The sequence below is a fragment of the Roseateles cavernae genome, from assembly GCF_040187885.1.
GTDB classification, from domain to species: domain Bacteria; phylum Pseudomonadota; class Gammaproteobacteria; order Burkholderiales; family Burkholderiaceae_C; genus Roseateles_E; species Roseateles_E cavernae.
This window is the reverse complement of the sequence record NZ_JBDPLH010000013.1, coordinates 1-56,173: the sequence shown is the minus strand read 5'-3', so window position 1 is coordinate 56,173 and position 56,173 is coordinate 1. Positions and strand designations below refer to the sequence as shown.

Annotated in this window: 54 protein-coding genes and 2 tRNA genes (1 of these 56 cut by a window edge); 46 read left to right on the top strand and 10 right to left on the bottom strand. The window is 67.1% G+C overall.

Annotation, left to right across the window (positions count from 1 at the left end):
• The 7 genes from ABGI63_RS23470 to ABGI63_RS23440 form a co-directional block, all read left to right on the top strand.
• Positions 1-264, top strand: the 3' portion of a protein-coding gene (locus ABGI63_RS23470) for a DUF2218 domain-containing protein (protein ID WP_349744987.1). It extends 24 nt beyond the left edge of the window; the window shows 264 of its 288 coding nt (coding positions 25-288); the start codon falls outside the window, past its left edge; its stop codon occupies positions 262-264.
• A 10-nt stretch (positions 265-274) separates the two neighbouring features.
• Positions 275-1,192, top strand: a complete 918-nt coding sequence (locus ABGI63_RS23465; protein ID WP_349744986.1) for an ABC transporter substrate-binding protein — start codon at positions 275-277, stop codon at positions 1,190-1,192.
• Positions 1,189-2,196, top strand: coding sequence for a FecCD family ABC transporter permease (locus ABGI63_RS23460; RefSeq protein WP_349744985.1), 1,008 nt, complete (start codon positions 1,189-1,191; stop codon positions 2,194-2,196). The genes ABGI63_RS23465 and ABGI63_RS23460 overlap by 4 nt, the downstream gene beginning before the upstream one ends.
• Positions 2,193-3,224, top strand: coding sequence for a FecCD family ABC transporter permease (locus tag ABGI63_RS23455; RefSeq protein ID WP_349744984.1), 1,032 nt, complete (start codon positions 2,193-2,195; stop codon positions 3,222-3,224). Before ABGI63_RS23460 ends, ABGI63_RS23455 begins: the two co-directional genes overlap by 4 nt.
• Position 3,225: 1 nt before the next feature.
• On the top strand, positions 3,226-3,999 hold the full coding sequence (locus ABGI63_RS23450; protein WP_349744983.1) for an ABC transporter ATP-binding protein: 774 nt from the start codon (positions 3,226-3,228) through the stop codon (positions 3,997-3,999).
• A complete protein-coding gene (locus ABGI63_RS23445; protein ID WP_349744981.1) occupies positions 3,996-4,910 on the top strand; it encodes an alpha/beta hydrolase in 915 nt (304 codons plus the stop codon). The genes ABGI63_RS23450 and ABGI63_RS23445 overlap by 4 nt, the downstream gene beginning before the upstream one ends.
• Before the next feature lie 264 nt (positions 4,911-5,174).
• The gene (locus ABGI63_RS23440) at positions 5,175-5,864 is read left to right on the top strand and encodes an N-acyl amino acid synthase FeeM domain-containing protein (protein ID WP_349744980.1); all 690 of its coding nucleotides are present in this window, start codon (positions 5,175-5,177) and stop codon (positions 5,862-5,864) included.
• Positions 5,865-5,873: 9 nt separating this feature from the next.
• Here the strand turns inward: ABGI63_RS23440 and ABGI63_RS23435 are convergent, their stop codons facing one another.
• Both ABGI63_RS23435 and ABGI63_RS23430 read right to left on the bottom strand, forming a co-directional pair.
• Positions 5,874-6,446: a nucleotidyltransferase family protein gene (locus ABGI63_RS23435; protein WP_349744979.1), complete on the bottom strand. Its 573-nt coding sequence runs from the start codon at positions 6,444-6,446 to the stop codon at positions 5,874-5,876.
• On the bottom strand, positions 6,446-7,225 hold the full coding sequence (locus ABGI63_RS23430) for an IclR family transcriptional regulator (RefSeq protein WP_349744977.1): 780 nt from the start codon (positions 7,223-7,225) through the stop codon (positions 6,446-6,448). The genes ABGI63_RS23435 and ABGI63_RS23430 overlap by 1 nt, the downstream gene beginning before the upstream one ends.
• A gap of 145 nt (positions 7,226-7,370) precedes the next feature.
• On the opposite strand from ABGI63_RS23430, the gene ABGI63_RS23425 reads away from it, so the two are divergent.
• The 7 genes from ABGI63_RS23425 to fahA are packed head-to-tail and all read left to right on the top strand — an operon-like array spanning position 7,371 to position 14,310.
• Entirely contained in the window at positions 7,371-8,336 is a 966-nt protein-coding gene (locus tag ABGI63_RS23425) for an MBL fold metallo-hydrolase (RefSeq protein WP_349744976.1), read from the top strand.
• Between the two features lie 13 nt (positions 8,337-8,349).
• Positions 8,350-8,895, top strand: a complete 546-nt coding sequence (locus tag ABGI63_RS23420) for a VOC family protein (RefSeq protein WP_349744975.1) — start codon at positions 8,350-8,352, stop codon at positions 8,893-8,895.
• A 9-nt stretch (positions 8,896-8,904) separates the two neighbouring features.
• The gene (locus ABGI63_RS23415) at positions 8,905-10,491 is read left to right on the top strand and encodes an FAD-dependent oxidoreductase (RefSeq protein WP_349744974.1); all 1,587 of its coding nucleotides are present in this window, start codon (positions 8,905-8,907) and stop codon (positions 10,489-10,491) included.
• On the top strand, positions 10,488-10,694 hold the full coding sequence (locus ABGI63_RS23410) for a DUF2783 domain-containing protein (protein WP_349744973.1): 207 nt from the start codon (positions 10,488-10,490) through the stop codon (positions 10,692-10,694). Before ABGI63_RS23415 ends, ABGI63_RS23410 begins: the two co-directional genes overlap by 4 nt.
• A gap of 31 nt (positions 10,695-10,725) precedes the next feature.
• Positions 10,726-11,688 carry a Bug family tripartite tricarboxylate transporter substrate binding protein gene (locus ABGI63_RS23405; RefSeq protein ID WP_349744972.1) on the top strand — a complete coding sequence of 321 codons (963 nt, stop codon included), beginning with the start codon at positions 10,726-10,728 and terminating at the stop codon, positions 11,686-11,688.
• Between the two features lie 7 nt (positions 11,689-11,695).
• On the top strand, positions 11,696-12,988 hold the full coding sequence (gene hmgA, locus ABGI63_RS23400) for a homogentisate 1,2-dioxygenase (protein ID WP_349744971.1): 1,293 nt from the start codon (positions 11,696-11,698) through the stop codon (positions 12,986-12,988).
• The gene (gene fahA / locus ABGI63_RS23395) at positions 12,985-14,310 is read left to right on the top strand and encodes a fumarylacetoacetase (protein ID WP_349744970.1); all 1,326 of its coding nucleotides are present in this window, start codon (positions 12,985-12,987) and stop codon (positions 14,308-14,310) included. Before hmgA ends, fahA begins: the two co-directional genes overlap by 4 nt.
• Here fahA and ABGI63_RS23390 read toward each other — a convergent pair.
• Genes ABGI63_RS23390 through egtB form a run of 3 tightly spaced genes read right to left on the bottom strand, consistent with a single transcriptional unit; the run spans position 14,300 to position 16,767 of the window.
• Positions 14,300-14,581, bottom strand: coding sequence for a DUF427 domain-containing protein (locus tag ABGI63_RS23390; protein ID WP_349744969.1), 282 nt, complete (start codon positions 14,579-14,581; stop codon positions 14,300-14,302). The genes fahA and ABGI63_RS23390 overlap by 11 nt on opposite strands.
• 18 nt (positions 14,582-14,599) lie before the next feature.
• The gene (gene egtD, locus ABGI63_RS23385) at positions 14,600-15,550 is read right to left on the bottom strand and encodes an L-histidine N(alpha)-methyltransferase (RefSeq protein ID WP_349744968.1); all 951 of its coding nucleotides are present in this window, start codon (positions 15,548-15,550) and stop codon (positions 14,600-14,602) included.
• Entirely contained in the window at positions 15,547-16,767 is a 1,221-nt protein-coding gene (gene egtB, locus ABGI63_RS23380) for an ergothioneine biosynthesis protein EgtB (protein ID WP_349744967.1), read from the bottom strand. Before egtB ends, egtD begins: the two co-directional genes overlap by 4 nt.
• A gap of 155 nt (positions 16,768-16,922) precedes the next feature.
• On the opposite strand from egtB, the gene ABGI63_RS23375 reads away from it, so the two are divergent.
• The 5 genes from ABGI63_RS23375 (at position 16,923) to ABGI63_RS23355 (ending at position 21,637) form a co-directional block, all read left to right on the top strand.
• A complete protein-coding gene (locus tag ABGI63_RS23375; protein ID WP_349744966.1) occupies positions 16,923-17,969 on the top strand; it encodes a TRAP transporter substrate-binding protein in 1,047 nt (348 codons plus the stop codon).
• Between the two features lie 5 nt (positions 17,970-17,974).
• Positions 17,975-18,457: a TRAP transporter small permease gene (locus ABGI63_RS23370; protein WP_349744965.1), complete on the top strand. Its 483-nt coding sequence runs from the start codon at positions 17,975-17,977 to the stop codon at positions 18,455-18,457.
• Positions 18,454-19,773, top strand: a complete 1,320-nt coding sequence (locus ABGI63_RS23365; protein ID WP_349744964.1) for a TRAP transporter large permease — start codon at positions 18,454-18,456, stop codon at positions 19,771-19,773. Before ABGI63_RS23370 ends, ABGI63_RS23365 begins: the two co-directional genes overlap by 4 nt.
• 72 nt (positions 19,774-19,845) lie before the next feature.
• Positions 19,846-20,640 (top strand): helix-turn-helix transcriptional regulator, encoded by a 795-nt coding sequence (locus ABGI63_RS23360; RefSeq protein ID WP_349744963.1) that lies wholly within the window; start codon positions 19,846-19,848, stop codon positions 20,638-20,640.
• Positions 20,641-20,731: 91 nt separating this feature from the next.
• Positions 20,732-21,637 (top strand): TIGR02285 family protein, encoded by a 906-nt coding sequence (locus ABGI63_RS23355; RefSeq protein WP_349744962.1) that lies wholly within the window; start codon positions 20,732-20,734, stop codon positions 21,635-21,637.
• Positions 21,638-21,650: 13 nt separating this feature from the next.
• Here the strand turns inward: ABGI63_RS23355 and ABGI63_RS23350 are convergent, their stop codons facing one another.
• From ABGI63_RS23350 to prfB, 5 genes are all read right to left on the bottom strand, one after another.
• Positions 21,651-22,037 (bottom strand): VanZ family protein, encoded by a 387-nt coding sequence (locus tag ABGI63_RS23350; RefSeq protein ID WP_349744961.1) that lies wholly within the window; start codon positions 22,035-22,037, stop codon positions 21,651-21,653.
• Between the two features lie 60 nt (positions 22,038-22,097).
• A tRNA-Thr gene (locus ABGI63_RS23345) sits at positions 22,098-22,173 on the bottom strand.
• 26 nt (positions 22,174-22,199) lie between these two features.
• Positions 22,200-23,213, bottom strand: coding sequence for a class 1 fructose-bisphosphatase (locus tag ABGI63_RS23340; RefSeq protein ID WP_137943990.1), 1,014 nt, complete (start codon positions 23,211-23,213; stop codon positions 22,200-22,202).
• A 22-nt stretch (positions 23,214-23,235) separates the two neighbouring features.
• Positions 23,236-25,875 carry an aminopeptidase N gene (gene pepN / locus ABGI63_RS23335; RefSeq protein WP_349744960.1) on the bottom strand — a complete coding sequence of 880 codons (2,640 nt, stop codon included), beginning with the start codon at positions 25,873-25,875 and terminating at the stop codon, positions 23,236-23,238.
• Between the two features lie 60 nt (positions 25,876-25,935).
• A protein-coding gene (gene prfB / locus ABGI63_RS23330) for a peptide chain release factor 2 (RefSeq protein WP_349744958.1) occupies positions 25,936-27,040 on the bottom strand; the annotation gives its coding sequence in 2 pieces (ribosomal slippage) (positions 25,936-26,958 and positions 26,960-27,040; 1,104 coding nt in all).
• A 212-nt stretch (positions 27,041-27,252) separates the two neighbouring features.
• On the opposite strand from prfB, the gene ABGI63_RS23325 reads away from it, so the two are divergent.
• The 27 genes from ABGI63_RS23325 (at position 27,253) to ABGI63_RS23195 (ending at position 55,957) form a co-directional block, all read left to right on the top strand.
• Positions 27,253-27,549 carry a hypothetical protein gene (locus ABGI63_RS23325; protein ID WP_349744957.1) on the top strand — a complete coding sequence of 99 codons (297 nt, stop codon included), beginning with the start codon at positions 27,253-27,255 and terminating at the stop codon, positions 27,547-27,549.
• The gene (locus ABGI63_RS23320; RefSeq protein ID WP_349744956.1) at positions 27,540-28,130 is read left to right on the top strand and encodes a tetratricopeptide repeat protein; all 591 of its coding nucleotides are present in this window, start codon (positions 27,540-27,542) and stop codon (positions 28,128-28,130) included. The genes ABGI63_RS23325 and ABGI63_RS23320 overlap by 10 nt, the downstream gene beginning before the upstream one ends.
• A gap of 108 nt (positions 28,131-28,238) precedes the next feature.
• Positions 28,239-28,496, top strand: coding sequence for a DUF4212 domain-containing protein (locus ABGI63_RS23315; protein WP_137943985.1), 258 nt, complete (start codon positions 28,239-28,241; stop codon positions 28,494-28,496).
• 1 nt (position 28,497) lies between these two features.
• The gene (locus ABGI63_RS23310) at positions 28,498-30,624 is read left to right on the top strand and encodes a sodium:solute symporter family protein (protein WP_349744955.1); all 2,127 of its coding nucleotides are present in this window, start codon (positions 28,498-28,500) and stop codon (positions 30,622-30,624) included.
• Between the two features lie 75 nt (positions 30,625-30,699).
• Positions 30,700-32,586: a DUF294 nucleotidyltransferase-like domain-containing protein gene (locus ABGI63_RS23305; RefSeq protein WP_349744954.1), complete on the top strand. Its 1,887-nt coding sequence runs from the start codon at positions 30,700-30,702 to the stop codon at positions 32,584-32,586.
• On the top strand, positions 32,583-33,233 hold the full coding sequence (locus tag ABGI63_RS23300) for a 3'-5' exonuclease (protein WP_349744953.1): 651 nt from the start codon (positions 32,583-32,585) through the stop codon (positions 33,231-33,233). The genes ABGI63_RS23305 and ABGI63_RS23300 overlap by 4 nt, the downstream gene beginning before the upstream one ends.
• Before the next feature lie 76 nt (positions 33,234-33,309).
• Positions 33,310-35,649, top strand: coding sequence for a Tex family protein (locus ABGI63_RS23295; protein WP_349745011.1), 2,340 nt, complete (start codon positions 33,310-33,312; stop codon positions 35,647-35,649).
• 92 nt (positions 35,650-35,741) lie between these two features.
• Positions 35,742-37,883: a TonB-dependent receptor plug domain-containing protein gene (locus ABGI63_RS23290; RefSeq protein WP_349744952.1), complete on the top strand. Its 2,142-nt coding sequence runs from the start codon at positions 35,742-35,744 to the stop codon at positions 37,881-37,883.
• 14 nt (positions 37,884-37,897) lie between these two features.
• Positions 37,898-38,968, top strand: coding sequence for a patatin-like phospholipase family protein (locus ABGI63_RS23285; RefSeq protein ID WP_349744951.1), 1,071 nt, complete (start codon positions 37,898-37,900; stop codon positions 38,966-38,968).
• Positions 38,969-39,144: 176 nt separating this feature from the next.
• The gene (gene thrS / locus ABGI63_RS23280; RefSeq protein ID WP_349744950.1) at positions 39,145-41,052 is read left to right on the top strand and encodes a threonine--tRNA ligase; all 1,908 of its coding nucleotides are present in this window, start codon (positions 39,145-39,147) and stop codon (positions 41,050-41,052) included.
• Between the two features lie 66 nt (positions 41,053-41,118).
• Positions 41,119-41,664: a translation initiation factor IF-3 gene (gene infC, locus ABGI63_RS23275; RefSeq protein WP_266004296.1), complete on the top strand. Its 546-nt coding sequence runs from the start codon at positions 41,119-41,121 to the stop codon at positions 41,662-41,664.
• A gap of 120 nt (positions 41,665-41,784) precedes the next feature.
• Complete coding sequence (gene rpmI / locus ABGI63_RS23270; RefSeq protein WP_137943977.1) at positions 41,785-41,988, top strand: 50S ribosomal protein L35; 204 nt, start codon at positions 41,785-41,787, stop codon at positions 41,986-41,988.
• Positions 41,989-42,017: 29 nt separating this feature from the next.
• Positions 42,018-42,374, top strand: a complete 357-nt coding sequence (gene rplT, locus ABGI63_RS23265; protein WP_102766472.1) for a 50S ribosomal protein L20 — start codon at positions 42,018-42,020, stop codon at positions 42,372-42,374.
• A 118-nt stretch (positions 42,375-42,492) separates the two neighbouring features.
• Complete coding sequence (gene pheS, locus ABGI63_RS23260; protein ID WP_137943976.1) at positions 42,493-43,530, top strand: phenylalanine--tRNA ligase subunit alpha; 1,038 nt, start codon at positions 42,493-42,495, stop codon at positions 43,528-43,530.
• Between the two features lie 35 nt (positions 43,531-43,565).
• A complete protein-coding gene (gene pheT, locus ABGI63_RS23255) occupies positions 43,566-45,980 on the top strand; it encodes a phenylalanine--tRNA ligase subunit beta (RefSeq protein ID WP_349744949.1) in 2,415 nt (804 codons plus the stop codon).
• Between the two features lie 27 nt (positions 45,981-46,007).
• Positions 46,008-46,382: an integration host factor subunit alpha gene (locus tag ABGI63_RS23250; protein ID WP_137943974.1), complete on the top strand. Its 375-nt coding sequence runs from the start codon at positions 46,008-46,010 to the stop codon at positions 46,380-46,382.
• Between the two features lie 34 nt (positions 46,383-46,416).
• Entirely contained in the window at positions 46,417-46,854 is a 438-nt protein-coding gene (locus ABGI63_RS23245; protein ID WP_349744947.1) for a MerR family transcriptional regulator, read from the top strand.
• 31 nt (positions 46,855-46,885) lie between these two features.
• Positions 46,886-46,962 (top strand) — tRNA-Pro (locus tag ABGI63_RS23240).
• Between the two features lie 129 nt (positions 46,963-47,091).
• Positions 47,092-48,348 (top strand): lipoprotein-releasing ABC transporter permease subunit, encoded by a 1,257-nt coding sequence (locus ABGI63_RS23235; protein WP_349744946.1) that lies wholly within the window; start codon positions 47,092-47,094, stop codon positions 48,346-48,348.
• Complete coding sequence (locus ABGI63_RS23230) at positions 48,341-49,015, top strand: ABC transporter ATP-binding protein (RefSeq protein WP_349744945.1); 675 nt, start codon at positions 48,341-48,343, stop codon at positions 49,013-49,015. The genes ABGI63_RS23235 and ABGI63_RS23230 overlap by 8 nt, the downstream gene beginning before the upstream one ends.
• A gap of 27 nt (positions 49,016-49,042) precedes the next feature.
• Positions 49,043-49,903: a formyltetrahydrofolate deformylase gene (purU, locus tag ABGI63_RS23225; protein ID WP_349744943.1), complete on the top strand. Its 861-nt coding sequence runs from the start codon at positions 49,043-49,045 to the stop codon at positions 49,901-49,903.
• A gap of 6 nt (positions 49,904-49,909) precedes the next feature.
• Positions 49,910-50,716 carry a TatD family hydrolase gene (locus tag ABGI63_RS23220; RefSeq protein ID WP_349744942.1) on the top strand — a complete coding sequence of 269 codons (807 nt, stop codon included), beginning with the start codon at positions 49,910-49,912 and terminating at the stop codon, positions 50,714-50,716.
• Positions 50,713-51,219, top strand: coding sequence for a DNA-deoxyinosine glycosylase (locus tag ABGI63_RS23215; protein ID WP_349744940.1), 507 nt, complete (start codon positions 50,713-50,715; stop codon positions 51,217-51,219). The genes ABGI63_RS23220 and ABGI63_RS23215 overlap by 4 nt, the downstream gene beginning before the upstream one ends.
• The gene (locus ABGI63_RS23210; protein WP_349744938.1) at positions 51,216-52,019 is read left to right on the top strand and encodes a spermine/spermidine synthase domain-containing protein; all 804 of its coding nucleotides are present in this window, start codon (positions 51,216-51,218) and stop codon (positions 52,017-52,019) included. Before ABGI63_RS23215 ends, ABGI63_RS23210 begins: the two co-directional genes overlap by 4 nt.
• Entirely contained in the window at positions 52,016-53,806 is a 1,791-nt protein-coding gene (gene tfpB, locus ABGI63_RS23205) for a type IV pilus assembly ATPase TfpB (RefSeq protein WP_349744937.1), read from the top strand. Before ABGI63_RS23210 ends, tfpB begins: the two co-directional genes overlap by 4 nt.
• A 164-nt stretch (positions 53,807-53,970) precedes the next feature.
• On the top strand, positions 53,971-54,435 hold the full coding sequence (locus ABGI63_RS23200; RefSeq protein WP_349744936.1) for a tripartite tricarboxylate transporter TctB family protein: 465 nt from the start codon (positions 53,971-53,973) through the stop codon (positions 54,433-54,435).
• Positions 54,436-54,445: 10 nt separating this feature from the next.
• Positions 54,446-55,957 (top strand): tripartite tricarboxylate transporter permease, encoded by a 1,512-nt coding sequence (locus ABGI63_RS23195; protein ID WP_137943964.1) that lies wholly within the window; start codon positions 54,446-54,448, stop codon positions 55,955-55,957.
• Positions 55,958-56,173 lie beyond the last annotated feature (216 nt).

The following is a 56,173-nucleotide window of genomic DNA, read 5'->3' as shown; positions in this document are numbered from 1 at the left end:
GCCACCCCCCAGGCCGAACAGTTCCTGTTCAAGCTCGCCAAGCATTTTGCGAAAAAGATCCCGGTCGAGCTGCAGCCGCAGCACGCGCGGCTGGCCTTCGAATTCGGCCTGTGCGAGATGAGCGCCCCCGATCCGGCCACGCTTTGTTTTGACTGTCAGGCCGCCGATGCCGCGAGCCAGGCCCGCCTGCATGGGGTGCTGGACTCGCATCTGCAATTGATGACACGCCGCGAACCGCTGCTCTTGCAGTGGCGGACGCTTTGAGGAGAAGCCCATGTTGAAGAGAAGATCCCTGTTGTTGAGTGCCGGCCTGCTGGCCCTGCCTGCGTGGGCGCAGGAGGTGCGCGAGGTCAAGGATGCGCAGGGCCGCGCGCTGCGCGTGCCGGCCGCGCCGCAGCGGGTGCTGGTGCTGTCGGAGCGCGATCTGGACATCGTGCTGGCCCTGGGTGTGAAGCCGGTGGGCAGCACCCTGGGGCGCGGCCAGCAAAGCCTGCCGGCCTATCTGCTGGAGCGCGCCGCCGGCGTGCCCGGTGTCGGCGCCTTTGCCCAGCCCAGCCTGGACCGGGTGCTGGCCCTGCAGCCCGATCTGATCCTGGCCGGCGGCCTCGGCGATGCGCAGCTGCTGAGCCAGCTCGGCAAGATCGCGCCGACGCTGGTGACATCGACCAACACCGACAGCTGGCAGCAGACGCTGGCGCGCGTGGCGGCGATGCTGGGCCGCGAGGCCCAGGCCAAGGCGGTTGTCGAGAGCTACCAGGCCAAGGCCGCCGCGCTGCGCAAGCAGCTCGCCGGCGAGGCCGGCAAGAGCGCCAGCATCGTGCGTTGGACCCCCTCGGGCCCGGTCTATATGAAGGGCGATGCCTTTGCCGGCCAGGTGCTGGCCGACCTGGGCCTGGGCCGGCCGGCGTCCCAGCAGGAGCCGGGCGCCGGGCACTCGGGCCCGCTGTCGCGCGAGGCCTTGAGCAAGATCGATGGCGACTGGCTCTTCATGGGCATGTTCAGGAGCGGCCGCGCCCATGATCCCGAGGCTTTGGCGGCCCTGCTGCGCCAGCCCGAATTCAAGGAGCTGGGCGCCGCCAAGGCCGGCCGGGTGCGCGAGGTCGATGCCTCGCTGTGGACCGTCACCGGCGGCCCGCTGGCGGCGCTGGCGGTGCTGGACGAGGCGGCCCAGGCCTTGCTGAGCCGGCGGTGAGGGCCTCGCTGGGCCTGATGGGCGCGCTGCTGGTCCTGAGCCTGCTGGCCTTGCTCTTGGGGCCTGGGCGTGTCGGCCCGGCCCAGAGCTGGGCCTGGCTGGGCGGTGCGGCGGTCGACGCGCATGCGCAGATGGTGCTGGGCCAGCTGCGCGCGCCGCGCCTGGGCGCGGCCCTGCTGGTCGGCGCGGCGCTGGGGGCGGCCGGCGTGCTGCTGCAGGCGGTGACGCGCAACCCGCTGGCCGAGCCGGGGCTCTTGGGCGTGAATGCCGGCGCGACGCTGGCGATCGCGGCCGGCTTTGTGTTGCAGGGCCACCTCGGCGCCCAGGCCCAGCTGTTCTGGGCCCTCGGCGGAGCGCTGGCCGGCAGCGCCCTGGTGCTGCTGCTGGCCCGCGCCGGCGATGCGCGGGTGTCGCCGCTGCGCCTGGTGCTGGCCGGCCTGGCGCTGGCGGCCAGCGCGCGCGGCTTCATGGCCTTCTTGCTGCTGGCCAGCGAGCAGGGGCTGGACCAGTTCCGCTTCTGGGTGCTGGGCTCGCTGGCCCGGGTCACGCCCGAGGCGCTGTTGCTGGGCTGCGCGCCGCTGCTGGCGGGCCTGGCCCTGGCCGGCCTGCTGGCGCGGCCGCTGGATCTGCTGAGCCTGGGTGACGAGCTGGCGACGACCCTGGGCGGGCGGCCGGCACTGCTGCGCTGGAGCGCGGTGCTGGTGGTGGGGCTGCTGGCCGGCGGCGCGGTGGCGCTGGTCGGGCCGATCGCCTTTCTGGGCTTTGTCGCGCCCTATCTGGCGCGCGCGCTCGGTGCGCTGGCGCTGGGCGCGCAGCTGCGCCTGGCGATGCTGCTGGGCGCGGGCCTGCTGGTGGCAGCGGATATCGTCGCGCGCCTGGTGGTGCAACCCTTCGAGGCGCCGGTCAGCGCGGTGATCGCCATCCTGGGCGCGCCGCTGCTGATCTGGATGGTGCGCAGCCAGGGCTGGCTGGCCTTGAGCGCGCCGGGCGGGGGCGGGCGATGAGCGGCGCGGCATGGGTCTGGCGCCATCGCGGCTGGTCGCTGCGTCTGCAGCCGCAGCGGCTGGCGCTGCATCTGCTGTGCCTGCTCGGGCTGCTGGCCACGGCCGCGCTGGCCCTGATGCTGGGCGACACGCGGCTGGGCCCGGCCGCGCTCTGGCAGGGCCTGGTGGGGACCAGCGGGCCGCAGGTCTTTCTGGTGCAGGAGCTGCGGCTGCCGCGGGTGGTGGCCGGCGCGCTGCTCGGCGCGGCGCTGGGTGCTTCGGGCCTGCTTTTACAGACCCTGGCGCGCAACCGCCTGGCCAGCCCGGACCTGCTGGGCATCAGCGACGGCGCGACCCTGGCGATGGGCGTGAGCCTGCTGTGGAGCGCCGAGGGCCTGCTGGGCCCCTGGTGGCAGGCCTTGGTCGGCGCGCTGCTGACGGTGCTGCTGGTGCTGGCGGCCGCCGGCGGCAGCGGCCGCCAGGGCTATCGGGTGCTGGTGGTGGGCCTGGGTCTGGCCAGCCTGCTGCGGGCGCTGTTCGATCTGGTGCTGGCCACCTTGCCGGTGATGCACAGCAGCGCGGTCTACAGCTTCAGCGTCGGCAGCCTGCTGGCGCGCGGCTACGAGGTGGCCGCGCCGGTGGGGGCGGCGCTGGCCGTGCTGGTGCTGCTGCTGGCGCCGCTGGCGCGGAGCCTGGGCCTGCTGGGCCTGGGCGACGAGATGGCGCGCAGCCTGGGCCTGCGGCCCGAGCCGCTGCGCCTGGCCGTGCTGCTGCTGGCGGCGGCCATGGCCGGGCTGGGGGTCAGCGTGGCCGGGCCGCTGGGTTTTGTCGCGATCGCCGCGCCCATCCTGACGCGCGCGCTGTTCGGCGGTCTGGGCCTGCCGCTGGCGGCCGCGATGGCGCTGGGCGCGAGCCTGGTGCTGGCGGCCGACACGCTGGGCCGCAGCGTGCTGGCGCCGGTGGAGCTGCCGGCCGGGGTGATCACCGGCATGCTGGGCGGGCCCTTCTTGCTCTGGGTGCTGCTGCGCCAAACGGAAGCACAGGATTGATATGGATTTGAAAGTACAGGGGCTGCACGCCCGCTATCGCGACAAGCCGGTGCTGCAGGGGCTGGATCTGGCCTTGCCGGCCGGCCAGGTGCTGGCCATCGTCGGACCCAATGGCTGCGGCAAATCGACGCTGCTGCGCTGCATCGCGCGGCTGCACCGGCCGAGCCAGGGCCAGGTCTTGCTGGGCGGCGAGGATGTCTGGCGCAGGACCCCGGGGCAGATGGCGCGGGCCATCGGCCTGCTGCCGCAGCACACCCAGGCGCCGATGGGCATCACGGTGGCGCAGCTGGTGGCCTTCGGCCGCCGACCGCACCAGGGCCTGCTGCGCCAATGGTCGGTGGCGGACGCGGCGGCGGTGCATGAGGCCCTGGTCGAGACCGATATGCTGGCGCTGGCCGGCCAGGCGCTGGAGCGGCTGTCGGGCGGCCAGCGCCAGCGCGCCTGGCTGGCCATGGTGCTGGCCCAGGGCACGCCCTGGCTGCTGCTGGACGAGCCCACCAGCATGCTGGACCTGGGCCACCAGGTCGAGCTGCTGTCGCTGGTGCGGCGGCTGGCGCGGGCCGGGCGCAGCGTCGTGATGGTGCTGCATGACCTGGCTGCGGCGGCCCGTTATGCCGACCGGCTGCTGGCGCTGCACGAGGGTCGGGTCTTGCGCTGCGCTGCGCCGAGCGAGGTCGTGACGCCCGAGCTGGTGCGGCGGCTGTACGGCATCGAGGCCCATGTGCTGAAGGCGCCGGATGATGGGGCGCCGCTGGTCGTGCCGGTGCTGCAATGACGGCCCGTCGCCTGATCCTGTGGATCGCGATGGCCGCGCTGCTGCCGGCCGCCCAGGCCAACCCCGCCTGGGCGCCGGTAAGCCTGGAACACACGCGCAGCTTCGAGATGAGCTCGCGCCACACCGGCCAGCGCTACCGCATCTTCATCGGCCTGCCCAGCCGCGCGGCGCCCAGCGCCGGCTATCCGGTGCTCTATGCGCTGGACGGCGCGCGCTTCTTTCCCTTGCTGGACGCCGCCCGCGACAAGCCCAGCGTCAACCAGGCCCATGCCGCCCGCTTCGCCGCCCGCCACGGCGAGGCGCCGGACGGCCTGGTGGTGGGCATAGGCTATGCCAGCGGCGAGCGCGTCGATCTCGACGCCCGCTCGCTGGACTACACGCCGGCCCATGACTGCAAGCCGCCCTGCGAGGGCGTCGGGGCGCTGGGCTCGGGCGGGGCCGAGCGCTTTCTGGACTTCATCGACGAGGAGCTGAAACCGCTGATCGCGCGCGAGTTTCCCGTCGACGCGCGGCGCCAGACCCTGTTCGGCCACTCCTATGGCGGCCTGTTCACGCTGTATGCGCTGATGCAGCGGCCCGGCAGCTTCCAGCGCTATTACGCGCTGAGCCCCTCGCTGTGGTTCGGTGATGCGCTGCTGATGCAGCGCCTGCCGGGCTTTGTGGCCGGCCTGCGCGCGAAGCCGCAGCCGGCGCGCCTGCGCGTGGTGGTCGGCATGCAGGAGGAGTTCATGCCCGGCGGCGCGCCCCATCCTTTTGCCGGCCGCCGGATGGTGAGCCACCCGCGGGCCTTCGCCGAGCAAGCGGCCGAGGCCGGCCTGACGGCGAGCTTTGAGGCGCTGGACGGCGAGAACCATGGCTCCATCGTCTTTCGGGCACCGCCGCGATTGATCGCTTTCGCGTTCGGCCCCTGATCGCTGATCACGACCTGTCCCCCCTGGAATCGGGGTTTCCCCCTTGAGTGGGGCTTGCAGTTGTAAGTTTCTTGTGTCAATTGTTTGGGTGACATGTCTTGCCGCTGTTTCGGCATTTCCTCACGCTAGACTGCGCCGCAGCGCGTTGGATCAGCAAAGGAAGTCATGCAGCAAGACGGTTTTGCCATGGGTACACAAGAGGGCCTGCAGCAGTTGGTGGGACTGCAAGCACTGAGGTCCGGAGCTCATGGCGGTAGTTTTGCCATGTTCAGGGAACGCGCCACCCACCCCCATGTCAATGGCTTTGCCATTCATGCGGCGCACTCGAGCCATCACCGTGCGCTGGCCGGTCAACTGGTCCAGCAGCGCTATTCGGAGCGCGGCTATCGTGTCCATCAGGCGGTCGGCGCGGCTCATGCGACACCGGAGCTGCTGACCCTGAGTGCGACGGCACCCGAGGGCACGCTGGGCACGCTGGGCATACGCTATGACTCGGCGCGTGGCCTGAATGCCGATGCAGTGTTCGAGCAGGAGATGAATGCCTTGCGCAGCCAGGGGCGCAGCCTGTGCGAGTTCACCCAGCTGGCGCTGGACGCGCAGGCCGCGTCCAAGCGCGTGCTGGCCGCCTTGTTCCATAGCGCCTATCTGCACGCCTCACACCTGCGCGGCGCGGAGCTGCTGGTGATCGAGGTCAACCCGCGTCATGTGGCCTATTACCGCCGCATGCTGGGTTTCAAGGTTTGCAGCGAGGCGCGGCTGAACCCTCGCGTGCATGCGCCGGCCGTGCTGATGGTGCTGGAGTTCTCGCATATCGCGCAGCAGATCGCCCGCTACGGCGGCCAGCCGGCGCTGGCCACGGTGGCTCGCACCCTCTATCCCTACGCCTTCGACCCGGTCAAGGCGGCCGAGGTGCTGGCGAGCCTGCGCGACGAGGCCCAGCCGCAGATCTGCTGAACGGGATCCTCAGGCCAGGATGATGGTCACTGCCGGCCAGCGTTGCGCGTAGCGCTTTTGCGCGACACGCTGGCGGTAGGTTTCGATGCTGACGCGGCGCGGGTTGCGCCGCACCCGCATCGCGAACAGATCCTCCAGGCCGAGCGGGGCGATCACCGTCAGGCCCTCATCGGCCTCCAGCCGCACACCCACCGCCGTTGCGTACTCGGGCCAGGAGGCCACCGCATCCTCCAGTGAGGTCAGCGGCGCCACCGCATGGCCGAACACCGATTCGAACCACAGGTGCACGCCGGCCTGGTTGGTGACTTCCCAGGGAATGCCCGGCAGGGCCTGTTGCAGGCGGGCCTGCAGCGCCGCATCGCGGGCCGGGGACAGGTCTTGCGCATCGAAGAACACCAGATCCAGATCGGCCAATGGGGAGGGTTCGGTGTGGCCGTGCAAGGCATCCCAGACCAGATTGCGCAGCACCCCGGCACCGATGCACCAGGACGGCAGCTCCAGCGCTCGTGCGGCCCGCAGCGCCGCCATCAGCCAGGGGCTGGCGCGCACCAGCGCGCGCAGCGCCTCCTCATGCCTGCCCATCAGGGCGTCACGGCGCGCCAGCCGAGCTGACGCGACAGCTCCAGCCCGGCCCGCTTGAGCGTCTGCGCCAGTGCGCCGTCCAGGCGCAGGTCGAAGCTGCCGCTGGGGCCGATGGCGGTCAGGCTCAGGACCATGCGGCCCTGGTCATCGAACACCGGCGCGGCCAGCGCGCTGACGCCGGCGACGACGCCGTCATGCGAGTGGGCGATGCCCAGCAGCCGGGCCTGGGCCAGATGATCGTCCAGCGCGCCATCGAAGACGATGGCCGGGTCGGCCGCCAGGACCTGCTCGCGCGGCAGGTGGGCGGCGAACAGCCGGCCCGAGGCGGTGCCGGCCAGGCTCATCACCGTGCCGTGGCGCATGCTGATGTGGACCGGGCTTGAGGCCTCGGCCACCCGCACGATGGTCGGCCCGTGATTGCCCCAGACGGCGATCGCCACCGTGTGACCCAGCAGCAGGGCCAGCTCCTCGATGCGCGGCGTGGCCAGGCGCACCGGGTCGTACTGCTGCAGGCTGATCAGGCCCAGCTGCAAGGCCAGCGGACCCAGGCCATAGCGACCGCTGCCGGCCTCCTGCTCGACCAGACCCAGCTTGATGAAGCTGACCAGATAGGGGTGGGCCTTGGCCGGGGGCATCTCGGCCTGGCGGGCCAGATCCTTCAGCGCCAGCGGCCGACCGTGGTGGGCCAGCGCGATCAGCAACTGGCCGCCGACCTCCACGCTCTGGATGCCGCGCGGGCCGCGTTCGGTCGGGTTCGTCTCTGCGTCGCTGGGCTTCACTAGGGTTTCTACCTAAAACAATCAATTAGACATTAACAAACGCGATGACTAAGATCAAGCTGTTGATTCGTTATAGGCGAATGAATTTGTCAAAGATTAAATTCATTCCCGATCTGCCTGCCACCCGAAACCAGCCGCCGCCACCATGAACACCAAGACTTTTGCGTCCCAAGCCGATCTGGAGGTCAAGAAGGTCAGCTTCGACAAGCTGTCCGACCATGCCTGGGCCTACACGGCCGAGGGCGATCCGAACACCGGCATCGTGATCGGCGATGACGCGGTGATGGTGATCGACACCCAGGCCACGCCGGTGATGGCCCAGGACGTGATCCGCCGCATCCGCGAGGTCACCGACAAGCCGATCAAGTATGTGCTGCTAAGCCACTATCACGCGGTGCGGGTGCTGGGCGCCAGCGCCTACCAGCCCGAGCACATCATCGCCAGCCAGGACACGTTTGATCTGATCGTCGAGCGCGGCGAGCAAGACAAGGCCAGCGAGATCGGCCGCTTCCCGCGGCTGTTCCAGGCGGTCGAGTCGGTGCCGGATGGCATGACCTGGCCCACCGTCACCTTCACCGGCAAGATGACGATGTTCCTCGGCAAGCTCGAGGTGCAGATCCTGCAGCTGGGGCGTGGCCATACCAAGGGGGACACGGTGGTCTGGCTGCCGCAGGACAAGGTCCTGTTCTCCGGCGATCTGGTCGAGTTCGACGCCACGCCCTATGCCGGCGACGCCTACTTCAAGGACTGGCCGCAGACCCTGGACAATATCGCCGCGCTGAAGCCCGAGAAGCTGGTGCCCGGCCGCGGCCGCGCGCTGCAGAACCCGGCCGAGGTGGCGGCCGGCCTGTCGGGCACGCGCGCCTTTGTCTCCGAGCTCTACGAGAGCGTCAAGGCCGGGGCCAGCGCGGGCCGCGATCTGAAGACGGTGTACCGCGAGACCTATGAGCGCCTGGCACCGAAGTACGGCCAGTGGGTGATCTTTGCCCATTGCATGCCTTTCGATGTGACCCGTGCCTATGACGAAGCCACCCAGTACCCGGACCCGCGCATCTGGACCGCCGAGCGCGATATCGCGATGTGGCAGGCGCTGGAAGACATCAAGGCCTGAGGGAGAGTCAGCGATGAAGATCGAACGCATCCACCACGTCGCCTACCGCTGCCTGGACGCCAAGACCACGGTGCAGTGGTACGGCCAGCATCTGGGCATGGACTTTGTACTGGCCATTGCCGAGGACAAGGTGCCGTCCACCAAGGCCGAGGACCCCTATATGCATCTCTTCCTCGATGCCGGCGGCGGCAATGTGCTGGCCTTCTTCGAGCTGCCGACGGCCAAGCCCATGGGCCGTGACGCCAATACGCCGGAATGGGTGCAGCACATCGCCTTCAAGGTCGGCAGCGTGGCCGAGCTGGAGGCCAAGAAGACCGAGCTGGAAGCGGCCGGCATCGAGGTGATCGGTGTCACCGATCACACCCTCTTCAAAAGCATCTACTTCTTCGACCCCAACGGCCACCGCGTCGAGCTGGCGGCCGATGTCGGCACGCCGGCCATGTATGCGCAGCTCGATGCCTGCAAATGGCAGATGCTGGAGGAGTGGAGCCAGACCAAGCGTGCGCCCAAGCATGCGGCCTGGATGCACGACAAGGAATTCCAGGCCCAGGCGCACTGAGGCCGGCCCATGCTGAAGACCTATACCTTCCCGGTCTACGACTACCGGCAGAGCCCGGCCCAGCGCGAGGGCCAGGTTTTGCGCCATCCGGTCGTCATCATCGGCGCCGGTCCGGTGGGGCTGACGGCCGCGCTGGACTGCGCCGCGCGCGGCATTCCGGTGCTGCTGCTGGACGACAACAACAGCGTCAGCCAGGGCTCGCGCGCGGTCTGCTATGCCAAGCGCTCGCTGGAGATCTGGGACCGCCTGGGCGTCGGCGCTGCGCTGGCCGGGCAGGGCGTGCGTTGGCAGGTCGGCAAGGTGTTCTTCCGCGACGAGCTGGCCTACCAGTTCGATCTGCTGCCGCAGCCGGCCCACCAGCTGCCGGCCATGGTCAATCTGCAGCAATACCATCTGGAAGAGCGCCTGGTCGCCGCCTGCGAGGCCCAGCCGCTGATCACGCTGGCGTGGAAGCACAGACTGGTGGCCTTGGAGCAGGGCGAGGAGGCCGCGACGCTGACGGTGGAGACCCCGGATGGCCAGTTCCAGCTGCAGGCTCAGTGGCTGCTGGCCTGCGACGGTGCCGGCAGCGACACCCGCCGCATGCTGGGCCTGGACTTCGAGGGCCAGGTCTTTCAGGACCGCTTCTTGATCGCCGACGTCATCATGAAGGCGGACTTCCCCACCGAACGCTGGTTCTGGTTCGATCCACCCTTCCACCGCGGCCAGTCGGTGCTGCTGCACAAGCAATGCGACGGCGTCTGGCGCATTGATTTCCAGCTCGGCCGCGATGCCGATCCGGCCGAGGAGAAGAAGCCCGAGAAGGTGATTCCGCGCATCCAGGCGATGCTGGGCCCGGATGTCGAATTCGAGCTGGAATGGGTGTCGGTCTACCAGTTCGCCTGCCGGCGCGCCAGGACCTTCCGCCAGGGCCGGGTGCTGCTGCTCGGCGATGCGGCGCACCAGGTCTCGCCCTTCGGCGCGCGCGGCGCCAACAGCGGCGTGCAGGATGCCGACAATCTGGGCTGGAAGCTCAAGGCGGTGCTGGACGGCGCCGCGCCCGAAAGCCTGCTGGACAGCTACCAGATCGAACGCGCCGCCGCAGCCGACGAGAACATCCTGAACTCGACCCGCGCGACCGACTTCATCAGCCCCAAGAGCCGCGCCTCGCTGCGCCTGCGCAATGCGGTGCTGGAGCTGGCCAAGACCGAGGCCTTTGCCCGGCCCCTGGTCAATAGCGGCCGGCTGTCGACGCCCACCCATTACGCCGGCTCGCCGCTGAACACGCCCGACCAGGATGAGTTTGCCGGCACGCTGCGCCCCGGCAGCCCCTGTCTCGATGCGCCGCTGGGCGAGGGCTGGCTGCTCCATCAGCTGGGCCAGGGCTTTTTCACGCTGCTGAGCTTCGGCCCGGCCGAGCCGGTCAGCGTCGGCGATACCGTGGCCCTGCCGCTGATCGTGCCGGCCGATGGCCTGCTGGCCGAGCGCTATGACGCGCGGCCCGGCAGCGTCTACCTGATACGCCCCGACCAGCATCTGGCCGCGCGCTGGCGCCGCTTCGATGCGGCCAAGATCCAAGCCGCGCTGCGGCGCTGCCTGGGAGTGTTGCCCTCATGAGCCGTTTGATACGCAGCCCCCATATCGCCGATCCCGATGGCTTTTACGAAGCCTTGATCGAGGCCCAGCGCGATCTGGGCGACGAGCAGGCCGACATGCTGCTGGCCAAGCTGGTGCTGATACTGGCCAACCACGTCGGCGAGCGTGAGTTGCTCGATGAGGCGCTGGCGCTGGCCCGTGCCAACACGCTGGCGGCTTCCTGATTTCCTTCCTCTTCCAAGCGAGTCCTGATCCATGTTTCTTGTGTCCCGCCGTTCCCTGCTCCTGAGTCTGGCCGCCGCTGCCGCCACGCCGGCTTTTGCCTATCCCGACAAGCCGGTCGAGTGGGTCGTGCCCTATCCGGCCGGCGGTGGCGCCGATGTGGTGGCCCGCAGCCTGGCCGAGGCCATGGGCCAGACCCTGGGCCAGACCCTCATCATCAATAACAAGCCCGGCGCGGCCACCAATATCGGCGCGGACTATGTGGTCAAGTCCAAGGCCGATGGCCAGGTGCTGCTGACCGCCGACACCGCCACCCTGGCGGCCAATCCCTGGCTCTACAGCAAGCTGCCCTACAAGGCCGAGCAAGACCTGGCCCCGGTGGGCCTGGTGGCACGCTTTCCGATGCTGCTGGTGGTCAATGCCAATGTGCCGGTGAAGAACTACAAGGAGTTCCTGGCCTGGGCCAAGACCCAGGACGGGCTGAACTACGCGACCCCCGGTGCCGGGAGCCCCCATCATCTGGCCACCGAGCTGCTGCGTGACCGCGCCAAGCTGAGCCTGACCCACATTCCCTACCGCGGTGCGGCCCCGGCGGTGCAGGATGTGGTCGGCGGCCAGGTGCCCTTCATGTTCATCGACACCGCGGCCGGCTACCCGCACATCCTCTCGGGCAAGCTGCGCGCGCTGGCCGTGGCCAGCCCGGCCCGCATCAAGACCTTTGCCGAGGTGCCGACCTTTGCCGAGCAGGGCCTGCCCGGTTTCGAGGCCTATGCCTGGCAGGGCCTGGTCGTGCCGGCCGGCACGCCAGCCCCGGTGATCGCAACGCTGAACAAGGCGCTGCAGGACGCACTGGCCAGCACCGCCGTGAAGGCGCGCTTCCAGACCCTGGGCCTGGAGGCGCTGGGCGGCACGCCCGAGCAGATGCGCGCCTACTGGAAGCAGGAGCTGGCCAAATGGGGGCAGGTGATCAAGGCCGCCAATATCAAACTGGACTGATGCGCAGATGAGCGAACTCAAGTACCAATCGGGCTTCGGCAACGAGCATGCCAGCGAGGCCCGCGCCGGCAGCCTGCCGATCGGGCGCAACAGCCCGCAGCAGGTGGCCCACGGCCTCTATGCCGAGCTGATCTCGGGCACGGCCTTCACCGCGCCGCGCGCCGAGAACCTGAGGACCTGGATGTACCGGCGCCAGCCCTCGGTGGTGGTCGGTGGCTATGCGCCGCTGGACCATGGCTGGCTGAAGACCGGCGCTGCCCAGGGCCAGGCCGTGCCGCCCGATCCGCTGCGCTGGGCGCCCACGCCGGTTCCCGAGGCGCCGACCGACTTCATCGAGGGCCTGCGCACCCTGGTCGTCAACGGCGATCCCGATGCCCAGCTCGGCATGGCCGCCCATCTGTATCTGGCCAATCGCTCGATGGACCGGCGTGCCTTCGTCAATGCCGACGGCGAGTTGCTGATCGTGCCGCAGCAGGGCGGCCTGCGCATACGCACCGAGCTGGGCCTGCTGGCGCTGCGGCCCGGCGAGATCGCGCTGATCCCGCGCGGCCTGGCTTTCAAGGTCGAGGTCGACGGGCCCTCGCGCGGCTATGTCTGCGAGAACTACGGTGCGGCGTTGCGCCTGCCCGAGCTGGGGCCTATAGGCTCGAATGGGCTGGCCAATCCGCGCGACTTTCTGGCGCCGGTCGCTGATTTCGAGGAGGGCGCCGGTGATTACGAGATGGTCAAGAAGTTCGGCGGCCGGCTGTGGTCCGCGCGCCAGGCCCATACGCCGTTCAATGTCGTCGCCTGGCATGGCAATCTGGCGCCCTACAAGTACGACACGGCCCACTTCATGACCATAGGCTCGATCAGCTTCGATCATCCGGACCCCAGCATCTTCACGGTGCTGACCTCGCCCTCGGACACCGCCGGCTGGGCCAATCTGGACTTCGTGATCTTCCCGCCGCGCTGGATGGTGGCCGAGGACACCTTCCGCCCGCCCTGGTATCACCGCAATGTGATGAGCGAGTTCATGGGCCTGGTGACCGGCCAGTACGACGCCAAGCCCGGCGGCTTCAAGCCGGGCGCATCCAGCCTGCACAATGCGATGGTGCCGCACGGCCCCGACACCGAGGCCTTCGCCAAGGCCAGCGGCGCGGACCTGACGCCGCACAAACTGGACAACACCCTGGCCTTTATGTTCGAGACCCGCTGGCGTCTGCTGCCGACCGAGTTCGCCATGAAGGGCGGCGCGCTGGACAGCGGCTATGCCGACTGCTGGCGCGATCTCAAAGACAACTTTCCCGCACAAGCATGAGCTCTTCCATCGACCACACCCATGACGCCGCCGCCCAGAGCTGGGTGGCCTCGGCCAATGCCGCCGACAGCGAATTCCCGATCCAGAACCTGCCCTACGGCCTGTTCCGCCGCGCCGGCACGAACGAGAGCGCCCGCGTCGGCGTCGCGATCGGCGATCAGATCCTGGACCTCAGGCTGGCCGCCAGTGCCGGGCGCTGGAGCAGCGCGGTCCAGGTGCTGCTGCAGCCGCTGGCCGAGGGCGATCTGAACGCCTTCATGGCCCAGCCTGCCGACAAGCGCCGGCTGCTGCGCCACGCCTTGTTCGAGGCGCTGGCCGCGGACAGCAAGCAGCAAGCTGCGCTGACGCCTTGCCTGCTGGCGCAGAGCGCCGCGCAGATGGCTGTGCCTTGCCGCATCGGCGACTACACCGACTTCTATACCGGCATCCACCACGCGACCACGGTGGGCAAGCTGTTCCGCCCCGACAACCCGCTGCTGCCCAACTACAAATGGGTGCCCATCGGCTATCACGGCCGTAGCTCCTCGATCGGCGTCTCGGGCCAGCAGGTGCGCCGCCCGCTGGGCCAGCTGATGCCGCCGGGCGCCACCGTGCCGGAGCGCGCGCCCTGCAAACGGCTGGACTACGAGCTGGAGCTGGGCGTGTTCGTCTCCGGCGGCAATGCGCTGGGCGAGCCGATTCCCATCGAGCAGGCCGACGCGCATCTGTTCGGCCTGACCCTGCTGAACGACTGGTCGGCCCGCGATATGCAGGCCTGGGAGTACCAGCCGCTAGGCCCCTTCCTGGCCAAGAACTTCGCGACCACGATCTCGCCCTGGATCGTCACGATGGAGGCGCTGGAACCCTTCCGCTGCGCCTTCGCCCATCCGGCCGAGGATCCGCAGCCGCTGCCCTATCTGGACTCGGCGAAGAACCGCGCCGAGGGCGGCTACGCGATCGAGCTGGAGGTCTGGCTGCAGACCGCACAGATGCGCGCGGCCCGCCAGGCGCCGACCCGGCTGATGCGTTCCAACTTCGGGGAGTCGGCCTACTGGACCCTGGCCCAGATGCTGACGCACCACGCCAGCAATGGCTGCAATCTGCAGCCCGGCGATCTGCTGGGCACCGGCACCCAGAGCGGGCCGGCGGCCGAGGAGGGCGGCTCGCTGCTGGAGCTGTCGCAGGGGGGAAAGCAAGCCCTGACCCTGGCCAATGGTGAGACACGCAGCTTCTTGCAGGACGGTGACACGCTGATACTGCGCGGCTACGCGCACAAGGACGGCGCGCGTCGCATCGGCTTTGGTGACTGCGCGGCCACCGTGTTGCCGGCAGTTACTCGGTAACCTGCACGCCCTTCCAGAACGCGACCCGGCCGGCGACCATCTCGGCGCCCGGCTTGGGGTCGGGGTAGTACCAGACCGCATCGGGGTTCAGCTCGCCATTGACCATCAGCGACAGATAGCTGGCCTGGCCCTTCCAGGAGCACATGGTCCGGTGGTTGCTGAAGCTGGTGTACTCGCGCTTGAGGGCGCTGTCGGGGAAGTAGTGGTTGCCTTCCACCACCACGGTGTCATCGCTCTCGGCGATCACGGTGTCGTTCCAGATTGCTTTCATCGTCCGTCCATCCTTTGCTCAGTCGGGTGCTTGCAGCCAGTGCAGACTGAACCAGTCGCGCTCGTCGGTCCAGACTGTAGCGGCTTTGAACCCGGCCCTGCTGGCCAGGGCCTGGAAGCCCTCGATGCTGAATTTGTAGGAATTCTCGGTGTGCAGGGTCTCGCCGGCCTCGAACTCGTAGACGCGGTGCTCCAGCCGCAGCTGCTGGCGGCGGCGGCTTTGCAGATGCATCTCGATGCGCTGCAGCGGCGCGTTGTAGAAGGCGCTGTGCGCAAATCCTTCCGAATCGATCTGTGCGCCCAGTTCCTGACGCGCGCGCGCCAGGATATTGAGGTTGAAGGCGGCGGTCACGCCGTCGGCGTCGTTGTAGGCCGCGTGCAGCAGGGCCGGCTCCTTGATCAGGTCCACCCCGATCAGCAGCGCCCCGCCGCGCAGCTGCTGGGCCGCCATGCGCAGAAAGTCCAGCGCCTGCTCGGGTGCGAAATTGCCGATGCTCGATCCCGGGAAGAAGCCGATGCGCCGCCCCTGCGCCGGACGCGCCGGCAGGTCATGCGGACGGGTGAAATCGGCGATCACCGGCTGCAGCGCCAGCGCCGGGAACTCGGCCTGCAGCGCGCGGCAGGCCCCCAGCAGATGCGGGCCCGAGATGTCCACCGGCACAAAGCTGTGCGGCGCGTTCAGATGCGCCAGCAGCAGCCTGACCTTGCGCAGTGCCCCGGCGCCGTACTCGACCAGCTGGGCGCCGGGCCCGATCAGCGCCGCCATCTCGGGGGCGTGGCGCTGCAGCAGGGCCAGCTCGGTGCGGGTCGGGTAGTACTCCGGCAGCTCGCAGATGCGCTCGAACAGGGCCGAGCCGGCTTCGTCGTAGAAGTATTTGGGCGAGATCGTGCGCGGGCGCTGGCGCAGCGCGCGGTGCAGATCGGGGGCAAAACCTTCGTCGTCGGCGACCAGTTGCAGCAGGGGCTTCATCGCGGGGCTCCTTGTTGGGGCTCGCGCGCCAGGCGCAGGCCGCTGAACTGCCAGCGCGCGGCCGGCGGAAAGAAATTGCGGTAGCTGGCTCGGGCATGGCCCGGCGGCGTCGCCAGGCTGGCCCCGCGCAGCACCAGCTGGCCCACCATGAACTTGCCGTTGTACTCGGCGGCCGGTCCGGCCAGCGGCCTGAAGCCGGGGTAGGGGTGGTAGGCCGAACGGGTCCACTGCCAGGCGCAGTCATACAGCTGGGCCAGGCCGGGCAGGGCGGTGGCGGCCGCCTCCCACTCGAACTCGCTGGGCAGCCGTGCGCCCGCCCAGTCGGCATAGGCGGCGGCCTCGTAAAAACTCAGCTGCAGTACCGGCGCCGCCGGGTCCATGGCCCGGGCGCCGCCGAGACCGAAGACGCGGCCATCGGCCAGCCAGTAGGCCGGCGCCTGCCAGTCCTGGGCGCGGGCCAGGGCCCAGCCGTCCGACAGCCAGAGCTCGGGCCGGCGGTAGCCGCCGTCGGCGATGAAGTCGGTAAACTCGCCGCAAGTCACCAGCCGGTTGGCGATCTCGAAGGCTTGCAGCAGGGCTTGGTGGCGCGGGCCTTCGTTGTCAAAGGAGAAGCCGGTGCCCGAGTGGCCGATCTCGACCACGCCGCCCGGATGGCTCAGCCACTGCAGCGCCGGCGCGGGCGGCAGCTCCGGTGTTTGGCCGTAGGCGGGCCAGAGCGGGTTGCAGGAGAAGGCATGCTGAATGTCGGTCAGCAACAGCTCCTGATGCTGCTGCTCATGCTGCAGGCCCAGCTCCAGAATGGCCTCGCCGCGCGCCCAGCTGTCGGCGTCGCAGTGGGCGATCCAGTCCAGCACGGCCGCGTCCACATGGGCGCGGTAGGCCCGCACCTCGTCCAGCCCGGGCCGGCTCAGCAGGCCGCGTTGCGCGCGCGGATGGCGCGGACCGAGGGCCTCGTAATAGGAGTTGAAGAGGTAGAGGAAGTGCTCGTTGAAGAGCCGGTAGCCGGGCGCCAGCGGCCTGAGCAGCAGAGCCTCGAAAAACCATGTGGTGTGGGCCTGGTGCCATTTGGCCGGGCTGGCATCGGGCATCGACTGCAGCGCCTGGTCCTCGGCGCTCAGCGGCGCGGCCAGGGCCCGTGTGTGGGCGCGTATCGCCGCATAGCGAGCATCGGCCTGCTGACGGGCTGTGGGGCTGGCGGGCGAACTTGCTGCGGGCATCGGTGACTCCCTGTCGCGGTCTGCGCAGCGTAGCGCATCACGCCATCCGAATCTGTCAGCAGCCATGCCGGTCGGCCCACAGGGCTAATCTCGATGGCGACGCGGTTCGCTGGGCATACGATAGGCGCTCATAACGAACATTTGCGGAGACAAGCGTGAGTGGAAAAAAGCTGCCCCAAACCGCGCTGCGCGCCCTGCTGGCCTTGGCCGGCACCCTGGGTGCCTCCCTGGCGCTGGCGCAAGAGGTGACCCTCAAGGTTCACCACTTCTGGCCTCCCGGTGCGATGCCGCCCAGCAAGATTCTGCAGCCCTGGTGCGACAAGATCGCGGCGGACTCGGGTAACAAGATGAAATGCCAGATCTACCCGGCCATGCAGCTGGGCGGCACGCCGGCCCAGCTGATCGACCAGGCCAAGGACGGCGTCGTCGACATCGCCTTCACCTTGCCGGGCTACACGGCCGGTCGTTTCCCCATCATGGAGGTGTTCGAGCTGCCCTTCATGAACAACTCGGCCGAGGCCGGCGCGCGCGCCGCCTGGGACTTCTACGGCAAGTACGGCACGAAGGAGTTCCCCGGCATCCGGCCCTTGATGTTCAGCATCCATGATGAGGGCTATCTGCACAGCCGCGACAAGCCCATCAAGACCCTGGCCGATCTGAAGGGCATGAAGCTGCGCGCTCCGACCCGCCAGACCAACAAGCTGCTGGCCTCCCTCGGCGCCACGCCGGTGGGCATGCCGCTGCCGGCGGTGGCCGATGCGGTCAGCAAAGGCACGATCGACGGCTTCGCGCTGCCCTGGGAAGTGATCCCCTCGGTCAAGCTGCATGAGATGGTCAAGTACCACACCGAGACCGACAGCTCGCGCCCGGCGCTGTATTCGGCGCTGTTCATCCTGGCGATGAACCAGGCCAGGTACGACAGCCTGCCGGCCGATCTGAAGGCGGTGATCGACCGCAACAGCGGCGCGGCACTGTCGCAGCAGGCCGGCAAGACCTGGGACGAGAGCCAGGCGGTGGGCCGCAAGCCGGCGGTGGAGCGTGGCAACAGCTTCTACACCGTGCCGGCCGCCGAGGTGGACCTGTGGATCAAGGCCAGCCATCCGCTGTATGACGACTGGGTGGCCGATATGGACAAGCGCGGCCTGCCCGGCAAGCAGATGCTGAAGGACGCGCAGGACCTGCTGGCCAAGTACAAGAAGTGAGCGGGATGGGGGTGTTGCGGCGGCTGGCCCTGTGGAGCGCGCTGGCCGGTTGCCTGAGCGCCTGCCTGGTGGCGATGCTGACGGTGGCCAGCATCGTCGGCCGGTCCTGGCTGTCACGGCCGATTCCCGGCGATGTCGAGCTGAGCCAGTTCGGCATCGCGCTGTGCATCGCGCTGTGCCTGCCCTGGTGCCAGCTGCAGCGCGCCAACATCATCGTCGACTTCTTCACGCAGAAGCTGGGCTCGCGCTCGCGCGGCCTGCTGGATGGCATCGGCGCGCTGCTGCTGGCCCTGATGGTGGGCCTGCTGGCCTGGCGCACCGGCGTCGGCGCGCTGGCCGTGCGCGAGGCCGGCGAGACCACGATGATTCTGGACCTGCCGATGTGGATCAGCTATGCGGTGCTGGGGCCAGGTCTTGCGCTGACGGCACTGATCGCGCTGGTTCAGATGGGCCAGGACTTGCTGGGACCGAAGGGTAGAAATTCATGAGCGGCGCCGGTCTGGGCGCCAGCATCTTCGCCGCGATGCTGCTGCTGATGGCGCTGCGCGTGCCGATCGCGGCGGCCATGTTCATCCCCGGCGCCGTCGGCTATGCGCTGATGACCAGCGATATGGCCTTGCTGAACACGCTCAAGGGCAGCGCGGTGGCGCGGCTCTCGGTCTATGACCTGTCGGTGATTCCGCTCTTCCTGCTGATGGGCCAGTTCGCGACCCAGGGGGGCTTGAGCCGGGCGCTGTTCAAGGCGGCGGCGGCTTTTGTCGGCCATGTGCGCGGCGGCCTTGGCATGGCGGCCATCCTGTCGGCGGCGGCCTTCGGCGCGGTCTGCGGCTCGGCCGTGGCCACCTCGGCCACCATCACCCAGGTGGCCTATGGCCAGATGAAGGCCCATGGCTATGCCGGACGGCTTTCCACCGCGACGCTGGCCACCGGCGGCACCCTGGGCATCCTGATCCCGCCCTCTGTGCCCCTGGTGGTCTATGCCATCCTGACCGAGCAGAACATCGCCAAACTGTTTGCTGCGGCGATGCTGCCGGGGCTGCTGGCGGCCTTCGGCTATATCGTCGTGATCTGGCTGTACTGCCGGGCCCGGCCCGAGCTGGCCACGCCCAGCGAGCCGCTGCCCTGGAGCCAGCGCTGGCAGGCGCTGTGGGGCGTCTGGCCCATCGTCGTGATCTTCGGCCTGGTGTTCGGCGGCATCTATGGCGGGGTGTTCTCGCCGACCGAGGGCGCGGCGGTCGGCGCGGCCGCGACCCTGCTGCTGGGTCTGTTCAAGCGCGAGCTGGGCTGGGCCGGCATCAAGCGCAGCTTTCTCGGCACGGCCGAGACCACGGCCATGGTGTTCATGATCTTCCTGGGCGCCGACATGATGAACGCGGCGCTGGCGCTGACCCAGATGCCGGCCCATCTGGCCGCCTGGGTCGGCCAGCAAGACGTGGCCCCGCTGCTGATCGTGGCCGGCGTGCTGGCCTTCTACATCGTGCTGGGCTGCGTGATGGACGAGTTGTCGATGCTGCTGCTGACGATTCCGGTGATCTTCCCGACCATCATGGGACTGGATCTGTGGGGGCTGAGCGCCGAGCACAAGGCGATCTGGTTCGGCATCCTGGTGCTGACGACCGTGGGCATAGGCCTGCTGGCGCCGCCGGTGGGCCTGAACGTCTATGTGGTTAACAGCCTGGCCCGCGAGGTGCCGATGAGCGAGACCTACAAGGGCGTGATGCCCTTTCTGGCCTGGGATGGGCTGCGCCTGGCCTTGCTGCTGTGCTTCCCGGCGATCACGCTGGCGCTGGTGAAACTGCTGTAGCGGCCGCTGTTTTTCAACAAGCCGTCATCTGCGCCGCCTAAGCTGAGCAATTAGCAGCATGCCCGGCCACCCATGTCAGCCCAGCCCTCGGACGATTTCTACGGATCCACTCTGCTGAACCAGGCACAGGTGTTGGCCCTGGTGCGCACGACCGAGGCCGCACTGAGCCTGCGCCATGGCGCGCAATTCTTTGTCTGGACCCAGGGCAGCCTGCAGCAGTTGCTGCCGCATCAGCTGCTGCTGTGCGGCGCCTACCAGCGCAGCCACCGCGAGCTCGGCTTCGAGCTCTTCAACAGCAAGCCGCTGCCGGCCGCGCTGGCCACCTTGCTGAGCGAGCGTGGCGCCGCCTTGCCGGCCCAGTTGCAGGCGCTGTGGCTGCGCGGCGGCTGCCGGCCGCTGCGTGTGCAATTGCCGCCGGACAGCGGCGAGCCGGTCTGCGGCCTGCTGCGCCAGGCTGGCTATGAGGAGTTGCTGGTGCACGGCGTGTCGCGGCCGCAGCGCCCCAGCGAGATCGAAAGCTTCTTCGTGCTGGCGCGCCAGGACGGCGGCTATAGCGAACATCAGCAGGTGCTGCTGCAGCTGCTGATGCCGCATCTGCACAGCAGCTGGCTGCGCGTCCAGTGCGAGATGCCGGAGCCGGCCGCGGGGCCGCAGGCGGGTGTGAGCCTGACCCAGCGCGAGCAGGAGGTGCTGGAAGGCTTGCGCCAGGGCCTGAGCAACCATGACATCGGCTGCAACCTGGCCATCAGCGCGCTGACCGTCAAGAACCATGTGCAGCGCATCCTGCGCAAGCTCGGCGCCAGCAACCGCGCCCATGCGGTGGCGCTGGCGCTCAAACCCTGGGATGGCGGTGTCGAAGCCCGTTGATGCGGCGATCGGCGGCGTCTCGCTCGCCTAGACTGCACGCCAGCAGAGGCGCATCGACGCCTCGCTGACCGCCATTGCGAGGGAGTGTGCGATGTGGAGAACGAGGAGGCTGCTGCGCCTGGGCCTGCTGTGCCTGGCCGTGCTGTCGGAGCCGGTGCTGGCGGTGGGGCCGGCCGAGCCCACCATCACCTGGAATCTGTCCGACTGGCCGCCGTTTCATCTGCTGCCCGGCGGCCAGGCGCCGGCGTCGGCCGAACAGCTTGGCGAGGGCTTGATGGACGGTTTTCTGCGTCTGGTGCTGGGCCAGCTGCCGCAGTACCGGCATCGCTTCGTCGTGCTCAACGGCCCGCGCGCCGAGGTCGAGCGCAAGGCCGGCCTGCAGCTGTGCTCGCCGACCTCGATGCGCACGCCCGAGCGGCTGGCGCAGCGCCTGTTCACGCCGGCCCTGCTGGCCGGCCAGCTGCAGCTGGTGCTGCGACGCGAGCGGCTGCAGGAGATCGCGCGAGGGCGCAGCAGCGTCTCGCTGCGCGAACTCTCGGCGCGCGCCGAGCTGCACGGGCTGGTGATGAGCCAGCGCCACTACGGCGCCGATCTGGCGCCCTGGCTGAGGCCGGCCCCCGATGGCAATGTGCAGACCATGGTGGCGCCACGCGCCGGCAATCTGCTGACCATGCTCAGCGCCGGCCGCATGGACTTCACGCTGGAATACCCGATGGTGGTCGGCTATCACCAGCTGGGCCAGCCGGCCGAGCTGGTGAGCCTGCCGATCGAGGAGCTGGGCGAGTCGCCGGTCGGCTATTTCTCCTGCAATCGCAGCGACTGGGGCAGGGGGGTGATCAAGGACATCGACCGCGCGCTGCGTGCGGTGGCGGCGCGGCCTGAGCAGGTCTTGCCGCTGTACCGGCGCTGGCTCAGCGAGGAGCAGTTCGCCCGTGAGGCGCCCGGGCTGCGGCGCTTTCTGGCGCAGCGCGCCCGCGGCGGGCCGCGCATCGAGTAGGCGTCGGCCCGGCTCAGCGGCGCCGTGCCAGGGCTTGCGCCAGCGCGGCCAGGACCAGGCCTGCGGCGATGCCCAGCGCATCGGCCAGCACATCGCGCCAATCGGCCGAGCGCGGCGGCAGCTGCGATTGCAGCAGCTCGATCAGCACGCCATAGCCCAGCAGCCCCAGCGGGCCCCACAGCCAGCGTGAGCGCATGGTGCTGGCGCCCACAAAGGCGCAAAAGCCCAGCGCACCGAAGGCCAGCAGGTGGTTAAGCTTGTCCCAGCCGCTGTCCAGCGTCGGTGGCGGGGCGGAGGACAAGGCCAGATAGCTGATCACCAGCAGCAGCACGGCCAGCAGGAGCTGCCAGGCCCGGCGGTGTTGCGGCGCAATCAGCCAGGCGGCCAAGGCTTGAGACAAGATCAGAGCTCCATCAACAAAAAAGCCACCCCCTCTCGGGAGTGGCTTCTTACGTTTTTTTGGTGCCGGAGAGATGAATCGAACACCCGACCTTCTCATTACGAATGAGCTGCTCTACCGACTGAGCTACACCGGCTATCAAGCCCGCGATTCTAGCAGGAACTATTTTGTCGAATCAAGATGGTAGGCGGTGATGCGCTCGACTTCGTTCTTCGAGCCCAACACCACGGCCACCCGCTCATGCAGCTTGCCCGGCTGCAGCTCCATGATGCGCTGGCGCGCATTGGTGGCCGCGCCGCCGGCCTGCTCGACCAGAAAGGCCATCGGATTGGCCTCGTACATCAGGCGCAGCTTGCCGGCCTTGCCGGGCTCGCGCTTGTCCCAGGGGTAGAGGAAGACGCCGCCGCGGGTCAGGATGCGATGCACATCGGCCACCATCGAGGCGATCCAGCGCATATTGAAGTCCTTGGCGCGCGGGCCGGTGGTGCCGGCCAGGCATTCGTCGATATAGCGGGTCACCGGGGCATCCCAGTGGCGCATATTCGACATATTGATCGCGAACTCCTTGGTGTCCTCGGGGATCTTGATGTCGTCGGCGGTCAGCACCCAGGAGCCCTGCTCGCGGTCCAAGGTGAACATCGCGACGCCGTCGCCCACCGTCAGCACCAGCGTGGTCTGCGGGCCGTAGACGCAGTAGCCGGCGGCGACCTGGGCCGTGCCGGGCTGCAGGAAGTCTTCCTCGCTGACACCCTTGCCGCCCTCGGGCTTGGTCAGCACCGAGAAGATCGTGCCGATCGAGACATTGACGTCGATATTGGACGAGCCGTCCAGCGGGTCGAACATCAAGAGGTACTCGCCCTGCGGGAAGCGGTTGGGCACGACGTAGATGCCTTCCATTTCCTCGCTGGCCATGGCCGCCAGATGGCCGCCCCATTCATTGGCCTCGATCAGCACCTCGTTGGCGATGATGTCGAGCTTCTTCTGCACCTCGCCCTGCACGTTTTCCGAGCCGGCCGTGCCCAGCACATCGCCGAGCGCACCCTTGTTGACGCTGATGGCGATGCGCTTGCAGGCGCGCGCCACCACTTCGATCAGCAGGCGCAGCTCCTGCGGGATGTGGCCGTGCTGGCGCTGTTGTTCGATCAGGTACTGGGTCAGGCTGATGCGACGGGTCATGGGGTCAATCCTTTGCGAGTCTTCAGGAACCGGAGGCCAGTGCGCGCTCGACGATCTCGCGCACATCGTTGGACAGATCGGGTTTGGCCGCGACGCGGGCGATGGCCTCGCGGGCGGCGCTGCGGTAGGGCTCGGCCAGCGCGGTCCAGCGGTCCATGCCGCGCGCCAGGCGGCTGGCGACCTGCGGGTTGATCGCATCGAGCGCCAGCACCTGCTCGGCCCAGAACACATAGCCGGCCGCGTCGGCCCGGTGGAAGGCCGCCGGGTTGAACAGGCACAGCGAGAAGATCAGGCTGCGTGCACGGTTGGGGTTCTTCAGGCTGAAGTCGGGGTGCTGCAGCAGCTGGCGCACCTTGGCGAAGGTACGGCCGCCGTGCTCGGCGGCGCGGGCCTGGAGCGCGAACCATTTGTCTATCACCAGCGCATCGTCCTTGAACAGCGCGTGGAACTTGGCCAGCGCCGGTTCGGCCAGCTCGGCATGGCCGTTGACCAGGGCGGCCAGCGCGCCCAGGCGGTCGGTCATATTGCCGGCGTCCTTGAAGCGCTGGTAGGCGCGGCCCAGCCAGACGCCGGCATCGGGTCGGCTCTGTGCTTTCGCATCCAGCACCAGCATGGCCAGCGCCAGATTGGCCAGCGCACGCTTGCCCGAGGACACCGGGTCGGGCGTGTAGCCGCCCTTGATCTGGTTGGCCTCGAAGGCCGCGATCCAGTCCTCGCGCAACGCGGCGGCGAGCTGGACCTGCGCAGCCTCGACGGCGGCATGGATGGCTTGCGGATCGACCACCTCGAGCTGCTCGGCGATATAGGCCTCGCCGGGCAGGGTCAGGGCCAGCTCCTTGAAGGCGGCGTCCAGCCCGGCGTGGTTCAGCACCGCGCGCATCGCGTCGATGAAGGCGCTGTCCAGCTGCAGCGGCTGGCCGCTGCGCACCGCACCGAGGATGCGGTTCAGCGCCAGGCGCTGGCCGGCCTCCCAGCGGTTGAAGGCGTCGGCGTCATGGGTCAGCAGCACCAGCAGTTCGGCGTCGCTCAGACCGTCGTCCAGCAGCACCGGGGCCGAGAAGCCGCGCAGCAGCGAGGGCACCGGCTCGACGGCGATGTCCTGGAAGGTGAAGCGCTGCTCGGCCTCATCCAGCACCAGCAACTGCTCGGCCAGGGCGGTACCGTCACGGCCGAGCAGGCCGGTGACGACCGGGATCACCTGCGGGGGCTGGCCCTTGTTGCTCTGGGTCAGCGTCAGCGTGTAGCTGCGCGCCGCAGCGTCGTAGCTGCCGCGGGCTTGCACGCGCGGCGTGCCGGCCTGGCTGTACCAGCGCTTGAACGCGTCCAGCCGGGTGCTCAGGGCCGAGCCCGGGTTGGCATCGGCGATGGCTTGCGCAAAATCGTCGCAGGTCACGGCCTGGCCGTCATGGCGCTCGAAGTACAGGCTCATGCCCTTCTCGAAGCCGGCCCGGCCGACCAGGGTCTGGTACATGCGCACGACCTCGGAGCCCTTTTCGTAGACCGTCGCGGTGTAGAAATTATTGATCTCCACATAGCTGTCGGGGCGCACCGGATGGGCCATCGCGCCGGAGTCCTCCGGGAACTGCATCGCACGCAGGCCGCGCACATCCTGGATGCGGCAGACCGCCCGCGCGCTGGGCGTGGCGGCCATGTCCATCGAGAACTCCTGATCGCGGAACACGGTCAGGCCTTCCTTCAGCGAGAGCTGGAACCAGTCGCGGCAGGTGACGCGGTTGCCGGTCCAGTTGTGGAAATACTCGTGCGCGACGATCGATTCGATGCGGGCGAAGTCCACGTCGGTCGCGGTGGCCGGGCTGGCCAGCAGGGCCGAGGTGTTGAAGATGTTCAGGCCCTTGTTCTCCATCGCGCCCATATTGAAGTCGGACACGCCGACCACCATGAAGCGCTCCAGGTCCAGCGGCAGCTTGAAGCGGGCCTCGTCCCAGACCATGGACGCGATCAGCGAGTTCATCGCATGCTCGGTCTTCTCCAGATCGCCGCGGCGCACATAGACCTGCAGCAGATGGTCCTTGCCGGCGCGGGTGCGCACGCGCTGTTCGCGCGCCACCAGATCGCCCGCCACCAGGGCGAACAGATAGGAGGGCTTCGGGAAGGGGTCGTGCCATTTGGCGAAGTGCTTGCCGGCCGGTCCTTCCAGGTCGCCGCTCTCCACAAGATTGCCGTTGGACAGCAGTACCGGGTACTTGGCCTTGTCGGCGCGCAGCAGCACCGTGTAGACCGCCATCACATCGGGGCGGTCCAGGAAATACGTGATGCGGCGGAAGCCTTCGGCCTCGCATTGCGTGAAGAAGCTACCGCCCGAGGTGTAGAGGCCGCTGAGCGTGGTGTTCTTGTCCGGCGCGCAGCTGTTGCGGATCTCCAGCGCGAAGTCGGCGTCGGGCACGTTGTCGATGATCAGCTCGCCGCCTTCCTGGCGGAAGGACACGCTCTCGCCATTGATCAGCACGCGCAGCAGGTTCAGTTCCTCGCCATGCAGGCGCAGCGGGCCGTGCGGCACGGCATGGTTGCGCTCCAGCTGCATCTTGCTGGTGACCAGGGTCTTGGCCGGATCGAGATCGAAGGTCAGATCGACCGTGCGGATCCAGAAGGTCGGCGCCAGATAGTCTTCGCGGCGGATCAAGGTGGCAGAGCCTTCACGCATGGTGCTTGTTCTCAGTGTTGTTGTGTGGCCCGGCGCACGGCGCCGGGTGTCTCGTCGGTCTCAGACGCCTTGCTTCAGGCTGGCCGAGATAAAGGCATCGAGATCGCCGTCCAGCACTTTCTGCGTGGCCGAGGTCTCGTAGTTGGTGCGCAGATCCTTGATGCGGCTCTGGTCCAGCACATAGCTGCGGATCTGGTGGCCCCAGCCCACATCGGTCTTGGTGTCCTCGAGCTTTTGCTGCTCTTCCATGCGCTTGCGCATCTCATGGTCGTACAGGCGCGAGCGCAGGCGCTTCCAGGCCACGTCGCGGTTGCTGTGCTGGCTGCGGCCGTCCTGACACTGCACGACGATGCCGGTCGGGATATGGGTCAGGCGCACCGCCGAGTCGGTCTTGTTGATGTGCTGGCCGCCGGCGCCCGAGGCGCGGAAGGTGTCGGTGCGCACATCGGCCGGGTTGATGTCGATCTCGATCGAGTCATCGACTTCCGGATAGACGAACAGCGAGGCAAAGCTGGTGTGGCGGCCACCCGAGCTGTCGAAGGGGCTCTTGCGCACCAGGCGGTGCACGCCGGTCTCGGTGCGCAGCAGGCCGAAGGCGTACTCGCCCTCGACCTTGATGGTGGCGCTCTTGATGCCGGCCACATCGCCGTCGGTCTGGTCTTCCAGTGTCGTCTTGAAGCCCTTGCGCTCGGCATACTTCAGGTACTGGCGCAAGAGCATGCCGGCCCAGTCGCAGGCCTCGGTGCCACCGGCGCCGGCCTGGATGTCGACAAAGCAGTTCAGCGGATCGGCCGGGTTGTTGAACATGCGGCGGAATTCCAGCTGCTCGACGATTTCGGCCAACTTGGCCGCATCGGCCTCGATGCCTTCGAGGCCGGCGAAGTCGTCCTCGGCCTTGCTCATCTCGTAGAGCTCGAGGTTGTCGGCCAGATTGCTGCTCAGATGGTCGATGGTCTGGACCACGTTCTCCAGCGTGCGCTTTTCCTTGCCCAGCTCCTGGGCGCGCTTGGGCTCGTTCCAGACACTGGGGTTCTCCAGCGCGGCGTTGACCTCGTTCAGCCGCAGTGCTTTGCGGTCGTAGTCAAAGATACCCCCTTAGCGCGTCAGTACGCGCTGTCAGGTCGGCCAGGCTGCTGCCGATGGTGTTGATACGTTCGATGTCCATGGGATTCCGTGTTTTTGGGTTGCCGGCGCGGGAGCGCTCGCAAGCGCGCTATTTTTACATGGACGACCCGGGCGGGATTTCCCGGTGTGCGGGGCCCGGTGTGGCGGGTTCAAGGGTTATCGATAGTGGGGCCGCCCCAGGGTGGGGCGTGTTTGTCAGAAATCTGTAAGCGCTGCGGTCGCACAGTGCGGTCAGCGCACGCGAGACCCCACATGCTTTTGCTGACATCATCCTTAAAGCTGATCGCCGAGATCGCCTTACTGGCCATGGCCGGTCAATGGCTGCTAGGCCTGCTGGCCGGCCAGAAACGCGAGGGCAATTTCTTCTACCGCCTGCTGCAGGTGCTGACCCAGCCCTTTGTGAGGCTGACTCGGGCGATCAGCCCGCGCGTCGTGCTGGACCGCCACATCCCGCTGGCCGCCTTCCTGCTGGTGCTGAGCCTGTGGCTGGTGGTGACGGTGGTCAAGATCAATCTCTGCCTGCAGATCGGAGTGGCGCAATGTCAGTGAACACCCTGCAATCCGGCAAGACCTGGCCCTATCGCCTGCTGAAGCTGCGCGCCATCACCGCCCTGGTTTTCGGCCGCCACGAGCAGGCCGAGCAGATCTTTGACGAGATGCTGCGACGCTGGCCGCAGGACAGCTATGCCCTGGCCAGCCGTGCCCATCTGCGCTCGCAGCGCGGCGCGCGCGGCGAGGCGATTGCCGATCTGCAGGCCCTGGTCGCGGCAGCACCGCAGCGCAGCGCCGGCGACTGGTTCAATCTGGCCTATCTGCTGGAGGCCGAGAGCCGGCTGGAAGAGGCCGAGACCGCCTTCCGCCAGGCCGTGTCGCTGGACACCAAGCTGGACCGGGCCTGGTACGGCCTGGGCCTGTGCCTGATACGCATGCAACGCTTCGAGGAGGCCCTGGCCGCCCTCAGGCGCAACACCGAACTGCAACCCATGAGCCCTTACGGCTGGTACCAGCTGGCCCGGGTGCATGTGGACCGTCAGGAGCCCGACGAGGCAAGGCGCATCATCGCCCACCTCAAGGGCTTCGAGCCCAAGGTCGCCGCGCAACTGGAGCGCGAGACCGGCCTGCTCGCCTGACGGGCGTTCCCACGCAGGCTGCGCGCTGTTGGTGCAGGGGGACGCATCGGTGCCCGGACCGCCGCCAGGCGGGCCGGCCTTGCTTACAACGCGATGGAGACGACAGCGATGCAGTTATCCGACCGACACCGCCAGTACTGGCAGAAGAACCTGCGAATCACAGGAATTCTGCTGGCGATCTGGTTCGTGGTGACCTTTGTCGTGGGCTTCTACGCCCGCGAACTGAACTTCACCTTTTTTGGCTGGCCGTTCAGCTTCTGGGTCGCATCCCAGGGGGCGCTGATCGTCTACTGCCTGATCATCTGGTTCTACGCGAGCTATATGAATCGCCTGGACCAGGAACACGGCGTTGCCGAGGATGAATGACATGGCAGGCTCAACACCCTCAAGCGCCGGCGGCACCTTCAGTGCCGCCTCCAACGTTGCCTTCAAAAAGCAGCTCAACAAGGTCTACACCTGGTACACGGGCGGCTTCATCGTCTTCATCATCGCGCTGGCGATCCTGGAGCAGATGGGCCTGCCGCGCCAGTACATCGGCTTCATCTTCCTGATCTCCACCGTGCTGCTGTATGCGGGCATCGGCTTCATGAGCCGCACCTCGGATGCCAGCGAGTACTACGTGGCCGGCCGGCGGGTGCCGGCGATGTACAACGGCATGGCCACCGGCGCCGACTGGATGTCCGCCGCATCCTTCATCGGCATGGCCGGCACGCTTTATCTGACCGGCTATGGTGGCCTGGCCTTCATCATGGGCTGGACCGGCGGCTACTGCCTGGTGGCGCTGTTCCTGGCGCCCTATCTGCGCAAGTTCGGCCAGTTCACGATCCCCGACTTCCTGGGCGCGCGCTATGAGGGCAATCTGCCGCGCATCCTGGGCGTGATCGCCGCCATCCTGTGCTCCTTCACCTATGTGGTGGCGCAGATCTATGGCGTCGGTCTGATCACCGCGCGGCTCTCGGGGCTGGCCTTCGAGATCGGGGTCTTTGTCGGTCTGGCCGGCATCCTGGTCTGTTCCTTCCTGGGCGGCATGCGGGCCGTCACCTGGACCCAGGTGGCCCAGTACATCATCCTGATCATTGCCTACCTCGTGCCGGTGATCTGGCTGTCGGTCAAGCAGACCAATATCCCGGTGCCACAGGCCATCTACGGCTACCAGCTGGAGAAGGTCAGCGCGGCCGAGAAGAAGATCAAGGCCGATCCGAAGGAGCTGGAGGTCATCGAGATCTTCAAGGCCCGCGCGGCCGAGTTCGATGCCAAGCTCAAGGATGTGCCGGCCGCGATGGCTGCAGACAAGGCTGCGGCCGAGAGCAAGCTGGCCGCGCTGAAGGCGGCCAATGCCCCGGCGGCCGAGGTCGAGGCGGCGCAAAAGGCGTTGGCGGCCCTGCCGGCCACCGAGGCCGATGCCAAGAAGGCCTGGACGGCCGGCAAGACCGCCAATGAGGCGCGCGCCAAGCCGCTGGCCGGCATGCCGACCCACGGCCAGCAGTTTGCCGGCGATCCCAATGGTGACGAGAAGGCGAAGAAGACCTTCGACGAATCGCGCCGCAACTTCCTGGCTCTGGTGTTCTGCCTGATGGTGGGGACGGCCGCGCTGCCGCACATCCTGATGCGCTACTACACCACGCCCTCGGTCAGGGAGGCGCGCGAGTCGGTGACCTGGAGCCTGTTCTTCATCTTCCTGCTCTACTTCACCGCGCCGGCCCTGGCCGTGCTGGTCAAGTACGAAGTCTTCACCGTGCTGGTGGGCACGCCGTTCGATCAGTTGCCGGCCTGGATCAACAACTGGGCCAAGGTCGACCCGGCCCTGCTGGCGGTGGCCGATGTCAACAAGGACGGCATCTTCCAGCTCGGCGAGATGAGGATAGGTGGCGACATCATCGTGCTGGCCACGCCGGAGATCGGTGGCCTGCCCTATGTGATCTCGGGCATGGTGGCGGCCGGCGGCCTGGCGGCGGCGCTGTCCACCGCCGACGGCCTGCTGCTGACCATTGCCAATGCGCTGAGCCACGATGTCTATTACAAGATGATCGACCCGAACGCCTCGACCGCCCGCCGCGTCACCATCTCCAAGGTGTTGCTGCTGGTGGTGGCGCTGGCTGCGGCCTATGTCGCGGCGCAGAAGCCGGCCGACATCCTGTTCCTGGTCTCCGCTGCGTTCTCGTTCGCGGCCGCTGCCTTCTTCCCGGCCCTGGTGCTGGGGGTGTTCTGGAAGCGCGCCAACAAATGGGGTGCGTCGCTGGGCATCGCGGCCGGTCTGGGCATCACCTTCTACTATATGGTGACGACCCAGCCCTGGCTGCGCGGCGTGTTCGGCGTGACCTCGCCGATCGAGCTGTGGTGGGGGATCCTGCCGATCTCGGCCGGCCTGTTCGGCGTGCCGCTGGGCTTTGCGGTGATCATCATCGTCAGCCTGATCACGCCGGCGCCGAGCAAGGACACGCAGGAGTTGGTCGAGCATGTGCGCTATCCGGACCTGCGTCTGGGCAAGGCCTGATGCTTCTTTGATCAAGTCTTGATCTGAATCGGCCCCGCAGCTTGCTGCGGGGCTTTTTTCATGAATGATCACCCCATGAGCGATCCACCTCACGCCACGCCGTCCGCCAGTCTGCTGGGACATCTGCGCAGCGAGCTGAGTGCGCATGCCCCGTTCGCGCAGATGCAGGCCGCCCATGTGGAGCGCTTCCTGGCCGCGGCCAGCCAGGCCTATTACGGCCCGGGCGAGCTGCTGCTGGCGCCGGAGCAGGGGCCGGTCGAGCATCTGCTGTTCGTTCGCCAGGGAGCGGTGACGGCCCAGCGCGGCATCGCCGAGGCCACCGGCGGCTTTCATTTCGAACCGGGTGATTTCTTCCCGGTCGGCGCGCTGATGGGCGCGCGCGCCGTCACCGCCACCTACACCTCGCAGGGCGATACTTTCTGCTTGCTGCTGCCGGCGGCCGAAGTGCATGGACTGGCCCGGGTGAGCGCGCCTTTTGCCGATTTCCTGAACCGCCGCGTCGCGCAGTTTCTGGCGCTATCGCGCCGTGCGCTGCAGGTGGCCTACTCCTCGCAGACCCTGTCCGAGCAGTCGATGGAGACGCCGCTGGCCCAGCTGGCCCGCAAATCACCGACCGGCGTCGCGCCCGAGACCCCGCTGGCGCAGGCCCTGCTGCTGATGCACCAGCAACACATCGGCTCGGTGCTGGTGCTGGACGCCGCCGGCGCGCCGCTGGGCATCCTGACCCGCCACGATGTGCTGGCGCGCATCACCTTGCCGCAACTGCTGCTGGCCACGCCGATCGCCGCCGTGATGAGTACGCCGGTGCTGTGCCTGCGCGGCGAGGACACGGCCCAGGACGCGGCGCTGCTGATGTCGCGCCACGGCCTGCGCCATGTGCCGGTGCTTGGCGAGGGTGGGGCGGTCGTGGGCATCGTCTCGGAGCGCGATCTGTTCGCGATGCAGCGCCTGTCGCTCAAGCAGGTCAGCACGGCGATACGCAATGCCCAGGATGTGGACACGCTGCGCGTGGTGGCCCAGGACATCCGCCGCTTCGCCCGCAATCTGCTGGGCCAGGGCGTGGCGGCGCGGCAGCTGACCGAGCTGATCTCCCATCTCAACGATGTGCTGACCCAGCGCCTGCTGCAGCTGCTGGCCGAAGCCCATGGGCTGGACATGGGCCGGGCCTGCTGGCTGGCCTTTGGCTCCGAGGGGCGCGGCGAGCAGACCATTGCCTCCGACCAGGACAACGGCCTGATATTCGAGAGCAGCGACCCCGCCGCCGACCGGCCGCGCTGGCTGGCGTTTGCGCGGGCGGCCAACGAGGCCCTCGATGCCTGCGGCTACCCGCTGTGCAAGGGCCAGGTGATGGCCGGCAACCCGGCCTGCTGCCTGAGCCAACAGGAGTGGCTGGAAGCCTTCAGCGCCTGGATGGAGCACGGCGCGCCGGAGGACTTGCTGAAGGCTAGCATCTACTTCGACTTCCGGCCGATCTGGGGCGAGGCCAGGCTGGCGCGGCCGCTGCGCGCCCTGGTCAGCGACCATGCGGCGCGGCTGCCGCGCTTCATGCGCCAGATGGCCGAAAACGCGCTGCGCAACCGCACGCCGCTGAACTGGCTGGGCGCGGTCGAGGCCCAGCAGATCGGCGGCCGCGAGGGTGTGGACCTGAAGCTCGGCGGCACGGCCCTGTTTGTCGATGTGGCCCGGCTCTACGCGCTGGCCCATGGCGTGGCCGAGACCGGCACCCGGGCCCGTTTCGAGGCCCTGGGACAGGTGCTGCAGGCGCCCGCGCACGAGCGCGAGGGCTGGGTCGGCGCCTTCGAGTTCTTGCAGATGCTCAGGCTGCGGGTGCAGGGCGCTGCCGCCCACCCCAACTGGATCGCGCTGGACGAACTCAATGACATCGACCGCCGTGTGCTCAAGGAGAGCTACAAGGTGGCGCGTCGCCTGCAGCAGCGCCTGGAACTGGACTATCTGCGATGAGCGGCTGGTGGCAGCGCCTGACAGGCCGCGGCAGCGTCGATGCACAGCAGCGCTGGGTGGTGCTCGATGTCGAGACCACCGGGCTGGACCTGGAACGCGACCGGCTGCTGGCGATCGCGGCCATCGCGGTGGAGCTCAGGCCCGAGCCCCGCATCCTGCTGGGAGACAGTTTCGAGATCCTGCTGCGCCAGGACGAGGCCCGGCCCGTGCCGGCCGACTACAAGGCCAATATCCTGCTGCACGGCATCGGCCTGGCGGCCCAGCGCAGCGGCGTCGAGCCGGCGACGGCGCTGCGGGCCTTTGAGCAGTGGGCCGGCGCGGCGCCGCTGCTGGCCTTCCATGCAGCGTTTGACGAGGCCATGATCCAGCGCGAGATGGGCCGGCTGCTGGGCCGCCGCCTGTCCAACCGCTGGCTGGACCTGGAGCCGGTGGCCGCCGTGTTGCATGCCCAGGGGCGGCGGCGCTCGCTGGACGAGTGGATGGCGCACTTCGGCATTCGCTGCGCACAGCGCCATCAGGCCGCCGCCGACACGCTGGCCACGGCCGAGTTGCTGCTGCGGCTGTGGCCGGCCTTGCGCGAGCGGGGCGAGACCCGCTTCAGCGATCTGCGCCGCATCGCCGGCCAGCGGCGCTGGCTGGCCGCCTGAGCTCTGGGTGCCGACCCCGCCCCCACCCCTGTGGCACACTCGCGCGCTTCAAGATTTAGCCTTGGCTTTCGCTGTTTTGGACAAGATCCTGCTTCAAATTGCCGCCGAACTGAAGGTTCGCCCGGCCCAGATCAACGCGGCGGTGGAGCTGCTCGATGGCGGTGCCACCGTGCCCTTCATCGCCCGCTACCGCAAGGAAGTCACCGACGGCCTGGACGACATCCAGCTGCGCGAGCTGGAGTCGCGCCTGGGCTATCTGCGCGAGCTGGAGGACCGCCGCGCCGCCGTGCTCAAGAGCATCGCGGAGCAGGGCAAGCTGACGCCGGAGCTGCAGGCCGCGATCCTGGCCGTGCCGACCAAGCAGGAGCTCGAAGACCTCTACCTGCCCTATAAGCAAAAGCGCCGCACCAAGGGCATGATCGCCCGCGAGGCCGGCCTGGAGCCGCTGGCCGACAAGCTGTTTGCCGACCCGATGCTGGACCCGCAGGCCGAGGCGCCGGCCTTCGTCAACGCGGAACTGGGCTTTGCCGATGCTTTCGCCGTGCTGGACGGCGTGCGCGACCTGCTCAGCGAGCGCTGGGCCGAGGACGCCTTGCTGATCGGCAAGCTGCGCGAATGGCTGTGGGCCGAGGGCCTGTTCAAGTCCAAGCTGATGGACGGCAAGGACGAGAACAACCCGGACATCTCCAAGTTCCGCGACTATTTCGACTACGCCGAGCCCATCCGTACCGTGCCCTCGCACCGTGCGCTGGCGGTGTTTCGCGGCCGCACGCAGGAGTTTCTCGATGCCAAGCTGGTGCTGGACGAGGAGATCGTGGCCGGCCAGCCCGGCCTGGCCGAGGGGCGCATCGCCCGCCACCTGGGCTGGAGCCCCGCCGGCCGGGCCGGCGACACCTTGATCCGCAAGACCGTGGCCTGGACCTGGAAGGTCAAGCTCAGCATGAGCCTGGAACGCGATCTGTTCTCGCGCCTGCGCGAGGAGGCCGAGAAGGTGGCGATCAAGGTGTTCGCCGAGAACCTGCGCGATCTGCTCTTGGCCGCACCGGCCGGCAAGCGCGTCGTGATGGGGCTGGACCCGGGCATACGCACCGGTGTCAAGGTGGCGGTGGTGTCGGACACCGGCCGTGTGCTGGACACACATACCGTCTACCCGCACGAGCCACGCAAGGACTGGGAGGGTTCGCTGCACACGCTGGGTCGCCTGGTGGCCACGCACGGCGTCAATCTGATCGCGATCGGCAATGGCACGGCCAGCCGCGAGACCGACAAGCTGGCCGCCGACCTGATCAAGCGCATCCAGCAGCTTGCGCCCGGCACCATCATCGAGAAGGTGGTCGTCAGCGAAGCCGGCGCCTCGGTCTACTCGGCCTCCGAGTTCGCCTCCAAGGAGCTGCCGGACCTGGATGTGTCGCTGCGCGGCGCCGTGTCGATCGCGCGCCGCCTGCAGGATCCGCTGGCCGAGTTGGTCAAGATCGATCCGAAGAGCATAGGCGTCGGCCAGTACCAGCACGATGTCAACCAGAGCGAGCTGGCCAAGACCCTGGACGCCGTCGTCGAGGACTGCGTGAACTCGGTGGGCGTGGATCTGAACACCGCGTCGGCACCCCTGCTGGCGCGGGTCTCGGGCCTTTCGGGCACGGTGGCGGCATCGATCGTGCGATGGCGCGATGCCAATGGCGCCTTCAAGGACCGTCAGCAACTGCTGGCTGTGACGGGCCTGGGCCCCAAGACCTTCGAGCAGTCGGCCGGTTTCCTGCGCATCCGTGACGGCGAGAATCCGCTGGACCTGACCGGCGTCCACCCCGAGACCTACCCGGTGGTACAGAAGATCATGGCGGCGGTGCAGCGCCCGGTGGCCGACATCATGGGCAAGAGCGATGTGATCCGCACGCTGAAGCCCGAGGCCTTTGCCGACGACAAGTTCGGCGCGATCACCGTCAAGGACATCCTGACCGAGCTGGAGAAGCCGGGTCGCGATCCGCGCCCGGACTTCAAGGTGGCGCGCTTCAACGACGGCGTCGAGGACATCAAGGACCTGACCGAAGGCATGGTGCTGGAGGGCACGGTGTCCAATGTCGCGCAGTTCGGCGCCTTCATCGACCTGGGCGTGCACCAGGACGGCCTGGTCCATGTCAGCCAGCTGGCCAACAAGTTCGTCAGCGATGCGCGCGAGGTCGTCAAGACCGGCGACATCGTCAAGGTGAGGGTGCTGGAGGTCGACCTGGCCCGCAAGCGCATCTCGCTGACGATGAAGCTCGATGCCGCGCCGGCCCCGCGCGGCACCGCCAAGGCCGATAACAGCTACCGCCCGGCCGCGCGCAACGAGCGCCCGGCCGCCGGCCGCGCACCGGCCGCAGCGCCCAGCGGCGGCAATGCGATGGCCGCGGCCTTTGCCAAGCTGCAGACCAAGCGCTGACCGACACTCTGGAGTAATTCTTGAACCGACACGCCGCCGCCACTGTTGTCGTCTGTGCCCTGAGCACCCTGCCATCCGCGTGGGCGCAGGACATGCCCGGAGGACCGCCCGAGCCGACGGTGCAGCCTGGCAACCGACTGGATCGGGTCGAGATCCAGTCGCGCCCGCAAAGCGATACCGATCTGCGCCGCCGCTCGCCGGTGGCCAAGCAGATCTACGGCCGCGAGGAGATCGACAAGTACGGCGACCAGAACGTGGCCGATGTGCTCAAGCGCCTGCCCGGCGTCAATATGCAGGACGGCGCGCCACGCATGCGCGGCCTGGGCGCCGGCTACACGCTGATACTGATCAACGGCGATCCGGCCCCGCCGGGTTTTGCCCTGGACCAGCTGAACCCGGCCCAGGTCGAGCGCATCGAGGTGACCAAGGGCCCCAGCGCCGACCAGAGCGCCCAGGCGGTGGCCGGCGCGATCAACATCATCCTGAAGGAGGCGCCGCGCACCTCGCAGCGCGATCTGCGCCTGGCCCTGGGCTATAGCGTGCAGCGCCCGGTGCCCTCGGCCACCTTCACCTTTGGCGAGCGCATCGGCCCGGTGTCGCTGGCGGTGCCGGTCTCGGCGTTTGAGTGGCGCGGCCGCAATGAGTTCGTCATCGAGCGCTTTGCGCCTGGCACTGACGAGTACCGTTCGCCCTCGCGCGCCATCCAGCGCCAGCAGCAGGCCTTCTGGGGCCATGGTTTCAATACCTCGCCGCGCCTGAGCTGGAAGCTCAGCGACGAGCAGACCCTGACTCTGCAGGGCTTCGCCCAGCGCGGCTACTGGAACAACCGCAACCGCTTCGACGACCAGATCTTGCTGGGCGAGCCCAGCCTGGACGATGACAGCCACAACAACGGCACCTGGCAGGTGCTGCGCGGCAATGCCAATTGGGTGAACCGCTTTGCCGACTCGCAGCGCATCGAGCTGAAGGCGGGGGTGCAGGACGCGCAGAACCGCTTCACCAACCGCAGCTTCCGCAATGACGTGATCTGGCGCCTTTCCGAAGGTGAGAACCATGACCGCAACTTCACGCAGTCCGGCAAGTACGCCCGGCTGCTGGGCGAGGAACACAGCCTGACGGTGGGCTGGGATCTGGAGTGGCGCAAGCGCGACGAGGAGCGCAGCGTCACCGAGAACGGCAGGCCGCAGCTGGCCGGTATCGAGGGGCTGCCCTTCACGGCCCGCATCGAGCGCCAGGCCTTCTTCGTGCAGGACGAGTGGGAGCTGTCGCCGCAGTGGTCCACCTATCTGGGCCTGCGCACCGAGCGCATCGCCACCGTGAGCCGTGGCAGCGAGGTGGCCTCGCGCAGCACCAGCCGCGTGACGACGCCGCTATGGCATCTGAATTACAAGCTCGACCCCAAGGGCCGCGACCTGATCCGCGCCAGCCTGACGCGCAGCTACAAGGCGCCGGATCTGAACGCCTTGCTGGCTCGCCCGGGCATCAATGGCTTGTTTCCGCTGCTCGACAAGGACAACAAGCCGCAGCGCAACGAAGAGCAGTATCCGGACCGCATCGGCAACCCCTTGCTCAAGCCCGAGCTGGCCACGGGCCTGGACCTGGCCTTCGAGAAGTACCTCGAAGGCGGTGGTCTGGTCAGCGTCGGTGTGTTCCATCGCCGGGTCAACAACCTGATCCGCAATGTCTCGACACTGGAGGAGGTCAGCTGGTCCACGCTGCCGCGCTGGGTCTCGCGCCCGGTCAACTTCTCCAAGGCCAAGACCAGCGGCCTGGAACTGGAGCTCAAGGGCCGGGCTGGTGAGCTGATGCCCGCGCTGTTCGAGCCCAGGCTGGCGCTCAATCTGCGTGCCGCACTGAGCTTCTACAAGTCCGATGTCGAGGCCGTCCAGGGGCCGAACAACCGGCTCGACAGCCAGCAGCCCTGGTCGGGCAATTTCGGCCTCGACTACCGGCTCAGCAGCCTGCCGCTGCTGACCGGCGTCAGCCTGGTCTACACGCCGGGCTACACGACGCAGCAGACAGTGTCGCAAAGCCTGGAGCAGTCGCGCAGCCGCTCGCTGGATGTGTTCGCCCAATGGAGCTTCAGCCGCACGGCCTCGCTGCGCCTGTCGGCCAACAATCTCGCCCCCTTCGACACCCGCTCGACCACGATGCTGGCTGATACCGGCTACGGCAGCAGCACCGAGCGCAGCACCCGGACCTGGTTCGGCGCGGCGCTGGAGCTCAAGCTCTGAGCAGGACAGGTGCGATGCAGGCGCTGCAGATCTTCGCCGGCCCGCGTGCCCGCCAGCGCCTGCGCGAGCGGGGCCTGCGGCCGGCAGATGTGCAGGTGGTCCCGGCCGCCGCCGGCGGCCCCAAGGGCCTGATACTCGGGCCGCTGGACCAGCACATCTTCGGGCCCTGGTTGGGCCAGAGTGCTCAGCCGGTGCACCTGCTGGGCGCCTCGATCGGCGCCTGGCGCATGGCCACGGCCTGCCTCGGTGAGCCGCAGACCGAGTTCGAGCGCCTGACCGAGGCCTATGTGCAGCAGCGCTACGACAGCCTGCCGGGCCGGCGACCGAGTGCTGCCAGCGTCAGCCGCGGTTTTGCCGCGACCTTGAACGACTGCTTCGGCGGTCGTGAGGGCCTGGTCTTGAGCCACCCGCGCTACCGCCTGCATGTGTTCACCTCGCGCGGCCGCCACATCCTGGGCCGCGAGGGCCGGCTGCGCACGCCGCTGGGCTATGCCGGCGCCTTTGCCGCGAACTTGCTGGCGCGCCGCGCAATGGGCGGCTGGCTGGACCGGGTGGTGTTCTCCGACCCGCGTGCGCCGCTGCCGATGCCGCTGCATGATTTCCGCAGCCATCAGGCTCTGCTCGGCGAGCGCAATCTGCTGCAGGCCATCCTCGCCAGCTGCTCGATCCCGTTCTGGCTGCAGGCGGTGCAGGACATTTCCGGCGGGCCGCCCGGCGCGTACTGGGACGGCGGCATCACCGACTACCACCTGCATCTGAACTATGCGGCCATGGTCGGCGATGGCCTGGTGCTGTATCCGCATTTCCAGCGGCAGGTGGTGCCGGGCTGGCTGGACAAGGGGCTCAAGCGCCGCCATGGCGCCAGCGCCTTTCTCGACAATGTCGTGCTGCTGGCGCCGAGCCCGGCCTGGGTGGCCGGCCTGCCGCGGGCCAAGCTGCCGGACCGCGATGACTTCAAGCACTACGGCGACGACGTTGCCGGCCGCGCCAAGGTCTGGCGTCAGGCCGTGGCCGAGAGCCAACGTCTGCGCGACGAATTTGCCGCGGCCTGTGCACAGCCCGAGATCCTGGCGCTGCCGCTTTGATTACAATCGGCCATCCTCAGACAACAAGGGCGAGAAAGGCATCATGGTTATGACACCGCGAACTACGACCACCTCTCAAGGTAAATAGTCGGCCGCGGCTCGTCTCGTCTTTCCATCTCTCCCTCAAAAGCGCGGCAGCAGGCCGCGCTTTTTTGTTTTGCATTCGGAGTATTCCAATGATCTCGATTCAACTTCCCGACGGCTCTAAGCGTGAGTTCCCGCAAGCCCTCACCGTCTTCGACGTGGCGGCCTCGATCGGCGCCGGTCTGGCCAAGGCGGCGCTGGCCGGCAAGGTCGATGGCAAGGTGGTCGACACCAGCTTCCTGATCGAAGCCGATGCCCAGCTGGCCATCATCACCGACAAGGATGCCGACGGCCTGGAGGTGATCCGCCACTCGACCGCCCACCTGCTGGCCTATGCGGTCAAGGAGTTGTTCCCCGAGGCCCAGGTCACGATAGGCCCGGTGATCGAGAACGGTTTCTTCTACGACTTCTCCTACAAGCGCCCGTTCACGCCCGAGGATCTGGTCGCCATCGAGGCCAAGATGAGCGAGCTGGCCAAGAAGGACGAGAAGGTCCAGCGCCGCGTGCTGCCGCGTGACGAGGCCGTGGCCTATTTCAAGGGCATCGGTGAGGACTACAAGGCCGAGATCATCTCCAGCATCCCGGCCGGCGAGGATGTCTCGCTGTACCGCGAGGGTGCCTTCGAGGACCTGTGCCGCGGCCCGCATGTGCCGTCGACCGGCAAGCTCAAGCACTTCAAGCTGATGAAGGTGGCCGGCGCCTACTGGCGCGGTGATCATCGCAACGAGATGCTGCAGCGCATCTACGGCACGGCCTGGGCCAGCAAGGACGATCTGCAGAAGTACCTGCTGATGCTGGAGGAGGCCGAGAAGCGCGACCACCGCAAGCTCGGCAAGGAGCTCGACCTGTTCCATATCGACGAGCATGCCCCGGGCGTGGTGTTCTGGCACCCCAAGGGCTGGACGGTCTGGCAAGAAGTCGAACAGTACATGCGCCGCGTCTACCGCGACAACGGCTACCAGGAGGTCAAGGGCCCGCAGCTGCTGGACAAGACGCTGTGGGAGGCCACGGGCCACTGGGACAAGTACCGCGACAATATGTTCACGACCGAGTCGGAGAAGCGCGATTACGCGCTCAAGCCGATGAACTGTCCCGGCCACATCCTGATCTTCAAGCACGGCATCAAGAGTTACCGCGACCTGCCGCTGCGCTTCGGCGAGTTCGGCCAGTGCCACCGCAACGAACCCACCGGCGGCCTGCACGGCATCATGCGCGTGCGCGGCTTCACGCAGGACGACGGCCACATCTTCTGCACCGAGGACCAGATCCTGCAGGAGTGCGTCAACTACACGGTGCTCTTGCAGAAGGTCTACCAGGACTTCGGCTTCACCGACATCATCTACAAGGTGGCGACGCGGCCCGAGGCCCGCATCGGCTCGGACGAGGTGTGGGACAAGGCCGAGTTCGCGCTGATGGAGTCGCTGCGCGCCTCCGGCGTCGAGTTCGTCATTGCGCCGGGCGACGGCGCCTTCTACGGTCCGAAGATCGAGTACACGCTGAAGGATGCGCTGGGCCGCCAGTGGCAGTGCGGCACGATGCAGGTCGACTTCTCGATGCCGGGCCGTCTGGGTGCTGAATACGTGGACGAGCATGGCGAGCGCCGCGAGCCCGTGATGCTGCATCGGGCCATCGTCGGCAGCCTGGAGCGCTTCATCGGCATCCTGATCGAGCAGCATGCCGGCGCCCTGCCGGCCTGGCTGGCGCCGGAGCAGGTGGTGGTGGCCAATATCACCGATGCGCAGGCTGACTACGTCGCCGAAATCGTGAAATCACTGCAAAAACAAGGAGTTAGGGTCAAGGCGGATTTGCGAAACGAGAAAATCACGTATAAAATCCGCGAGCATTCTTTGCAGAAGGTTCCGTTCATCCTCGTCGTTGGCGACAAGGAAAAGGCAAATGGAGCCGTTGCGGTGCGCGCCCGTGGCAACCAAGACCTGGGTGTGATGCCCCTGGAGAGCTTCCTGGAGAAGCTCTCGGGTGATATCACGCAGAAGGTCTAGCTCTGGGCGCGCTTTTGCTTGTGTTTGGGCCTCTATGCCTTGGAGGCCTGTTGAAAGGTATGCACCATCGCTACTTTTGCTGATCGTCGTGCGATTCCCGAGCGTAAGCATCGGCTGAACCGTGAAATCCTGGCTCCCGAAGTCCGCCTGAACGGCCCCGAGAACGAGCCCCTGGGTATCGTGAGCATCATGGAAGCCCTGCGCATGGCGGGCGAGCTGGATGTGGATCTGGTCGAAATTTCCGCGACGGCGACACCTCCGGTGTGCCGCCTGATGGACTACGGCAAGTTCAAGTACATCGAGCAGAAGCGGGCGGCCGAGGCGAAGTCCAAGCAAAAGGTCATCGAGATCAAGGAAGTCAAGTTCCGCCCGGGTACGGACGAAGGCGACTACCAGATCAAGATGCGCAATCTGCGTCGCTTCATCGCCGAAGACGGTGACAAAGGCAAGGTGACCCTGCGCTACCGTGGTCGCGAGATCACGCATCAGGACATCGGCATGCGGCTGCTGGAGCGTATTCGCGACGAGCTGTCGGATGTGGCCGTGGTGGAGAACATGCCCAAGCTGGAAGGCCGGCAGATGATCATGGTGCTTGCACCGAAAAAGCGCTAAAGCGCTTTGCAGTTTCAGCCCGCCGATCTGGTCGTCGGCGGGCTTATTAGTCTCCAGAGGCTGAACAAGTGCAGCGAGGAATCGCTGACGCCCCTGGGACATCTTAGAAGGAGCAATAACATGCCCAAAATGAAGACCAAGAGCAGCGCGAAAAAGCGTTTTCGCGTTCGTCCGGGTGGCACCGTCAAGCGCGGTCAAGCGTTCAAGCGCCACATCCTGACCAAGAAGACCACGAAGAACAAGCGCCACCTGCGTGGCACGACGACCGTGCACGAAACCAACATGGGTCACATCGCTCAGATGCTGCCCTTTGCTGGCCTGTAATTCCACCATTTAACTAAAGGAGATTTAATATGCCTCGCGTTAAACGTGGTGTTACCGCTCGTGCCCGTCACAAGAAGGTCCTGGCTCTGGCCAAGGGCTTCCGTGGTCGCCGTAAGAATGTCTTCCGCATCGCCAAGCAGGCGGTGATGAAGGCAGGTCAATACGCCTACCGTGACCGTCGCGCCAAGAAGCGTGTGTTCCGTGCGCTGTGGATTGCTCGTATCAACGCAGCAAGCCGTGGCCTGGGTCTGACCTACAGCAAGTTCGTGGCCGGCCTGAAGAAGGCCCAGATCGACATCGACCGCAAGGTTCTGGCCGACCTGGCCGTGAACGATCCGGCCGGTTTCGCTTCGATCTTCGCCAAGGTGAAGGCCGCTCTCGCTTAATTGCCAGGGCCGCAGCAATGCGGCCGTGGTGGCCCTGGTGCAAGCCGGGGCGCGACCTTTAGGGGCCGACACCCAGGTGTTCGGCCCTTTTTCATTTCTGATACGAACTCGCCCCGCGATGAACGATCTCGATCAACTGCTACAGAGCGCGCAGGCAGACTTTGCCGCCGCAGCCACGCCCGCCGACTTGGAAAACGCCAAGGCCCGATTTCTGGGCAAGTCCGGTCGCGTGACCGAGCTGATGAAGGGCCTGGCCGCACTGACCATCGACGAGAAGAAAACCCGCGGGGCCGAGATCAACGTCCTCAAGGTCGGCATCGAGGCCGCGTTGAGCGAGCGCCGCCAGGCCCTCGCCGACGCCGAGCTCGAGATCCAGCTGAAGGCCGAGGCCCTGGATGTCAGCCTGCCCGGCCGCCAGCGCGGCACCGGCGGCCTGCACCCGATCACGCGGGCGATGGAACGCATCGAGGCGATCTTCGGATCGATGGGTTTCGATGTGGCCGACGGCCCCGAGATCGAGAACGACTGGTTCAACTTCACCGCGTTGAACACGCCGGCCGATCACCCGGCCCGCTCGATGCATGACACCTTCTATGTCGAAGGGGGTCATGTCTTGCGCACCCACACCAGCCCGATGCAGATCCGCTATGCCGTGCAGCATGTCAAGCGCCACCAGGCCTTGATAGCCGCGGGTCAGCCCATGCCGGAAATCCGCGTGATCGCGCCCGGCCGCACCTACCGCGTCGACAGCGATGCGACTCACTCGCCGATGTTCCACCAGGTCGAGGGTCTGTGGGTTGGCGAGAACATCTCGTTCAAGGACCTGAAGTCGGTCTATGTGAACTTTCTGCAGCAGTTCTTCGAGACGACGGACATGCAGATCCGTTTCCGCCCCAGCTACTTCCCCTTCACCGAGCCCAGCGCCGAGATCGACATGATGTTCGGCACCGGTCCGCTGAAGGGCCGCTGGCTGGAGGTGTCGGGCTCCGGTCAGGTGCATCCGCAGGTGATACGCAATATGGGCCTGGACCCGGAGCGCTACATCGGCTTTGCCTTCGGCTCGGGCATCGACCGTCTGGCGATGCTGCGTTATGGCGTCAACGATCTGCGCCTGTTCTTTGATGGCGATCTGCGCTTCCTGTCGCAGTTCAAGTAAGCAGCCGCCCGCCATCCAAGACGAGATCAAACATCATGCAATTCCCTGAATCCTGGCTGCGGTCATTCTGCAACCCCGCGCTGAACACCCAAGAACTGGCCGAGCTACTGACGATGAGCGGCCTCGAGGTCGAAGAGCTGCGCCCGGTGGCGCCGCCTTTTCACGGCATCGTCGTTGCCGAGATCCTGACGGCCGAGCAGCACCCGAATGCCGACAAGCTGCGCGTCTGCACGGTCAATGCCGGCGGCCCGGGGCCGCTGCAGATCGTCTGCGGTGCCCCGAATGCGCGGGCCGGCATCAAGGTGCCGCTGGCCATGGTCGGCGCCGAACTGCCCCCAGGCGAAGATGGCAAGCCCTTCGGCATCAAGGTTGGCAAGCTGCGCGGTGTCGAGAGCTTCGGCATGCTTTGTTCGGGTCGCGAGCTCAAGCTCAGCGAGGACCATGGCGGCCTGCTGGAGCTGGCCGCCGATGCGCCCATCGGCCAGAACATCCGTGAGCATCTGAAGCTCGACGACACGCTCATCACCCTGAAGCTGACGCCGAATCTGGCTCACGCGCTGAGCGTCTACGGCATTGCCCGCGAAGTGTCGGCACTGACCGGCGCGCCGCTGCAGGCGCCGGCGTTCACGCCCGCCGAGGTCAAGCACCAGGATAAGCTGCCGGTGCGCATCGAGGCTTCCGATCTGTGCGGGCGTTTCTCGGGCCGCATCGTGCGTGGCGTCAACACCCAGGCGCAAACGCCCGCATGGATGGTGGACCGCCTGGCCCGTTGTGGCCAGCGCTCGGTCTCGCCGCTGGTCGATATCTCGAACTATGTGATGTTCGAGCTGGGTCGCCCCAGCCACATCTTCGACCTCGACAAGATCGATGGCGAACTGGTCGTGCGCTGGGGGCGCCAGGGCGAGCAGCTCAAGCTGCTGAACGGCAACACCATCGAGGTCGACGAGAGCGTCGGCGTGATCGTCGACAACAAGGCGGTCGAATCGCTGGCCGGCATCATGGGTGGTGACCACACGGCCGTCTCCGATGACACGAAGAACGTCTATGTCGAGGCCGCCTTCTGGTGGCCCAAGGCGGTGATGGGGCGTTCGCGCCGCTACAACTTCTCGACCGATGCCGGCCACCGCTTTGAGCGCGGTGTGGACCCGGCGCAGACCGTCGAGCACATCGAGCGCATCACGCAGCTGATCATCGAGATCTGCGGTGGCGAGGCTGCGGCGATGGACGACCAGATCACCGCGCTGCCTGAGCGCAAGCCGGTGACGCTGCGCGTGGCGCGCGCCGCCAAGGTGATCGGCATGCCGCTCACGCAGGCGCAATGCGCCGGCGTGTTCAGGCGCCTGGGCCTCGAGTTCGTGGAAGGCGAGGGCACGCTGACCGTGACGCCGCCGAGCTTCCGCTTCGACATCCAGATCGAGGAAGATCTGATCGAGGAAGTGATACGCGTGCTGGGCTATCCGAATCTGCCCGACACGCCGCCGCTGGCGCCGGTGGTCGGCAAGGTGGGCTCGGAGTCGCGCCGGGCCGTTCATGCGCTGCGCCATGCCTTGGCCGGCCGCGACTACTACGAGACGATCAACTTCAGCTTTGTCGAGGCGCGCTGGGAGCAGGAACTGGCGGGCAACGACACGCCGATCCAGCTGCTGAACCCGATCGCCGCGCCGCTGGCCGTGATGCGCTCCAGCCTGATCGGCAGCCTGGTCAATGCGCTGCGCTACAACCTGACGCGCAAGGCGCCGAGGGTGCGCCTGTTCGAGATCGGGCGGGTGTTCCTGCGCGACGCCGCCATTGTCGAGAGCGACACGACGATCGCCGGCGTTCGCCAGCCGATGCGGGTGGCAGGTCTTGCCTTCGGCCCGGCCGACCAGCCGCAATGGAGTCAGCGCGACCGGGGCATCGATTTCTTCGATGTGAAGGGCGATCTGGAGGCCTTGTTCGCGCCCCGCCAGCTGCGCTTTGTCGCGGCCGAGCATCCCGCGCTGCATCCGGGCCGCAGCGCGCGTGTCGAACTGGATGGCGAAGACATCGGCGTGATCGGCGAGCTGCATCCGAAATGGCGCCAGGGCTATGAGCTGCCCAGCGCGCCCATCGTGTTCGAGCTGGCGCTCGATGCCGTGCTGGCGCGCCGCCTGCCGCAAGGCCAGGGTGTGCCGCGTCAACAGTCGGTGCAGCGCGATATCGCGGTCGTGGTCGGCGAGAGCGTCACGCATGAAGCCCTGATGACGACGATTGCAGGTGCCCATGACGGATTGATACGCTCGGCGCGGCTGTTCGACGTCTTCAAGCCGACCCAGGCCGGTGGTGATCTGAAGGAGGGTGAGCGCAGCATGGCCGTCCGTCTGGAGTTGCTGGACGACGAGGCCACCCTGACCGACGAGCGCATCGAGCAGGCGGTGGCTGCCGTGCTCGCGGCGCTGGCTCAGCATCTGGGCGCGCGTTTGCGCGGCTAAGCGAACAAGAAGGCGGGGAGGGTTTTGATGAGCGACGACGACAACAAGAACGAGACCGGGCCGGCGCGCGTGCTGCTGCCCAGCCTGGAAACGCCGACCTTGACCAAGGCCGAGCTGGCCGAACTGCTGTTCGACAAGCTGGGCCTGAACAAGCGCGAGTCCAAGGACATGGTCGAGGCCTTCTTCGACATCATCCATGGTCAGCTGGTGCAGGGGCGGGACGTCAAGCTGTCGGGCTTCGGCAACTTCAATATCCGGCGCAAGGCCTCGCGCCCCGGGCGCAATCCGCGCACCGGCGAGGCGATCCCGATCAAGGCCCGCAATGTCGTGACCTTCCACGCCAGTCACAAACTCAAGGGACTGGTGCAAGGTGATACACCCGGCGAGGACGACTTCGAGTAGAGTCTGACCTCCCGACCTGAAGCCCTTGATTTGAATGGAAAAAGTGCTTCCTTCGATACCTGCCAAACGCTATTTCACCATCGGTGAGGTCAGCGATTTGTGTGGCGTGAAGCCCTATGTGCTGCGTTATTGGGAGCAGGAGTTCACGCAACTCAAGCCCATGAAGCGGCGCGGCAACCGCCGCTACTACCAGCACCATGAGGTGCTGCTGATTCGCCGCATCCGTGACCTGCTCTATGACCAGGGCTTCACGATCTCGGGTGCCCGCAACCAACTCGCCGACGCGCCGGGTCTGCGCCTTGACGCGCTGCAGGCCTTCCGGGAGGAAGCTGCCGAGGCCGAGCGCCTGGATGCCGAGGAGCTCGAGCTCGATACGCTGCCGTCCTTCGACCTGAGCGGCGACGAAAAACTCTCGCTCGAACAGGTGCGTCAAGAATTGCTGTCGATTCGCGAGACATTGCTTGCGTTCTAGTTTTAAATCCGCCTATAATCTGAGGCTCAGTCGGGGCGTAGCGCAGCCTGGTAGCGCACTTGCATGGGGTGCAAGGGGTCGTGAGTTCGAATCCCACCGTCCCGACCAACAAAAAGAAGAGATCGATGGACCGGATGTGAAAGCATCCGGTCCATTTTTCCTTGTGCCATCGCCTTCTTATTACTAGACGGCAGCCCCGGCCAAATCGTGGGCTGGTGTCGGTTAGCATGCCCGCCCATGAATTGGCCTTATGAGTTGCAGATTGGCTGGCGCTACACCCGCGCCGGCCGTGGCGGGCGGCGCAACCGCTTCATCTCCTTCATCTCCGGCGTCTCGATGCTGGGTATTGCACTGGGAGTGGCGGCGCTGATCATTGTCTTGTCGGTGATGAACGGCTTCCAGAAGGAGGTGCGCGACCGCATGCTGTCGGTGATCGCGCATGTGGAGCTGATGTCCTATTCCGGCGAGGCCCTGGCCGACTGGCAGACCACCGCCGCGAAGGCGCGCGAGAACCCGGCCGTGGTCGGTGCCGCCCCCTTTGTCGCGGCCCAGGTGCTGATCGCGCGCGGCGAGGATATGCGCGGCGCCATCGTCCGAGGCATCGATCCCGAGCTGGAGGCGACGGTCACGCCGCTGGCGGCCCAGCTCAAGGACGGCCCGCTGTCGCGGCTCAAGGCCGGCGACTGGGGCATTGTGCTCGGAGGGGAGCTGGCGCGCTCGCTCGGTGTGCGTGAGGGCGACAAGATCACGCTGGTCGCGCCCAGCGGTCAGGTCACGCCGGCCGGCGTCGTGCCGCGACTCAAGACCTTCACCCTGGTCGGCACCTTCAATGCGGGCCACTACGAGTACGACAGCGGCCTGGCCCTGATCCATGTGGACGATGCGGCCCGGCTGTTCCGCGTCGGCGGCCCCACCGGCGTGCAGCTGAAGCTGGCCGATGTGCACCAGGCCCGCCAGGTCGGCGATCAACTGGCGCAAAGCCTGGGGCCCGAACTGCGCGTGCGCGACTGGACCCGTGCCAATGCCAACTGGTTCGATGCGGTCCAGGTCGAGAAGCGCTTGATGAGCATCATCCTGACCCTGATCGTCGCGGTCGCGGCCTTCAATCTGGTCTCGACCCTGGTGATGACGGTGACCGACAAGCAGGCCGATATCGCCATCCTGCGCACGCTGGGCGCCAGCCCGCGCTCCATCATGGGCATCTTCATGGTGCAGGGCGCGGCCTCGGGCGTGATCGGCACGATCTCGGGCGTGGGCCTGGGTCTGCTGGTGGCCTTCAATATCGATGTGATCGTGCCGGCCATCGAGCGGCTGCTCAATGTCAGCTTCCTGCCCGGCAGCATTTACCTGATCAGCCGCATGCCCAGTGAGCCGCAGAGCGCCGACATCATCCCGATCGCGATCACTTCGCTGATCCTGGCCTTCCTGGCCACCCTCTATCCGAGCTGGCGCGCCAGCCGCGTGCAACCGGCCGAGGCGCTGCGCTATGAGTGATGTTGTTCTGAAAGGCCAGGGCCTGGAGCGGCGTTTCCGCGAGGGCGGGCTGGATGTGAAAGTGCTGTCCGGGGTGGACATCCTGGTCAAACGCGGCCAGACCCTGGCCGTTGTCGGCGCCTCGGGTTCGGGCAAGTCGACCTTGTTGCATCTGCTGGGTGGGCTGGACAAGCCGAGCAGCGGCACGGTCACGCTGATGGGGCAAGACCTGGCACGGCTGGGCGAACCCGCCAAGGGCCAGTGGCGCAACCAGCATCTGGGTTTCGTCTATCAGTTCCATCATCTGCTGCCCGAGTTCAGTGCGCTGGACAATGTGGCCATGCCCCTGCGGATACGGCGCATGCCGGTCGAGGCCGCGCGCGCGACGGCGGCCGAGATGCTGGCCAAGGTGGGGCTGGGTGCACGGGTCAAGCACCGGCCCGGCGAGCTCTCGGGCGGCGAGCGCCAGCGTGTCGCGATCGCCCGGGCCTTGGTGACCAAGCCGGCCTGTGTGCTGGCCGATGAGCCGACCGGCAATCTGGACCGCGGCACGGCCCAGGCGGTGTTTGAACTGATGCTTCAGACGGCCCGCGAGCAGGGCACGGCCTTTGTGCTGGTGACCCATGACCAGGGTCTGGCCGCGCAGTGCGAAGCCCGGCTGAGTCTGGTCGGCGGCGAGCTGCAGTAGGATCTCGGGCCCCGTAAAGACTGCCATATGACCACGACCTCGCGCTTCATCCTCAAACTCAGCTGCCCCGATCAGTCCGGCATCGTCCATGCCGTGACCGGCTATCTGCTGGAGCAGGGCGGCAACATCCTGACCTCGGCCCAGCATGGCGATGCCGATCACCGCCGCTTCTTCATGCGCATCGAGTTCGAAGCGCCCGGCGAGGTGGGGGCGATGCGCGCGGCTTTCGAGCCGCTGGCGCAGCGCCTGCAGATGGACTGGGAGCTGGTGGCGCGCGCGGCCAAGACCCGGGTGCTGCTGCTGGTCTCTAAGCTGGGCCATTGCCTGAACGACCTGCTGTTCCGTGTCCAGACCGGCCATCTGCCGATCGAGATCCCGGCCATCGTCTCGAACCATCGCGACTTCTACCAGCTGGCCGCTTCGCACAATATTCCCTTCCATCATTTCCCGCTGCTGAACGCCAGCGAGGAGCAGAAGGCGGCCCAGGAACGCAAGATCCGTGAGGTCGTCGAGGACAACCAGATCGATCTGGTCGTGCTGGCCCGCTATATGCAGATCCTCAGCCCCGAGTTGTGCCAGTACCTCAGCGGCCGGGCGATCAATATCCACCACAGCTTTCTGCCCAGCTTCAAGGGTGCCAAGCCCTATCACCAGGCCTATGAGCGCGGCGTCAAGCTGATCGGTGCCACCGCGCACTATGTGACCTCGGACCTGGACGAGGGCCCGATCATCGAGCAGGAGGTGGCCCGCATCGACCACAGCCTGCCGCCCGAGCAGCTGGTGGCGATGGGCCGCGACGTCGAGTGCGTGACCCTGGCGCGCGCGATCCAGTGGCACGCCGAACACCGGGTGCTGATGAACGGCAACCGGACCGTCGTCTTCCGCTAGCCGGCGATGTGGATAGACAGCCACTGCCACCTGGACGCGCCGGAGTTCGACGCGGACCGCGAGGCGGTGGTGGCGCGAGCCCGGGCGGCCGGCGTCGATCAGATCGTGATCCCGGCGGTGGGGGCCTTCGATTTCGAGGCGGCGCGCGAACTGGCCCATGCGCATGGCTATGCCTATGCGCTGGGCATCCATCCGCTGTATGTGATGCGCGCCCAGGAGCAAGACCTGGCCCTGCTGGAGGCCTTGCTGGAGCAGCATCGCGATGATCCACGCCTGGTGGCGATCGGCGAGATCGGCCTGGACTTCTTTGTGCCGGGTCTCGACGTGGCGCGGCAGGACTTCTTCTATACCGAGCAGCTGAAACTGGCCAGGCGCTTCGCGCTGCCGGTGATCCTGCATGTGCGCAAGAGCGCCGATCAGCTGCTGCGCGGCCTGCGCCGCATCGCGGTGCCGGGGGGCATCGCCCATGCGTTCAACGGCAGCGCGCAGCAGGCGCAGAGCTTTGTCGAGCTGGGCTTCAGGCTGGGTTTCGGCGGTACGCTGACCTTTGATCGCTCGCTGCAGATCCGTCGCCTGGCGGCTCAGCTGCCCGAGTCGGCCCTGGTGCTCGAGACGGATGCGCCCGATATCCCGCCGCACTGGCTCTACAGGACGGCCGAGGAGCGCGCCGCCGGGCTTGCCAGCGCGCGCAACGAGCCGGCCGAGTTGCCCCGCATTGCCGAGAGCCTGGCGGCGCTGCGCGGCTGGACGCTGGAGCAGACCGCCGCCATCACCAGCGCCAATGTGCGCGCGGCCTTGCCGCGGCTGCCGTGAACGAGGCGCTGCTGCAGGGCCTGGCCCCGGTCTGGTCGCCGCGGGCACGGCTGCTGGTGTTGGGTAGTTTCCCCGGTGTCGCGTCGCTGCAGGCCCAGCAGTACTACGGCCATCCGCGCAACCACTTCTGGCCCATCTTGTCGGCGCTGTGGGGGCTGGATCTGCGCGCTTTGGCCTACGCGCAGCGCGTCGCGGAAGCGACGGCGCGCGGACTGGCGATCTGGGATGTCTATGCGGCCTGCGAGCGCGAGGGCAGCCTGGACAGCGCGATTCGCGCCGCGCAGCCCAATGATCTGGCGGGCCTGGTGGCGCGCATGCCGGCCTTGCAGGCGGTGGCGCACAACGGCGGCGAGTCGGCGCGCAGCATCAAGATCACCGGCGCGCTGGGCCTGCCCGCCTATCGCTTGCCGTCGACCAGCCCGGCCAATGCCTCGTGGTCTTTCGAGCGCAAGCTGCTCGCCTGGCGGGAGGTGTTCGCGTGCCATGGTCTACTTGATGAATGAGCAAGAACAAGGCAAAGAAAACTGATTGGATCCCGGCCACGCTGAGCGAGTACGACGGCGTGCGCTTTCTGCACCTGGACTCGATCTGGGTGCAGGGGGCGATGCGCATTCGCAAGCCCCAGCAGCTGGAGCTGGAGTATGTGCAGCGCATGATGGCCTGGATGCTGTGGCGTGACAGCGAGACCTTGCGCGAGGGCAGGGCGGTGCAGCTGGGACTGGGGGCGGCCGCGATCACGCGCTTTTGCCACAAGGTCTTGCGCATGCCCCACACGACGGCGGTGGAAATCAATCCGACCGTGATCGCGGCTTGCCGCGCCTGGTTCCATCTGCCCGAGGACGAGGCCAGGCTGACGGTGCAGAACCAGGACGCGGCGACCTGGGTCGCTGACGCCGCGCATTGGCAGACGGCGGCGGTGCTGAATGTCGATCTCTACGACCACGACGCGGCCTCGCCGGTGCTCGATGACGAGCTCTTCTATGCCAACTGCCGCCAGGTGCTGGCCGAGGGCGGGCTGATGACGGTCAATCTGTTCGGCCGCGATGCCAGCTTTGCCCGCAGCGCCGCCCGCATCGCCAGCGTGTTCGGCAGCGACCAGGTCTGGAGCCTGGCGCCCACCAAGGAGGGCAATACCGTGGTGGTGGCGGCACGTGGCGTGCAGGTGCCGGACCGCGAGGAGCTGGAGCGCCGCGCGGCTACTATCGAGTCGCGGTATGAGCTGCCTGCGCGCAAATGGCTGCGCCTGGTGCGGCCGCTGCCGCTGTCCATCATCAACCAGCTGCGTGCCGAGCCCCAGACATGAGCGTCAAGCCCAAGACTTCCGCGCCCAAGGACAAGACCGAGGGCCGCCTCGAATGGCGCACCCTGCTGCGCTGGATGCTGGAGGATGAGCTGATCGACGCCGAGCAGGTGCAGCGCACCGAGGCGCGTTTCGCGGCCGGTGACAGCTCGCTGCATCCGCTGGTGCGTCTCGGCCATGCCGGCCTGACCCGCAGCGCCAATGGCAAGACGCTGGACCTGGATCAGCTGACCGAGTGGCTGGCCACGCGGGTCAAGCTGCCTTATCTGCGCATCGATCCGCTGAAGGTCGATGTGGGCCGGGTCTCCGACATCATGTCGGTGGGCTATGCCGAGGCCAAGCGCTGCCTGCCGGTGTCGGTCGGGCTGACCGAAGTCACCATCGCCACCTCGGAGCCCTTCGATACCGGCTGGATGGCGCAGATCGAATCGCACACCCGCAAGTCCATCAAGCTGGTGGTCGCCAACCCGCTGGAAATTGCGCGCTTCACGACCGAGTTCTTTACCTTGGCCCGTTCGGTGCGCAATGCGGCCAAGGCCGGCGAGGTGACCCAGATTGCCAGCTTCGAGCAGCTGGTGGAGCTGGGCAAGAACACCAAGCAGCTCGATGCCAACGACCAGGGTGTGGTCCAGGTGGTCGATTGGCTGTGGCAGTACGCCTTTGACCAGCGTGCCAGCGATATCCATCTGGAGCCGCGCCGCGATATGGGCGTGATCCGTTTCCGCATCGACGGCGTGCTGCACACGGTCTATCAGCTGCCGCCCTCGGTGATGAGCGCGATGACCTCGCGCATCAAGCTGCTGGGGCGCATGGATGTGGTGGAGCGCCGCCGCCCGCTGGACGGCCGCATCAAGACCCGCAACCCGGCCGGCGACGAGGTGGAAATGCGCCTGTCGACCCTGCCCACAGCTTTTGGCGAGAAGATGGTGATGCGCATCTTCGACCCCGACAACGCGGTCAAGGAACTCAATCAGCTGGGCTTCTCCGGTCACGATGCCGAGCGCTGGAACAAGCTGGTGGCCCAGCCGCACGGCATCATCCTGGTGACCGGCCCGACCGGTAGCGGCAAGACCACAACGCTGTACTCGACGCTCAAGCGCCTGGCCACCGACGAGGTCAATGTCTGCTCGATCGAGGACCCGATCGAGATGATCGAGCCAGCCTTCAACCAGACCCAGGTGCAGGCGGCGTTGGATCTCGGCTTTGCCGAAGGCCTGCGGGCGCTGATGCGGCAGGATCCCGACATCATCATGGTCGGTGAGATCCGCGATCTGGAGACTGCCGAAATGGCCATCCAGGCGGCGCTGACCGGCCATCTGGTGTTCTCGACCTTGCATACCAATGATGCGGCTTCGGCGATCACTCGCCTGACCGATCTGGGCGTGCCGCCCTATCTGATCAGCGCCACCGTGATCGGCGTGCTGGCGCAGCGCCTGGTGCGCACCCTGTGCGACCACTGCAAGGTGCCCGATCCGGCGGTGACGCGCGACACCTTGAACGAGATGCTCAAGCCCTGGCGCATGAACGGTGGCGTCAAGCCCTACAAGCCGGTGGGCTGCCTCGATTGCCGCAATACCGGCTATCGCGGCCGTGCCGGTCTGTATGAGCTGCTGACCGTCAGCGAGGCGGTCAAGGCGACCTTGCACCCCAGCCCGGACATCTCGGCGCTGCGCCGCCAGGCCATGCAGGAGGGCCTGCGCCCGCTGCGACTGGCCGGTGCGATGAAGGTGGCGGAGGGCATGACGACGCTCGAAGAGGTGCTACGCAGCACGCCGCAGTGGGAGACCTGAGCCCTGCGCATCTGGCTTCGGCCGCAGGTCTACCGGTAGATACCCGCGAGAGGCTTGTCGCGAGTGCGACGCCCGGCCGGTGTTTACGTGGAAACCACACAGCAGAGCCTGGATAGCCCTGCCTAGAATGCAGCCGGTCTAACAAGCTTGAGAGTAGGTCTGCAATGAAGATCAAGAGTCAAAAAGACTTCTGGTCCGGACTGATGTTCCTCGTCGTCGGCATAGGCTTTGCCTGGGGCGCGACCGAATACAGTTTTGGATCTTCCGCACGTCCCGGCCCTGGTTACTTCCCCTTCGGCCTCGGCATTCTGCTGGCCATCCTGGGCGGCGCGGTGCTGTTCAAGGCGCTGACGATCGAGTCCGAGGGCGGCGACCCGATTGGCGGCGTGGCCTGGAAGCCGCTGCTGATCATCGTAGCGTCCGTGGTGCTGTTCGGCGTGATGCTGCCGCGCCTGGGTGTGGCGATCACGCTGCCTGTGCTGATCGTGTTCTCGGCCATGGCCGGCGACGAGTTCCGCTGGCGCGGCGCCCTGCTCAGCGCGGTGGTGCTGACCGTGGGCAGCTGGTTCATCTTTGTGTGGGGTCTGAGCCTGGTTCTGCCGGTCTGGCCCACTATTTTCGGCGGCTGAGGAGTAGCGCATGGACTTGCTGAACAATCTTGCGCTCGGTTTCAGTACCGCACTGACGCTGACGAATCTGGCCTACGCTTTCGGTGGGGCCCTGCTGGGCACCCTGATCGGCGTGTTGCCCGGCCTCGGCCCGGTGGCCACCATCGCGATGCTGCTGCCCTCGATCTACGCGCTGGATGCCACGCCCGCGCTGATCATGCTGGCCGGCATCTACTACGGCGCCCAGTACGGGGGCTCGACAACCGCCATCCTGATCAATGTGCCCGGCGAATCCAGCTCGGTGGTGACCGCGATCGACGGCTACCAGATGGCGCGCAAAGGCCGAGCCGGGGCGGCTTTGGCTGCCGCCGGCCTGGGGTCATTCTTTGCCGGCTGCGTCGGCACCATCGTGATCGCGGCCTTCGCGCCGCCGCTGACCGAACTGGCCTTCAAATTCGGCCCGGCCGAGTATTTCTCGCTGATGGTGCTGGGCCTGATCGGTGCCGTGGTGCTGGCCTCAGGTTCGCTGCTGAAGGCCATCGCGATGATTGTGCTGGGCCTGCTGCTGGGCCAGATCAACACCGATGTGATCTCCGGCGCGCCGCGCTACTCCTTTGACATCCCCGAGCTGACCGACGGCATCAACTTCGTCGTGATCGCGATGGGCGTGTTCGGCTTTGGCGAAATCATCGCCAATCTGGGCAAGCCGGCCGAGCACCGCGAGGTGTTTACCAAGCATGTGAAGGGCTTGTGGCCGACCAAGCAGGACTTCCACGATGCCTGGCCCTCGGTGCTGCGCGGCACGACGCTGGGTTCTATCCTGGGCGTGCTGCCGGGCGGCGGCGCCTTGTTGTCCTCGTTTGCGGCTTACACGCTGGAGAAGAAGATCGTCAAAAACCCCAGCGTGCCTTTCGGCCAGGGTGCGATCCAGGGCGTGGCCGGCCCCGAGGCTGCCAACAACGCTGGCGCGCAGACCTCCTTCATCCCGATGCTGACCCTGGGCATTCCGCCCAATGCGGTGATGGCGCTGATGGTGGGAGCGATGACGATCAAGGGCATCCAGCCCGGTCCGCAGGTGATGACCAGCAACCCCGAGCTGTTCTGGGGCCTGATCGCGTCGATGTGGATCGGCAACCTGATGCTGGTGATCCTGAACCTGCCGCTGATCGGCATTTGGATCAAGCTGCTGACCGTGCCCTACCGTTTCCTGTTCCCGGCCATCGTGACCTTCTGCTGCATCGGCAGCTACACGCTGAACAACAACAGCTTCGATGTCTATATGACGGCCATCTTCGCGGTGATTGGCTATCTGTTCTACAAGCTCAGCTGTGAGCCCGCGCCGCTGCTGTTGGGTTTCATCCTCGGCCCGATGATGGAAGAGAACCTGCGCCGCGCACTGCTGCTGTCGCGCGGTGACTGGACGACCTTCATGACCCGTCCGCTGTCCGCCGGTCTGCTGATCGCGGCGGCCTTGATGGTGGTGGTGGTGATGCTGCCGTCGATCAAGAACAAGCGCGAAGAGGCGTTCAAGGAAGAAGACTGATGATGGGCTGACGCCGCGATGCGGCCGTTCGTGATCTGGAGCCCGCAGCCCGTAAGGCCTGCGGGTTTTTTCTTGATGGCCCCGCCGTGCCGGCATCTGCCAGGGGAAGACCTGCCGCAGGCGCTCGGCCATCACCTGCGGCGCACACCGCAACAGAAAATTGTGACACCCTACTTGCAAGCCTCAAAAAACCTGTGCTACAGTCGAGGGCTTCGC

Coding starts and splice junctions, on each gene's coding strand:
- ABGI63_RS23465 (WP_349744986.1), top strand. CDS start 275: ATGTTGAAGAGAAGATCCCTGTTGTTGAGTGCCGGCCTGCTGGCCCTG.
- ABGI63_RS23455 (WP_349744984.1), top strand. CDS start 2,193: ATGAGCGGCGCGGCATGGGTCTGGCGCCATCGCGGCTGGTCGCTGCGT.
- ABGI63_RS23450 (WP_349744983.1), top strand. CDS start 3,226: ATGGATTTGAAAGTACAGGGGCTGCACGCCCGCTATCGCGACAAGCCG.
- ABGI63_RS23445 (WP_349744981.1), top strand. CDS start 3,996: ATGACGGCCCGTCGCCTGATCCTGTGGATCGCGATGGCCGCGCTGCTG.
- ABGI63_RS23440 (WP_349744980.1), top strand. CDS start 5,175: ATGTTCAGGGAACGCGCCACCCACCCCCATGTCAATGGCTTTGCCATT.
- ABGI63_RS23435 (WP_349744979.1), bottom strand. CDS start 6,446: ATGGGCAGGCATGAGGAGGCGCTGCGCGCGCTGGTGCGCGCCAGCCCC.
- ABGI63_RS23425 (WP_349744976.1), top strand. CDS start 7,371: ATGAACACCAAGACTTTTGCGTCCCAAGCCGATCTGGAGGTCAAGAAG.
- ABGI63_RS23420 (WP_349744975.1), top strand. CDS start 8,350: ATGAAGATCGAACGCATCCACCACGTCGCCTACCGCTGCCTGGACGCC.
- ABGI63_RS23415 (WP_349744974.1), top strand. CDS start 8,905: ATGCTGAAGACCTATACCTTCCCGGTCTACGACTACCGGCAGAGCCCG.
- ABGI63_RS23410 (WP_349744973.1), top strand. CDS start 10,488: ATGAGCCGTTTGATACGCAGCCCCCATATCGCCGATCCCGATGGCTTT.
- ABGI63_RS23405 (WP_349744972.1), top strand. CDS start 10,726: ATGTTTCTTGTGTCCCGCCGTTCCCTGCTCCTGAGTCTGGCCGCCGCT.
- hmgA (WP_349744971.1), top strand. CDS start 11,696: ATGAGCGAACTCAAGTACCAATCGGGCTTCGGCAACGAGCATGCCAGC.
- fahA (WP_349744970.1), top strand. CDS start 12,985: ATGAGCTCTTCCATCGACCACACCCATGACGCCGCCGCCCAGAGCTGG.
- ABGI63_RS23390 (WP_349744969.1), bottom strand. CDS start 14,581: ATGAAAGCAATCTGGAACGACACCGTGATCGCCGAGAGCGATGACACC.
- egtD (WP_349744968.1), bottom strand. CDS start 15,550: ATGAAGCCCCTGCTGCAACTGGTCGCCGACGACGAAGGTTTTGCCCCC.
- egtB (WP_349744967.1), bottom strand. CDS start 16,767: ATGCCCGCAGCAAGTTCGCCCGCCAGCCCCACAGCCCGTCAGCAGGCC.
- ABGI63_RS23370 (WP_349744965.1), top strand. CDS start 17,975: ATGGGGGTGTTGCGGCGGCTGGCCCTGTGGAGCGCGCTGGCCGGTTGC.
- ABGI63_RS23365 (WP_349744964.1), top strand. CDS start 18,454: ATGAGCGGCGCCGGTCTGGGCGCCAGCATCTTCGCCGCGATGCTGCTG.
- ABGI63_RS23360 (WP_349744963.1), top strand. CDS start 19,846: ATGTCAGCCCAGCCCTCGGACGATTTCTACGGATCCACTCTGCTGAAC.
- ABGI63_RS23355 (WP_349744962.1), top strand. CDS start 20,732: ATGTGGAGAACGAGGAGGCTGCTGCGCCTGGGCCTGCTGTGCCTGGCC.
- ABGI63_RS23340 (WP_137943990.1), bottom strand. CDS start 23,213: ATGACCCGTCGCATCAGCCTGACCCAGTACCTGATCGAACAACAGCGC.
- pepN (WP_349744960.1), bottom strand. CDS start 25,875: ATGCGTGAAGGCTCTGCCACCTTGATCCGCCGCGAAGACTATCTGGCG.
- ABGI63_RS23325 (WP_349744957.1), top strand. CDS start 27,253: ATGCTTTTGCTGACATCATCCTTAAAGCTGATCGCCGAGATCGCCTTA.
- ABGI63_RS23320 (WP_349744956.1), top strand. CDS start 27,540: ATGTCAGTGAACACCCTGCAATCCGGCAAGACCTGGCCCTATCGCCTG.
- ABGI63_RS23315 (WP_137943985.1), top strand. CDS start 28,239: ATGCAGTTATCCGACCGACACCGCCAGTACTGGCAGAAGAACCTGCGA.
- ABGI63_RS23310 (WP_349744955.1), top strand. CDS start 28,498: ATGGCAGGCTCAACACCCTCAAGCGCCGGCGGCACCTTCAGTGCCGCC.
- ABGI63_RS23305 (WP_349744954.1), top strand. CDS start 30,700: ATGAGCGATCCACCTCACGCCACGCCGTCCGCCAGTCTGCTGGGACAT.
- ABGI63_RS23300 (WP_349744953.1), top strand. CDS start 32,583: ATGAGCGGCTGGTGGCAGCGCCTGACAGGCCGCGGCAGCGTCGATGCA.
- ABGI63_RS23290 (WP_349744952.1), top strand. CDS start 35,742: ATGCCCGGAGGACCGCCCGAGCCGACGGTGCAGCCTGGCAACCGACTG.
- ABGI63_RS23285 (WP_349744951.1), top strand. CDS start 37,898: ATGCAGGCGCTGCAGATCTTCGCCGGCCCGCGTGCCCGCCAGCGCCTG.
- thrS (WP_349744950.1), top strand. CDS start 39,145: ATGATCTCGATTCAACTTCCCGACGGCTCTAAGCGTGAGTTCCCGCAA.
- rpmI (WP_137943977.1), top strand. CDS start 41,785: ATGCCCAAAATGAAGACCAAGAGCAGCGCGAAAAAGCGTTTTCGCGTT.
- rplT (WP_102766472.1), top strand. CDS start 42,018: ATGCCTCGCGTTAAACGTGGTGTTACCGCTCGTGCCCGTCACAAGAAG.
- pheS (WP_137943976.1), top strand. CDS start 42,493: ATGAACGATCTCGATCAACTGCTACAGAGCGCGCAGGCAGACTTTGCC.
- pheT (WP_349744949.1), top strand. CDS start 43,566: ATGCAATTCCCTGAATCCTGGCTGCGGTCATTCTGCAACCCCGCGCTG.
- ABGI63_RS23250 (WP_137943974.1), top strand. CDS start 46,008: ATGAGCGACGACGACAACAAGAACGAGACCGGGCCGGCGCGCGTGCTG.
- ABGI63_RS23245 (WP_349744947.1), top strand. CDS start 46,417: ATGGAAAAAGTGCTTCCTTCGATACCTGCCAAACGCTATTTCACCATC.
- ABGI63_RS23235 (WP_349744946.1), top strand. CDS start 47,092: ATGAATTGGCCTTATGAGTTGCAGATTGGCTGGCGCTACACCCGCGCC.
- ABGI63_RS23230 (WP_349744945.1), top strand. CDS start 48,341: ATGAGTGATGTTGTTCTGAAAGGCCAGGGCCTGGAGCGGCGTTTCCGC.
- purU (WP_349744943.1), top strand. CDS start 49,043: ATGACCACGACCTCGCGCTTCATCCTCAAACTCAGCTGCCCCGATCAG.
- ABGI63_RS23220 (WP_349744942.1), top strand. CDS start 49,910: ATGTGGATAGACAGCCACTGCCACCTGGACGCGCCGGAGTTCGACGCG.
- ABGI63_RS23210 (WP_349744938.1), top strand. CDS start 51,216: ATGAGCAAGAACAAGGCAAAGAAAACTGATTGGATCCCGGCCACGCTG.
- tfpB (WP_349744937.1), top strand. CDS start 52,016: ATGAGCGTCAAGCCCAAGACTTCCGCGCCCAAGGACAAGACCGAGGGC.
- ABGI63_RS23200 (WP_349744936.1), top strand. CDS start 53,971: ATGAAGATCAAGAGTCAAAAAGACTTCTGGTCCGGACTGATGTTCCTC.
- ABGI63_RS23195 (WP_137943964.1), top strand. CDS start 54,446: ATGGACTTGCTGAACAATCTTGCGCTCGGTTTCAGTACCGCACTGACG.